The organism is Paenirhizobium selenitireducens ATCC BAA-1503 (genome assembly GCF_000518785.1).
GTDB lineage: Bacteria > Pseudomonadota > Alphaproteobacteria > Rhizobiales > Rhizobiaceae > Allorhizobium > Allorhizobium selenitireducens.
Genome location: NZ_JAEG01000009.1, coordinates 1 through 54,789 on the forward strand (window position 1 = coordinate 1; position 54,789 = coordinate 54,789).

The window sequence follows — 54,789 nt, forward strand, 5'->3', positions numbered from 1 at the left end:
GGCAAGGCGAAGCGGGCAAGACCCCGCATGTTTCGCCTTGCCGTGCCGCGCATCCCGGACGGGACGCCACGCCTGGAGTAACGCGATGCTTTCTGATCTCTTCGACCACAATGTCCGCTGGGCGGCGGCAAGACGTACGGAAGACCCCAACTATTTCGACAGGCTGTCGGCCCTGCAGCGGCCGGAATATTTGTGGATCGGCTGCTCCGACAGCCGGGTTCCCGCCAATGTCATCACCGGGCTCGAGCCGGGCGAGGTCTTCGTTCATCGCAATGTCGCAAACCTCGTCCACCGGGCCGATCTCAATCTGCTCTCGGTGCTCGAATTTGCCGTGGAGTCCCTTGAGGTAAAGCACATCATCGTTTGCGGGCACTATGGCTGTGGAGGCATCCGCGCGGCCATGGACGGGCATCGCCACGGCATCATCGATCACTGGCTGCAGCCGATCCGAGATGTGGCGCAGGCGAACTGCGCGGAGCTATCGAGGATTGCCGAGACGGAAGATAAGCTGAACCGGCTCTGCGAACTGACGGTCGTGGGGCAGGTCGAAAGCCTGTCGCGCACACCGATCCTGCAATCGGCCTGGAAGTGTGGGCGCCCGCTCACCATCCACGGCTGGATCTACGGCTTGAAGGATGGCCTGCTGCGTGACCTCAAATGCGACTGCGACAGCAGCGCGGCGAAGTCTCGTTGCGACGAGAGCTTCGCGCCGCCGGTTAACACCTTCGGATCGTCTAGGAAAACATCATGAAAGATCTCGATTTCCCCCTCCAGGCCGCCATCCGCGTCGAGCGGGAACGCCCGGTGGACGATATCCTCGAAGCGGTCGCCCGGGTGCTGCAGGCCGAAGGGCTGACGGTTGCCGGCTTCCTCCAGCGGGAAAGCGCCGGCGACGGCGAATGCTGTAACCGGATCGATCTGGAGGACATCGCGAGCGGCGAGCACCAGATCATCTCGCAGGCCTTGGGCTCAGGCGCGCGCGGCTGCCGGCTCGATCCGCAGGCGCTGGCGGGTGTCGCCGGTCCTCTGCTGGCACGGCTCGACACGCGGCCGGACCTTCTGATCCTAAACCGTTTCGGCAAGGGGGAATCCGAGGGCCAAGGTTTTCGCGCCCTCATCGAGGAGGCCTGCGCGCGGGGCATTCCCCTGCTGACGGCAGTCCGGGAAAACTATGTCGAGGCGTGGCAAGGGTTTGCCGGGGAACTCGGCGCGGTGCTGGCGCCGGACCAGGCTGGCGTCGTCGAATGGGCGCGTGCAGCCGTCGCCGCGGCGGAGAGGTCTGGCGATGCGGCATGAACGTCAGGTCATCACCGATCCCGGGGCAGGACCTCCCCCACTGATCGATCAATTCGGGCGGCAGGTCACCTATCTTCGGCTTTCCGTGACGGATCGCTGCGATCTCCGCTGCACCTATTGCATGGCCGAGCACATGACATTCCTGCCGCGCCGGGACGTCCTGTCACTGGAGGAGCTCTATGATCTGGCGCAGGTCTTCATGCGCGGCGGGGTGCGCAAAATCCGGCTGACCGGCGGGGAGCCACTGGTGCGCAAGAATATCATGCAACTGTTCGAGCTCTTGTCACCACATCTGCAGAACGGCGATCTGGACGAGGTGACACTGACCACCAATGGTACGCTGCTGGCGCGTCATGCGGAGGCGTTGTTTGCCGCGGGCGTTCGTCGCGTCAATGTCTCGCTCGACAGTCTCGACCCCGCCCGCTATGCGAAGATCACCCGATGGGGCCGGCTCGATGCGGTGTTGAAGGGGATCGACGCGGCGCTTGCCGCCGGGCTCAAGGTCAAGCTCAATGCCGTTGCCCTGCGCGGCGCCTTCGAGCACGAAGTGGACGATCTCATCCGCTTTGCCCACGGCCGCGGCATGGACCTGACGCTGATCGAGGAAATGCCGCTCGGAGAATCCGGTCATGATCGCGGCGCGAGCTTCCTCTCGCTGCGCGATCTTCGCCTATCTCTGGCGGAGCGCTGGACGTTGGTCACAGTCGAGGACCGCACCGGCGGCCCGGCCCGCTACGTGCGCCTTGCCGAAACCGGCGGACGGCTCGGCTTTATCACACCGCTGTCCTGCGACTTCTGCGCACGCTGCAATCGCGTCCGCGTCAGTTGCACAGGCGATCTTTTCACCTGCATGGGGCAGGAAGGCTCAGTCGGCCTTCGCGAAGCGTTGCGCGGCCATCATGCCGAAACATCCGTCGATGGGCTTGTCCGTGATGCGCTTGCATGCAAGCCCAAGGCCCATGCATTCGAAATCACGGGCCCTGCCGTCAGCGGTATCGCCCGCCACATGTCGGTGCTAGGGGGATAGAATATGCAGATCGCATCGTCACCGCGGGATCGCACCAGCGGTGGCAAGCAGGAGGATCTCAGCGGTCCGGCGATCGAAGAATGGCTCCAGGACATGGAGACCTCGACCTGCGAGGCCGTCAAGCGGATCAGCCCGGGCACTGCCTAGGTTTGCGACAAACTGATTGGGCTTTGCTACGAGCGCAAGGTCGATCTGGTTCTCACCTCCGGCTGGACCGGACCCTTCGACGCGCGACGAGACGCCAAAGGTGATGCGCGAGGTTCTGATCAACGCATTGCGGAGCTTCGAGATGAGGCCGATGACGAGACAAGATATTTGGCTGGCGCAGCCAAACACGAGAAAGCCCGCCGAAGCTGTTCGGAACAGGCAGACAATTTTCAATTGATAGTTGCACTCATAGCCGGAGTTGCTAATCAACCGCTCCGGCTTTGCCGGCGGCTCCAACTTCCGAGAGAAGTAGCGCCGATATGAGCCAGACTACGAACAAGTTCTCACCCCAAGTCCGTGACCGTGCCATCCGAATGGTGCTGATCATGAAGCCGAGCATCCCTCGCGACGGGCTGCCGTTTCATCTATCGCGGCCAAGATCGGCTGCTCGCCGAATACGCTGCATGATTGGGCAAAGAAGACCAAGGTCGACAACGGTGCTGGGACAGACACCATCGTTCTATGCTGCCGGTAGATCGACAGTTCAATGGGTCCCATAATCCATCAGGGTGGGTAAGCCCCATCGAAAGCTCATACGGGCGGCGGATCGGGTGCCGTCATTTTCCCAGGCAATATCGCTCCCATTCCAGCATCATGGCGCGCCGCTGGTCGAGACGTTCGGTCCGATGATAAGCCGCCTCAACCGCATTCTTTAAGGTGTGGGCAAGCGCGCGCTCCGCAATGTCCCCAGGGTAGCTCTTCTCAGATGCCCAATCGCGGAAGCTTGAGCGGAATCCATGCGCAGTCGCAATGCGGCCGGGCGTATCGCTCATGACGTCGTTGTCCCGCACGAACCTGGTCGGCGTCATGTCTCGCCGATGGGTGTGTTCGAGCGCGAAGCGAAATTCAAACCTTCGCGGTTTTCGATTTCTTCAGCCGTGCCTTGAGGATTTCAAGTGCGCGGGATGTCGATGGCACTCGGTGGATGACCTTCGCCTTCATTCGCGATGCCGGGACCGTCCGGATGCGCGCGAGAAGTCGATCTCGTCCCATTGCATCTGGCGAAGTTCGCCGGAACGGCAAGCGGTCAGGATGAGAAGCTCAAGCATGTGTCTGGTGGTGTTTGGACCGCCGCTTTGCAGAATGTCGGAGAAAAATGTCCGCAGCAAACGCCAGGGAAGAGCCGGCTGGTGCTCGACGCGCTCGCGTTTGCCAGGCTGCTTGGGCAGCAACTTGTCCACCACCCCGACGGGGCTCGCCACGATAAAGCCGCTCGCGGCCGCCCAGTTCATCGCTGCGTCACAGCGCTGTCTGACACGGGAAGCCGTTTCCGGCTTCTCAAGCCAGATCGGTTTAAGGCAAACGGCGAAATCGGCGGGACCCAGCTCGTTCAGCAGCTTCTTGCCGGTCCTCGGAAAGAGGTATTGCTCAAGCGTATTGATCCACTGATCGGTATGCTTCTTGTTGCGGAAATCTCTCCGCCTTGTCCGCGTGATGACGCCGGACTGCGTCCGCGAAGGTGGGGACGGTCGCAAGTCGCTCGATCTCCTGCTCCTGTGCGCGAAGAAGCTCGAGAGGGTCTTTTCCTTCATCGATTACGCCCCCGCGCTTCGAAGGCCTTGGCGCGGGCATCACGAATCGATGTGGTGGGATAACGGCCCAAACCCATTTCCCGGAGCTTGCCATTCATGGGTGAAACGAAGCGCAGGATCCACTTTCCGCTGCCGGCTGTGCTGCTGGGTACCGGGTACAGACCAACGATCGTGCCACCGGACACAGGCTTGTCGTTGGGTTTCAGCTTCCGGGCTTTGGCGTCACTGAGCATGTTTCAGTCCATCATCTTGTTGATGGCACCTCCCAGCCTGCCACTCCGCCCGCCCCAAGAGGCGAGATTCAATGCTATGAAAGGTTATCGTCTGCCGTGGCTGAACGCTTGAATATCGGGAAAAACAGGTAATTTACATTACATATGGGATTTCACGAGATGGAATGGGATCCTTGCAATAGCGGATCTCTGCCCGCCATTTCGTCCCTGACCAGGTATCGAATCCGATGAACGTCCCAACTCACAGGGGCTGATCGTTGACTTCGATCCTTTCCGGATCGAGCCCTTGCCGTGCGCGCTCATAAATAAGCTGGAATGCTCTCTCCAGGTTGCGCGTATATCGCCTGCTGTCGAAGAGTGCCGCGGTGGTTCTGCTGGCTTCGATTCGCGCTCTGAGTGCGCGCAGCCTTTCGGCATTGGAGGCGAGTTCTACGCAGAGATCGACGTAGTGATCGGCATCCTCGGCGACGAGTTCGGGCAGTTGCATCGCCCTCAGCAGGCTTTCCGAAACTCGTGACGAAAAGTTTCCGCCCTTCTTGGTGACGACAGGCAGGCCGGCCCAGAGCTTGTCCGACGTCGTGGTATGGCCGTTGCACGGGAACGTATCGAGCCCGATGTCGGCCGCCCGCAGACGTGCGATGTGGTTCGGGTAGCTCGCCGAGTTCGCGAAGATGATGCGCTCCGAGGCGATGCCGGCTTTTGCAACGGCCCGGCTGAAATTGCGCCGGGCCAGGGGATCGTCGCACACCATCCAAAGGACGGTGTGAGGCGCACGGGCAAGGATTGCCATCCAGAGGCGGAAGGTTTCCGGCGAGATCTTGCGCACATTGTTGGCGGAGACAAGCACGGTCGCCCCATCCGGCAGTCCGAGCTCGCTTCGGCCCGGCGGAGGGGGCAAAGCCCGGTAGGTGTCGTCGTTCGGCTGATAGCTGTCCGGCAGCCAGCAGAATTTCTCATGGAAGAAGGGCGCGCTCGTCTCCGGGCAAACGACACGGTCACCGATGATGTAGTCGCAGTCGATGCCGACGCCCGATCCGGGATAACCCAGATAGGCCACCTGCACGGGAGCAGGGCCGGCATTGACGAGATCGATCCAGGCCTTGTTGGTATGCCCCTTCAAATCGACAAGGATGTCGATACCGCGGGCTCGGATCTGCTGCGCGGCGTCTTCCGTCGACAGATGGCCGATCGGAACGAGCTTGTCGCCAAATCGCTTCCTGAAAACCCGGTCGGCGGCAACGAAATTCGCTTCGGTGTAGCAGAACAGGGTGATCTCGAACGCGTCTTCGTCATGCAGTTCGAGCACGCGCTGCAGGAGTATCATGGTTGCATGGGCGTCCGACCAATCGTTCGACAGATAGCCCAGGCGGATCTTGTCGGCGAATTGATGCGGGCGGGCGCGGCGGCGGGCCCGCGCTTCCGGACTGAAGGTCTTGCCGTTCTGGGTCTGGATCAGCGCATTCAATGCTTCGTCACCGCACCAGGCGATGTGATCGAGCAGCAATTCGGTCCGGATCTGAAACGCGTCGCCGGCCCTGATCTTCTCCACGGCTTCTGCATCGGAGTGCTCAAGCTCATCCATGTCGAGGCGATAGTGGACGTGATGGCGGAAGTAGGTCGCGGCGCCCTCATGGAGGGGATTGCACTCGAGGACGTCGCGTGCCGCGTCAAAGGCCAGTTCCCGATCCTCCCCCGGCTGGAGGAGCGCAAAGGCAAGTTCCAGCAGGTGTTGGCGCGGCATACCGGGAAGAGCGGCGGCCTGGCGATAGCGCAGGGCGGCCTCCTGTCGACGACCGACCCTGTAGAGGCTCTGGGCAAGCCGTACCAATGCGGCGGCATCAAGGGTGTCGCTCCGGTCGGCGAGCGGTTTCAGGATTTCGATCACCCCGACGAAGTCACCTGATTTATGCTTTTCCAATGCCAGGGCGGAAACGCCAATCATAAGTAGCTCCTAATTTATCATCGTGCCAATCAGAGCGTGCAATATATTGGTTGTATGGCGCGGCAAGGATGCGCGTAGCTTGTGTGTCTCGCGCATTCAAAAAATCGTGGGAATGCGTGCGGACGCCCCAACGCCGGCGCGATCAGTTCAGCAGCCTTAAGCCTATCGTGCCGCGCGGGCGCCCCAGCTTTCGCGGATGTAGGTTTCGAAGAAGTCGGAGAAGGTCGCGACGCGCAGCGGCAGATGCTCGTAGGGCGGATAATAGAGCGTCAGCCAGATTTCCGGCGGCGACCACTGGTCGAGCACCTGCACCAGCCGTCCGTCCTTCAAGGCATCCTCGACGATGAACAGCGGCAGGAGGGCGATGCCCTCTCCGGCCATGGCAAGGGCGGCGAGGAAGTCGCCATTGTTGACGCTGAAGCGGCCCCTGGCCTCGATGCTGCGGGTGGCGCCCGCCTTGCTGAGCTCCCAGACTTCCGTTCGCGTCTGGTCCTGGTAGCTCAGGCATTCGATCTTGGTGAGGTCCTCCGGCAGTTCGGGCGTGCCATAGGCGGCGAGGAATTGCGGCGAGGCGACGAGCGCGCGCGGCACGGGGCAGATCTTGCGCCAGATGGTGGACTTGTCGCTCGGCGGTCCGGAAATGCGGATCGCCAGGTCATAATCCTCCTCGACGATGTCGACGAAGCGGTCGGAGAGATCAATGGCGACGCGGGTCTTCGGGTGGATGAGCGCGAACTGGCTGAGCACCGCGGGCAGGACCTTGACGCCGAGCGACATGGGCGCCGAGACCTTGAGCGAACCGGTCGTCACCTTCTGCATGTCGCGGGTTTCCTCGGTCGCCCGGGCAAGGCCTTCCGCCAGGGGCGCAACCCGCGCCGCATAGACGGCGCCCGCGGAGGTCAGCGAGACCTGGCGCGTGGTGCGCAGCAGAAGCTGGACGCCGAGACGATCTTCGAGCGCCGCGATCGTCCGCGTGACCGAGGCCGGTGTGGTGCCGAGCAGCCGCGCCGCGCCGCTGAAGCTGTGCTGCTCCGCGACCGCCAGGAAGGTGCGGATGGATTCCAGTTCGCCCATGGCATCACCTTTACGAAAATCGCAATAGTCTTTGCCGAATTATGCTTATTCCGCGCCCATTATCCATCCCCCATATTCGTCCCAACAGATGAACCCCGGTTACGGGATGGAAAGGAGCAAAGCCATGCTTACCCAGATCAAGGGACTGCACCACGTCACGTCGATGGCTGCCAATGCCCAGGAGAACAATGATTTTTTCACCAAGACGCTCGGTCTTCGCCGCGTCAAGAAGACGGTGAACTTCGACGCCCCCGACGTCTATCACCTCTACTATGGCGACGAAGTCGGCAATGCCGGCTCGGTGATGACCTATTTCCCCTTCCCCGACATGAACCGCGGTGCACGCGGCGCCGGCGAAGTGGCCGAGACGGTCTTTTCTGTGCCGCGGGGCACGTTGCCCTACTGGCAGGAACGCCTGACCAGGGAAGGCGTGCAGGGGCTCGGCACCTATGAGCTGTTCGGCGAAAAGCGGCTGCGCTTTGCCGGTCCGGACGGCGACGGTTTCTCGCTGGCCGAGGTGGACGGCGACAACCGCACGCCGTTCGATGGCGGCACGGTGTCGAAGGATGAAGGCATTCACGGCTTTCGCGGCGTGACCATGCGGCTACGCGACGAAGGCGCGACCGGCGAATTGCTGACCTTCATGGGCTACCAGCCAGTCGATCGCCATGGCGAGATGATCCGCTACGCCATTCCCGGCGGCAACGGCGCCGATACCATCGACCTCGAAGTCATTCCGGGCGCCGCCCGGGCCTTCCAGGGGGCAGGTTCCGTGCACCATGTGGCCTTCTCGGTCGAGGACCGTGCGGCCCAGCTTGAAGTCCGCAAGGCACTGCTCGACACCGGCTACAATGTGACCCCGGTCATCGACCGCGACTATTTCTGGGCGATCTATTTCCGCACGCCGGGCGGCGTGCTGTTCGAGATCGCCACCAACGAGCCGGGCTTCAACCGCGACGAGGATACCGCTCATCTCGGCGAGGCGCTGAAGCTGCCGACCCGCTACCAGCAGTACCGGTCGCAGATCGAGGCGCACCTGCCGGCGATCAAGGATTGACGCTTCAGGGGCCGGCTCTTCCGGCCGGTCCCCCAGCACCTCCACCCGTTCAAGGAAGATCCATCATGTCTCTTCAGAGCTATCACCATCTCTATCGCGCGCCCGAGGGCGATGCGCCGGTCGTCTTCACCTTCCACGGCACGGGCGGCGACGAGCAGCAGTTTGCCGGGCTGGTTTCGCAGATCCTGCCGAAAGCCGGCATCGTCTCGCCGCGCGGCGACGTGTCGGAATTCGGGGCGAACCGCTTCTTCCGCCGCAAGGCCGAGGGCGTCTACGACATGGACGATCTTGCCCTTCGCACCGAGGCGATGATCGGCTTTATCCGAGCCCAGAAGGAACGTCATCCCGGCGCGCCGGCCTATGCGCTCGGCTATTCGAACGGCGCGAATATCCTGGCCTCCGTGTTGTTCGAGGCGCCGGAGCTCTTCGACCGCGTCGTGCTGATGCATCCGCTGATCCCCTGGGCGCCGGCCGCGCAGCCCGGCCTTGCGGGCAAGGACATCCTGGTGACCGCCGGCGAGCGCGATCCGATCTGCCCGATGCCGGGCACGCGGGCGCTGATCGGCTACTTCGAAACCCAGGGCGCCAAGGTCCAGACCTTCGTCCATCCGGGCGGGCACGATGTGCCGGCGGCGGAAGTCGAAGCGGTCGCCCGCTTCCTGCAGGCCTGATACAGTCCGGCCGGGTGGAACGCATCCGGCCGTCCGCTCGTTGCCCCTGACCATTGACGGCCGGGCCACGAACCTCTTTCCTGAAGTCACACGGCAAGGCATCCGCGCCACCGGCGCCAACGCACGAGGAGAACCACATGACAAAACTGATCGGTATTTCGGGCAGCCTCAGGACGGGTTCGCTCAACGCCTCGCTGCTGCGGGCGGCGGCCGGCCTGATGCCGGCCGGCTCGGAGCTTGCCATCGGGACGATCCGGGGTATCCCGCTCTATGACGGCGACCTGGAGGCCGAGCACGGCATTCCCGACGCGGTCACCGCCCTGAAAGACGCGATCGCGGCCGCCGACGGCCTGGTCCTCGTCACGCCGGAGTACAACAATTCCATACCCGGCGTGTTCAAGAACGCCATCGACTGGCTGTCGCGGCCGTCGTCCGACATAGGTCGCGTGTTCGGCGGCAAGCCGGTGGCGCTGATGGGCGCCTCGCCGGGCGGCTTCGGCACCATTCTCTCGCAGAACGCCTGGCTGCCGGTGCTGCGCACGCTGGGGACCGAGCTGTGGTCCGGCCGGCTGCTGGTGTCGCGCGCTACCGGCGTCTTCGATGCCGACGGCAACCTGACCGATCCGAAGATCCAGGAACAGTTGCAGGTGTTCCTGAAGGGCTTTGCCGAGTTCGCCGGTTCTACCGGTTCCCGATGAGCATGCGGTAGCGGAACTGGTCGATGACGACGGCGAGGATGAGCAGCGAACCCAGCAGCACCATCTGCATGTAGGAGCCGATCTGCATGAGGTTCATGCCGTTCTGCACCAGCACGATGAAGAAGGCGCCCAGCACGACGCTTTCGACCCGGCCGATGCCGCCGCGCAGTGACACACCGGCAATCACGCAGGCCGCGATCGATTCCAGCGCGATCGTGCCGCCGAGATTGGTCTCGCCGCTCTCGACGCGGGCGGTGAGCAACACGCCGGCGACCGAGGCGAGGAGCGCGCAGAGGATATAGGCGAGGAACAGCGTGCGCTTGGTGTTGATGCCGGAGAGGTTGGCCGCCTTGATATTGCCGCCGATGGCATAGATGCGGGCGCCGCTTCGCGTGCGGTTCATCAGGATCCACATGCCGACAATCGCGACGATGGCGACCAGGACCGGCACGGGCACGCCGAAGACCCGGCCGAAGCCGAAGAAATCGCCGAATTCGTAAGGCAGATTGCCGATCGGCACGCCGCCGGTCAGGTAGAGCGCGATGCCGGCGCCGACCGATTGCGCGCCCAGCGTCATGATGAAGGGCGAGACACCAAACTGGGCGATGCCGAGGCCGTTCAGCGAACCGATCGCCAGCGCGGCGAGGAAGCCCGAGAGCACGCCAAGCAGGATGACGAGCCAGACCATGTCGGGAAACTGCGCGGCGAAGTAAACCATGACCGAGGCCGAGACGACGGAGGTGAGCGCAATCGACGTTCCGACCGCGAGATCGAAGCCGCCTGTCACCAGCACCAGCATCTGGCCGAGCGAGACGAGCACGAGATAGACCGACTGGCGCGCCACGTTGGTCAGGTTGTCCAGCGTCAGGAACTGTTTCGAGGCCAGCGTGAAGAGAATGAGAGCCGCCACGAGGAAGAAGGGCAGCACGCCGAGCTTGATGAAGACGGCCTTGAGCGCCGAAAGAGCGGAGAAGGTTGGCTTGGCGTCGGCAGTCGACGCGGTTTCCAGCTGGATGTTCATGCTGATTTTCTTTCCTGATCGAAGAAGGCGCCGAGAACCGCCTGTTCCTGAATGGCTTCGCCCTCGAACTCCGCCGAGATCCGGCCATTGCGGAACACGATCAAGCGATGGGCGAGGTGCATGGCCTCGGGGAGGTCGGAGGAGATCACCACGACGGCCTTGCCGGCCTCGGCGATCGCCTTGATGATGCGATAGAGCGCGGCACGCGTGCCGACGTCGACGCCGACAGTGGGTTCGTCGAAGATGTAGATGTCGTAGTCCTCGCCAAAGCTCTTGCCGAACAGGATCTTCTGCTGGTTGCCGCCGGACAGTTTCGAGGCGGTCCGTTCGAGAAAGGCTTCGCTCAGATCGACCTTGCGGCCGATCTCGCTGGTCAGGGACTTGACGCCGCCGGGCGAGATCAGGCCGAGGCCGGCATTGGTTTCGCGGCGGTTGAGCACGGAAAGGGCGATGTTGGTGCGGGCGGATGCGCCGAGCAGCAGGCCCTCTTCCTTGCGGTCGGAAGGCAGGAAGAAGACGCCGTCCTGCAGCAGCTTGCGCGTCGGTGCGCCGGTGCGTTCATGGCCATGGACACTCACCGTGCCGCCTTCGACGGGCAGCAAGCCCATGACGGCGCGGAAGGTGCGCGACTTGCCGGAGCCGACGAGACCGGCCACGCCGAGAACTTCGCCGCGCCGGACATCGATGTCGACGCCGTCGACGCCCCAGGCCTTGAGGCCACGGATCGACAGCACCGGTTCGGGCTGCGTCTTGCGTTCGATATGCGGATAGATCTCGTCCATCTTTCGCCCGGTCATCATCTCGACCAGCACGGTTTCCGAGAGGTTCTCTGCGCTGATCGTGCCGATGAGCCGGCCGTCGCGCAGCACGGTGATGCGGTTGGCGATCGCCTTGAATTCCTGGATGCGGTGGGAGATGTAGACGATGCCGACGCCCTTGGCCTTGGCCTGGCCGATGAATTCGAACAGCTTCTCCGTCTCGCGCTCGGTCAGCGAGGCGGTCGGCTCGTCGAGGATCAGGATGCGGGCTTCCTGGTGCAGCGCCTTGGCGATTTCCACCATCTGCTGTTCGGCGCGCGACAGCGAGATCACCGAACGGCGAACATCGATGGAGAAGCCGAGACCGGCAAAGAGCGCACGGGCCTCCTCGACCATGCCGCGGCGGTCGACCAGGCCCATCTTGCGCGGTTCCTGGCCGAGGAAGATGTTTTCCGCCACGGTCATGGTCGGGACCAGGGAAAACTCCTGGAACACGGCGCCGATGCCGGCTGCCCGTGCGTCCTTGACCGAGGAAAAGTGCTTTTCTTCACCGTCGATGCGGATCACCCCCTCGGTCGGCGTGGTCACGCCGGCGAGAATGGAGATCAATGTCGATTTTCCGGCACCGTTTTCGCCGAACAGGACGTGCACTTCGCCGCGTTCGAGCGAGAAGCCGACACCGTCCAGCGCGCGCACGCCCGGATAGGACTTGGCGATACCGGTCATTTCGACAAGAGTTGATCTCAAGGCCATCCGCATCGATCCGTGAAGTAATATTGCCTGAAAAATGGGGTGGGTCCGGCGCATTCGCGCGCCGGATCCCTGGGGTATCAGTTGACCGAGAAGACCGGCTTGAAGCCGTCCGGCGGCAGGATGTTGGTCTGCGGCACGCTTTCGACGTTCGACGGATCGACGACGAAGATCTTCGGGCCGACATGCTTCACCAGTTCCTTGCCTTCGAGGGCGCGGACGGCCTGGTCGATGGCGATACGGCCCTGGACGACCATGGAGTCGGCGGGTGCCGCCAGAATGAAGCCGCGCTTGATGCCTTCGTAGACGCCGGGCGTCATGTAGAAGGCGAGCAGGTCGACCTTACCCTTGAGGCCGCGTTCGCGGATCAGGCCCTGGGCTGCTTCGGCGGTAACGGCGGTGCCGGCGACATAGCGGACGTCAGGCTCGGCCTGGAGCACGTCTTCGACGAGCTTCAGCTGGGCTTCCTTGCCGGTGTCGCCGTACTTCGGTTCCAGAGCCTTGACGGCCGAACCCTTGATGGCTTCGAGGAAGCCCTTGTTGGCGGCCTCGACCCAGCCGGCGCCGGCCGGGCCCGGGAACCAGCCGACCTTCACTTCTTCCGAACCCGCCGGATGCTTCTTGGCGAGATAGGCGCCGGTCTCGTAGCCCATGGTGTAGAAGGAGACGAGCGACTTGGCGGTCAGGTCGGGCGAGGACATGCCGTTGATGACGTCGATGACCGGGATGTTCTTCTTCTTGATTTCGCTGACGAGGTTGTTCAACCCGTCAAAGGAGATGGCACCGATGACCACGGCCTCAGCACCGCCGGCGACGCAGTCCTCGATCTGGCTGATCTGCTTGTTGAGCTCGGTGTAGCCGCCGGCCTCGACGAGGTTCATCTTGACGCCGAGGTCCTTGGCCTGTTCGGCGACGCCGTAGTCGACGCCGAGCCAGTAGGCGTCCTTCATGTGCGGGAAGGAGACGCAGATGTTCCACGGCTTCTCCGCCTTTTCGAGCGGCGAGTAGGATACGTCGACCGACTTGCCGTCGGCGGCGAAGGCCGGCTCGATCGCCTGGGCCGGATAGGGATACCAGGCGTCGGCAAGCACCGGGCTGGCAACGGCAAGCGCCAGGACGGAGCTTGCAAGCGTCATTTGGATTTTGTGTTTCATGGTCGTTCCCCTGTTTGAAGTCTTTGGCTGCGTGGTCAGAAAAGCGCGCGGATCTGGTCAACCAGCGCGGCCCGGTCCTTCCGGGCGGTCAGGGCGGTTTCCATGTCCACCTTGACGAAACGGGTTGGCGTATGCGGCTGCAGCTGGCCGATCAGGTCCATGTCGGCGGAGATGACCGTGCCGAGCATGAAATAGCCGCCGCCGGAGACGGCATCGCGGTGCAGGATGATCGGCTCGGTGCCGCCCGGCACCTGGATGGAGCCGTAAGGGTAGCAGGCGTCGACGATGTTCGAAGGGTCCGAGCCCGCGCCGAAGGGCGGGACACGGTCGAAGAAGTCGAGCTTGCGGCCACCGCGGAAGCGATAGCCCATGCGGTCGGCCTCGGGCGCCACCTTCCAGGTGTCCTCGAAGAAGTTGCGGCCCGCTTCATCGGTGAGGCGGTGCCAGTAGAGGCCCGGCAGCACGCGCAGTTCGGCCGGCATGCCGGGCTTGCGGCGCAGGTTTTCGGGAATGGACTTGCCCTCGACAGCCTTGCCGGCAATGCCAACCGGCAGCTCGTCGCCGGCGGCGATCGGCCGGCCCTTGAAGCCGCCGAGCGCACCGATGGCATAGGTCGAGCGCGAACCGAGCGCCAGCGGCACATCGATGCCGCCGGAGACGGCGATATAGATGCGTGCGCCGGTCTTCAGGAAGTCGAAGGTGAGCACCTGGCCGGCCTTGACCTTGAAGGCGGTCCAGCCCGGCTTTTCCTCGCCGTCGACCTTGATCGGCATGTCGGCGCCGGTGACGGCCACCATGGCGTCCTCGGTGAACTCCAGCTTCGGGCCGATGAACACGGCTTCGAGGCCGGCTGCTCCTTCGTCATTGCCGACGAGCAGGTTGGCGGCCTTCAGCGCCAGGCGGTCCATGGCGCCGCCGAGCGGGATGCCGAGATGGAAGTAGCCGGGACGGCCGAGATCCTGGACGGAAGTGGCAAGACCCTGATGAAGAACCTTAATGGCCATGGAGAACGCCCTCCAGCTTCGCGTTGTAGCCGTCGATGTCTTTCTGGAATTCACGCAAGTCGAACTTCACCTCGCGGATCGGCGGGGCGAACCGGCCCTTGTCGACATCCTCGACGGCCTGGTCATAGGCTTCGCGGTCGATCGGCTTGAACTTGACGATGTCGCCCGGACGGAAGAACACCATGAACTCCTTGAGGTAGGAGGTGGTCTGCGTCGGGTCGTAGATCGGCATGGGGGTGATGCCGAACATCTGGTAGCCGCCGGCGCCGCGCACCGAATAGATGCAGCCGAAGCAGCCGCCATGGCCAACCGTCAGGCGCGGGGTGTCGGTGCGCGGGCGCAGGTATTTCGGCACCTGGATCTGCCGCTGACGCTCGACCATCTGGTACATGAAGGGCAGGCCGGAGACGAAGCCAACCATGGAGACGAACCAGGGCGAGCCGGAATGAGCGGCGACGAAGTCGTCGACCGAGCCGTAGTCGTTGATGCGGGCGGCGTATTCGAGGTCGGTGCCGGTCGGCTCCTGGTGACGCTCGCGGAAGCGCATCAGCGTCTCGTGGGTCCACGGGTCGTTGTAGAAGACCGGGATCTCGACGATGCGGGTGGTAATGACCGGCTCGGACTTGGCGGCGGCCACCTCGATCGCCTGGACTTCCTTCAGGATATCGTTCGGATGGATGACATCCGGATCGAACTTGATCTGGAAGGAGGCGTTCGCCGGGCAGATCTCGGTCACGCCCTTGATCTTCGCTTCCTTGATGCCGGTGGTCATCGACAGCGAGTTGAAGAAGGCCTCGAGCGACATTTCCTCCGAGCATTCGACGAAGAGGTGTTCGTCACCCCCGAATGTATAGCGCATGGGCATCAGGCAACCTCCTTGGATGCGACAAAGGCCGGGAAATCCGTCTCCAGCCAGGGTTCGAGGAACCGCGTATGGACATCGCCCGAGGCGACCGACGGGTCGGCGGCAAGGGCCTGGTGGAGCGGAATGGTGGTGGCGAGGCCGCGGATCTCGAGATTGTCGAGCGCGTCGGCGAGCCTGGCGATGCAGGCGTCGCGGGTTTCGCCCCAGACGATCAGCTTGCCGAGCAGCGAGTCATAGAAGGGCGGAACCGTGTAGCCCTCGTAGAGCATGGTGTCGAAGCGAACGCCCTCGCCGGTAGGCACGCCGAGCGTCTCGATCGTGCCGGGGCCTGGCAGGAAGCCGCGCGCGGGGTCCTCGGCATTGATCCGGCACTCGATCGCATGACCGGTGACGCGGATGTCCTCCTGGCGGACCGACAGCTTCGCACCGCCGGCGACCTTGATCATCTCCTGCACGAGATCGATGCCGGTGATCATTTCTGTGACCGGATGTTCGACCTGGATACGGGTATTGACCTCGATGAAGTAGAACTCGCCGCTCACCTCGTCGTAGAGATATTCGACCGTGCCGGCGCCGCGATAGTTGACCTCGCGGGCGAGCGCCACGGCACTGGCGCACAGTTCCTGGCGCACGTCTTCCGGCAGGCGGAAGGAGGGCGCTTCTTCCCAGACCTTCTGGCGGCGGCGCTGCAGCGAGCACTCGCGTTCGAAGCAGTGGACGGCATCGGTGCCATCGCCGAGGATCTGAACCTCGACATGCCGGGCCTTGGTGATGACCTTTTCGACATAGAGGCCGCCGTCGCCGAAGGCGGCGAGCGCCTCGGCCGAGGCCTGGGGGAAATGGCGTTCGAAATCGGCCATGGTCTCGGCGATGCGGATGCCGCGGCCACCGCCGCCGGCGGCGGCCTTGATCATCACCGGGAAACCGATCTCCTCGACGATGGCGCAGGCCGCGACGAGATCGTCGATGCGTCCGTCAGAACCCGGAACGGTCGGCACGCCGGCGCGCTTGGCGACCTTGCGGGCCTCGACCTTGTCGCCGAGCAGGCTGATCGCCTCGGGCTTCGGGCCGATGAAGATCAGGCCGGCATCCTCGACGGCCTTTGCGAAGGCGGCGTTTTCAGAGAGAAAGCCGTAGCCCGGGTGGACGGCGTCGACGCCCGTTTCCCTGGCTGCCTTCAGCACCGCCTCGATGTTGAGATAGGACTTGGCGGCCGACGGCGGGCCGATCTCGACCGACTGGTCGGCGAGCCTGACGGCCAGCATGTCGCGGTCGGCGGCCGAGTGGACCTGCACGGTCCGGATGCCGAGCGCCTGGGCGGCGCGGATGATCCTCACCGCGATCTCGCCCCGATTGGCAATGAGGATCGAGCGGATGGTCATGCCTCGACCTCGGCAACCGGCTGGCCGGCCATGATCGGCTCCTGGTCGTCGGCGACGAAGGTGATCTTGCCGGCGGCGTCGGCATGGACCTCGTGGAAGGTCTTCATCACCTCGATCAGGCCGATCACGTCACCGACGGCCACGCTGTCGCCATCGGCCTTGTAGGCAGCGGCATCCGGCGAAGGCTTGCGGTAGAAGGTGCCGGGCAGAGGCGATCTGATCTCGAGCTTGCTCATGGTGGTCTCCGGTTATCTGACGATTTCTGAAATGGGGGCGATGCGGATGCCCTCGGCGATCAGCGCTTCGCGCATGTTGCGCACGATGTCGAGGGCGCCGAGCGTGTCGGAATGGAAGCAGATCGACTCGAAGGGCACTTCGATGTCCTTGCCGCTGACCGTGGTGACGAGGCCTTCCCTGCAGGCACGCACCACCTTGCGGGCGATCGCCATCGGGTCCGGGCGGCCGACATCGCGGGTAAAGACGATGGAGCCGCTCTCGTCGTAGTCGCGGTCGGCGTAGAATTCACGCACCAGCGGCTGGCCGACCTCGAGCGCCGCGGTCTCGGTGGCGGAGCCCGCCATGCAGAACACATAGGCATTGGGTGCGACGGTGCGCATGTAATGGACGAAGAGTTGGGCGAGTTCCGGATTGACCGCCATCTCCATGTAGAGCGCGCCGTGCGGCTTGACGTGCTGGAGGGTGGCGCCGTGGCGGCGGGCGAATTCGCGGATCGCGCCGACCTGGTAGACGATGTCGTTGACCAGTTCGCGGGCCGTGCCGTTGATCTTTCGGCGACCAAAGCCCTGCAGGTCGTTGTAGCCCGGATGGGCACCGATGCCGACGCCATGCTCGACGGCGACACGCACGGTGTGATCCATCAGGTTCGGATCGCCGGCATGGAAGCCGGCCGCGATGTTTGCGGAACTGATCAGTCCCATCAGGGCGCTGTCTTCGGTGTCGCCGACACGCCAGCGGCCGAAGGCCTCGCCCAGATCACAATTGATGTCTACGACCTCGAGTGCCACTTTTCTTCCCTGTTCTGCCTGCATTTTGTGCACCGCAACGCGATGCCTGCCTATTTGTCAGAAAACCGTAGGAAGATTTTTTTCATTTGAAAAATTCTATTTTCAGAAGAGCATTATCTGATATTTGTATGACGGCGCATATTCGCTGAACTGGTATTTTCGCCTGTCAATCAGGATGTTGAGACGCATCCGAAAAGGCGAGTTTTCAGATTCTGCAATTCTGACGCTTTTCGTTCGTATTTTCAGATAATGGCTATTCGCGATTCAGAATGATGAATGCATGTCCCTGAGCCTCAGACAGATCCGCTATTTCGTCGCAACGGCGGAGGCCGGACAGGTCTCGCAGGCCGCCGTGAACCTCTCGATTTCGCAGTCGGCGGTCACCACTGCCATCAAGGATCTGGAGGAAACCGTCGGCGCGGGGCTGTTTGAGCGCACACCGCACGGCATGGAGCTGACGTCGGCAGGACGGCGCTTTCTGTCCCAGGCTTACGAAATCCTGCAAAAGGTCGACGAGGCGACCCAGCTCAACCTCGTCACCGACGAGGTCAAGGGCACGCTGAGCATTGCCACGACCTATACCGTCATCGGCTACTTCCTGCCGTTCCACATCGAGCGGATGAAACGGCAGTTTCCCGGTATCGACATCCAGCTGTTCGAACTCAATCGGGAATCCGTCGAGGAAGGATTGCTGACCAACCGCTACGACATCGCGGTGATGCTGACATCCAACATCCTCAACCCGGAACTGACGACCGAGAAGCTGCTGAGTTCGCAGCGCCGCCTGTGGGTGCCAGCTCGGCATCCGCTTCTGGCCCAGCACGGCGTCGGCCTCAAGGAAGTGGCCGAGGAAGACTACATCATGCTGACGGTCGACGAGGCGTCGCACAGCTCGCTCAAATACTGGAGCCAGACACCCTATCTGCCACGCATTTCGCTGCGAACCTCCTCCGTCGAGGCGGTTCGCTCGCTGGTGGCAAACCGGCAGGGCGTGGCGATCCTGTCGGACATGGTTCATCGCCCCTGGTCGCTCGAAGGCCGGCGGATCGAGACGATCGCGCTCACCGAGCCGATCCCGTCCATGGATGTAGGCCTGGCCTGGCGGCGCAATGCGGAGTTCACCCCGGCCATGGAGGCCGTGCGGTCCTATTTCCGCCGGTCGTTCAGCATTCCCGAATAGGGATGGGAGGAACGATCCGTGGGGGGCCGCGCGTCGAAACCTAGAAACGCAAAAGACCCGGCGCGTTGGCGCCGGGCCTTAATTTTCAGATGCTCGCGATCAGCCGCCGAAGCCGAAACCGACCGGCATGTCGGCCAGCGTGATGCCGAAGGGCTCGAGGCTCTTCAGGATCCAGGTCTGGTTGTTGCCGATGCGGCGGTTGTATTCGGCCCAGGCGGAGACGAAGCTCTTGAAGGTTTCGTCGGCACCATAGTTGAGCGCGATAACGGAGGGCGTGGACAGGATCGGGGTCGGAACCTTGACGGCGCCGATGGTCGGTGCCTTCTTGGAGATGACCAGGCCATTCAGCATGGTGTTGACCAGCGCGTCGGCCTTGCCGGTGGTGACGGCGACGATCGCCTCGTCACGCGTCTTGAAGCGCAGGATATTGGCCTTCGGAAGATATTGCTGGGTGATCAGGTCCTGGGCGGAACCGAGGTCGACGGCGAAAGTGAATTTCGGGTCGTTGAGCTCGGTCCAGGTCTTGCCGGTCAGCTCTTCCTTGGCGGAGACCAGCACGAAGCTGTTGTAGTAGGTCGGGTCGGAGAAGGAGACCGACATGGCGCGAACCGGGGTCGCGGTCACCGCAAAGGCCATGTCGACCTTGCCGCTCTGCACGTCGAGAATGGCGTTGGACCAGCTGGATTCGACCACTTCGAGCTTGACGTCGAGGGTCTTGGCAATGTCGTTCGCCATGTCGATGACGAAGCCCTGCCATTCGCCGGTGCGGGGATCCTTGTTGAAATAGGGCGTCTCGTTGAGGATGGCGGGAATGCGCAGCACGCCGCGGCCGCGGATGTCCTCGATGGTACCGGCCGAGGCCGCCGTGCCGGCCAGCAGCGACAGCGCCATCACGGCTGCGCCACAGATCTTCGAAAGCAATTTCATGGTCTGGTTCTCCTTTGTTCCCCGGAATCTCTTTGATGTCCGTCTCCCCGCGCCCGAGCTTGAGCTTGGCGGGCTGACCGGCCGAAAATCAGCCTATCCGCGAATTGACCGGGAACAATGCTAGAGAGTCCGAGCCACTTATCGGCTTTTTTATATGTCGAGGTCAGAGCGGCGGCAGGGCGAGTTCGCTGCTGCGCGGCGGATCGAGCACCGGACCGACCAGCTCGCGGCGGCAGTCCTCGAACAGCTGTTGCACCATAGGATGCTTCTGCAGGAAGCCGGCATTGCCGAAATAGACGCGCACTTCCGGCAGGTTGGTGAGCTTGGTGCTGCGGATCGACACGTCCTCCGGGCCGACGCACCAGGAAGGGATGATCGAGAAGCCGAGCCCTTCCTCGACGCAACGCTTGACGCTCGAACTGCCGGAGGTGGAGATCGCCGGCTGGACGACCGCCCCGTCGCGGCCGAGGAAGTCGACCGCCAGGTTTCGCAGCGTCTGGCCCGGCTCGTAGGTGATGAAGGGGCGGCCCTCGGCCCAGAGCGGAATGTCCTGCTGTTCCGGAGGTTCGCCCCAGGCTTCGGGATAGACGAGGCTCAGCCGGTAGCTGCCGAGCAGGCGCTGCGGCACGACCGGATCGCCGAAATAGCGTTCCGAAATGCACACGTCGAGACTGCCGTTCTTGACGAGTTCTGCGAGCACCGTGTCACGCTCGTAGACGGCAAACTCCATTTCGGGAAAGGCCTCGCGGAACCGCGAGAGCACCCTCGGGAACAGGTAGAAGAAGATCGCCTGGGGCATGCCGACGCGCAGCGACGACCGCTGGTTCTCGATCAGCTTGGTCAGCCGCTCCAGCATGATGTCGAGTTCCGGGTGGAGCAGGCTGTATAGCGCCCGGCCGCGCGGGGTGAGCGAGATCCGCTTTGCGCCCTGCTCGGAATCGATCAGCTTGCCCTGCAGGATCTGCTCCAGCCGGCGCACATGATTGGCGGCCGACTGGTAGCTCAGGTTGAGATCGCGCGCCGCGCCGGAAAACGAGCCGTGCCGCGCCACCTGGTAGAAGGTCTGGATGAGTGTGAGGCTGATCTTGGCCATGAAGCTGGTCCCCCTCCTTCTCTGTTAAGGGGTCGGGACTTTCTAGCGGATACAAATTTCGTGAACAAGCAAGGCCGTCATCTTGTATCGACGGTCAAGCCCTGCCGCCGCCAATATTGGTCGACAACCAACAAGGCCGGCTCGAAATCATGCAATCCCGCCCCCCGTCCAGCGCCATCGTCATCGGTTCCGGCATCGTCGGAGCCGCCACGGCCTATTTCCTGGCCAGGCGTGGCATCGCCGTCCGGCTGATCGATGCGTCAGCTCCGGCCGCCGAAGCGACCGGCGCTGCCGACGGCGCCGTCTCGGTGGCCAGCAAGCGCCCGGGACCGATGATGGCGGCGGCTCTCAAGGGGGTCCGGCTCTACGGCGAACTGGCGGACGAGGGCCTGTTTGCCGGCGCCTTCAAGCGCCGCTCGACCTTCATCGTTGCGGCATCGGACGAGGAATGCGCCGTGCTCGACGCCCATTCGGCCGCTCTCGCCGGCGCAGGCGTCAGGGTCGAGACGCTGTCCGAAACCGACCTGCGCCGGGACTTCCCGGTCCTCTCCCCGCAGGCGAAGATGGCGGTCGAGGTGCACGGCGAGGGCCATGCGATCGGCTACCAGATCGTCCACCGGCTGCTGACCGCATCCGGCATCACCGTCGATCGCGACACACGGGTCGAAGGTCTTCGGCTCGAAGACGGCGGCAGGCGGATTGCCGGGATCGGGACGAGCCGCGGCTCGCTGACCGCAGACGTGGTGGTGATCGCCGCTGGCAACGGCTCGGCGGGACTTCTCGGCCTTTCCGGCGTGCTCACGCCACGAAAGGGTCAATTGCTGGTGACCGAACGGGCGCCGGCGCTCAACGCGGCCATGCGCGGCGCGATCATGTCGGGCCGCTACCTGCTCAGCAAGGGAAGCCAGAAGGCCGGCCATGCGCCGCCGCCGCGGGGGCTCGGACTGGTGATCGACCCGCTGGTCACCGGCCAGTTCCTGATTGGCGGCACGCGCGAAGATTTCGGCAAACGGGAGACCAACGACATCGACGCCGTTTCGCGCATCCTCAAGGATGCCGTGGCACTCGTGCCCGGCCTTGCCGGCGTCCGGCTGCTTAGGAGTTTTGCCGGGGTTCGCACGGCCGTCATCGATGGTCTGCCTCTGGTCGGGCGGATCCCCGGACTGGAGAACGGCTATGTGGCGACCGGATTCGAGGGCGACGGCATCTGCCTTGGGCCGGTCACCGGCAAGTCGATCGTCCAGCTGATCTGTGGCGAGGAGCCGGATCTCGATTTTTCATCCTTCGAACCGGCCCGGTTCGCCGGCCATGGAGTGGCCGCATGACCGGGCAGAGCTTCGACTGGATGGGGCGGAAAATTCCCTTCCGCACCGGAGAAAGCCTTGCGGCGGCGCTCGACGCCGCCGGCATCCGCACCTTCGGCCCCGACGCGCTCGGCCAGGAGACACGCTATTTCTGCGGCATCGGCGCCTGTCAATGCTGTCTGGTGCGGGTCGACGGGGTCACCCGGGAAGCCTGCATCACGCCGGCCAAGCCGGGACTGCTCGTCGAAGCGCTGGAGAGCCGCCATGACTGAACCCGATGTCATCATCATCGGCGGTGGACCGGCCGGGCTATCGGCAGCGATCGAAATTTCTCGTTCCGGCTATTCCGTCGAAGTCGTCGAGCAACGCGAGAGCCTCGGCGGCGCGGTGCACCGCCAGCCGATCGCCGGCGTAACACCGATCAATCAGGCGGCCAGCCCCAAGGCGCGCTGGAACGCCCTTGCGGGTGCATTCTCGGCAGCGCGCATTTCGGTGCGCCACGCATGCGTCTTCCTCGGCGTCGACGGCGACGGACTGGTGCTGGTCGAGAACCGCCGCACAGACCGGATCGAGCAGGCGCGGCCCAAGGCCGTCATCCTCGCAACCGGCGCGGTGGAGAAGGTCTATCCGCGACCCGGCTGGCAGATGGCCGGGGTCTCCACCGCCGGCGGACTGCAGGTGATGATGAAGGAAACCGGACGGGCGCCGCAAGGTCGCGTCCTGCTCGCCGGCAGCGGGCCGCTGCTGATCGCGGTCGCGGCCCAGATGGCCCGGCTCGGCAATCCGCCGGTGGCGATCGTCGAGGCGGGCGATCCGCTGCGACGGGTCGGCCCGGGGATCGCCATGCTCGGGCATGCCGCCCTCCTGCGCGAAGCAGCCGGTTATCTCTCGCAGATCTATCTCCGCCGCGTCCCGTGGATGCGTGGCACGCAGCTCTTGGCGATCAAGCGGCACGGAGAGAGCCTTCAGGCCGTATTGCGGCGGCGCGACGGCAGCGAGCGGCAGATCACGGTCGACCGCATCGGCCTGCATGACGGCATTCGCCCCAACGATTTTGGCCTGCCGAACGAGGCGACGGAACCGACATCCGGACCTTTGATCCTCAGGGCCGGGGATTGCCGAGAGGCGCTCGGCGCCTTTGCCGCCGAGGCAGACGGACGGCGGGCAGGCCGCGCGGTCGTGGACATCCTGTCGGGGAACCGCGACCGCGCCGAACTTGACCGAGCGGTCGAGCGCGCCCGCATGGCGCAAGCGACGCTGGCGGAACTCTTTGCGCCCCTCCACGGAACACATACGCTTCAGTCCCTGCCGGACGACACCGTCCTCTGCCGCTGCGAAGGCAAGACGGTTGGCGACCTGCGCCAGCTTTGCGGCCGGGCGGATCGGCTGACCGGCCGGGAGGTCAAACACAATGGCCGCTTTGCCATGGGCGCCTGCCAGGGCCGGTTCTGCGCGGCCAATACCGCGGCGCTGATGGCCGAGATCAATCCCGACGGCCCCGCGCCGTCGACCGAGGACCTGACCGGCCGCCGCTGGCCGGTGCGTCCGATATCCATCGCGGCGCTGACCGGCGCCATCCCCCCGAACACCGAAAACGAATGACGAGGTTTACCGACATGACGCAAGCCCAGCGCCTGGCGCTCGAGACCACCAATGCGATCCTGGTCCGCAATCCCTTCGACGGCCAGCCGGTCGGCGAAGTGGCAACCAGTTCTTCGGCCGAGATCAACGCCGCCGTGCTGCGCGCCAAGGCCGCCCAGTGGGAATTCCGCCGCTCGACGCCGGCGGTGCGCCGCGCCATGCTGAATGCGCTCGCCGCGGAGATTGCCGCCGATGCCGAGAACCTGGCGCGCATCATCTCCAATGAAATGGGCAAGACGATCCGCGAGGCGCGCAACGAGGTGCGCCGCGCCCAGAACACGCTGAAGCTCTCCGGCGATGCCGGGACCTTCCTCGATGGTGAGGCGCTGCACTGCGCGATCGTCGAGGGCGGCGCGGACCGGCTGGCGACGATCACCTACGAACCCGTCGGCGTGGTGGGAGCGATCACCCCCTTCAACTACCCGCTCAACCTGCTCTGCCACAAGCTGGGCCCGGCGATCGCCGCCGGCAATGCCGTGGTCGCCAAGCCGTCTCCCAAGGCGCCGCTGGCCGCCGCGCGGTTGCGCGAACTGGCGCTGAAAGCAGGCTGGCCGGCAGACCTGTTCCAGATCGTGCACGGCGCGGCGGAGGCTGCCCTGTCGCTCGCCCGCTCGCCGATCGACCTTCTGTCCTTCACCGGCGGGCCTGGTGCCGGCCTCGCGCTCAAGAATGCCAGCGGGCTCATCCGTTGCCTGATGGAGCTGGGCGGCAATGATCCGCTGTTCGTGCTTCCCGATGCCGATCTCGACAAGGCGGTCGCCACGACCATCGGCCACCGCTTCGAGATCGCCGGACAGAGCTGTGCGGCGGTCAAGAAGCTCTACCTGCACCAGGACATCGAGAAGGCCTTCACCGAAAAGCTGCTCGCGGCCGTCGATGCCGTCGAGTTCGGCGATCCCTCCAGGGACGACACCGACATGGGCACGGTCATCGACCTGGCTGCGGCCAAGGCCGTGGCCGAACGCGTCAATGCCAGCATTTCCAGCCATGGCGGAAAGCTGCTGACCGGCGGCACCCATGACGGCACGGTCTTTGCGCCGACCGTCATCTCGGAGGTCGCGGTCGACGCGCCTGTTATCGCCGACGAGACCTTCGGCCCGATCATCGCGATCCGCAGCTTCACCGACCCGCGCCAGGCGATCGCCGAGGTCAATGCCGGTGCCTATGGCCTGCAGGCGGGCGTCTTCACCAATGATCACGCACTGATCAAGACCTTCTCGCGCGACCTGATCGTCGGCGGCGTGATGATCAACGAAGGCCCGGATTTCCGCGCCGAACACGTGCCCTTCGGTGGCGTGAAGCGCTCCGGCCTCGGCCGCGAGGGCGTTCGCATCGCGCTGCGCGAAATGTCGGAGCCCAAGGTCGTGATCGACTGAGGAGAAGGCCATGCGTATCGCCATCATGGGGGCATCGGGCCGGGTCGGGACCCGGCTCGTCGAACTGGTACTCGCCAATCCGGGGCTGGAACTGGCCGCAGCGCTCGTTTCGCCCGGATCGCGCCTTGTCGGCACGCCGGTGGCCGGGGGCAGCATCGAATATCGTCCGGCCGAGGCGGCGATGAAGAGCCATTGCGACGTGATGATCGACTTCTCGACGCCGGCGGCGAGCCTCGCCTTGCAGGCGGATATCGGCACGAAGCCGATACCGATGGTGATCGGTACCACCGGCTTCATGATCGAAGAGGACGAGTGCCTGACCCGATTTTGCCTCCATCGCCCGATGCTCTTCAGCGCCAATTTTGCCCACGGGTTCGAGGCCTTCCGGCGGGCGGGCGTCGATTTCGCCAGGCGCATGCCGGATGCCGAGGCGGCGGTCGGGGAAACCTACCATGCCCGCAAGAAGGCCGAACCGTCCGGCACGTCGCGCCTTCTGGCCCGCCAGCTGTTCGAGGCACGAAGCCGGGCCATGGGCTTTGCCGCGCCCGAACCGGCGATCACCGTCAACCGCGAGGGCGACACCGTCGGCGTCAACGAGATCCGCTTCGACATGGGCTCGGCCGAGGCCGTGTTCACCTACCGCGTCCACACACTCGCAGCCTATGCCGAAGGGGCGCTCGCCGCTGCGCAATGGCTGGTTTCCACACCGCGCCCCGCCGGCCGATACAGCCTGGCGGACAGCCTGAACGACTGATGATACGAGAGAGGAACATGACCATGCAGGACCTTCACAAACGCTTCAACGGCGTCTTCACCGCCCTTATCACGCCCTTCAAGGACGGAGCCGTGGACACGGCCGCCTATGACGCGCTGGTCGAACGCCAGATCGAAGCCGGCGTCGCCGGCCTCGTCCCGGTCGGCACGACCGGCGAGGCGGCCACCCTTTCCGACGAGGAGGCGGACGCCCTGATCGCCCGTACCGTGAAGCTCGCGGCCGGGCGCGCCCTGGTCATGGCGGGCGCCGGCGCCAACGACACGAAAAGGACGATCGACAAGGTGAAGCGGGCCGAACAGGCCGGCGCCGACGCCGTGCTGATTGTCACGCCCTATTACAACAAGCCGACCCAGGCGGGCCTCGTGGCGCATTACGGCGCGGCGGCAGAGGCGACCTCGCTGCCGGTCATGCTCTATTCGGTCCCCGGGCGCTGCGGCGTGGAGATCGCGCCGGAAACCTGCGCGGTGCTGCTCGAGCGCCACGACAACATCGTCGCGATCAAGGAGGCCGGCGGATCGGCTGCCCGCGTCACCCAGCTGCGCACCGCCTGCGGAGACCAGCTGATCATCCATTCGGGCGACGACGGGCTCACCCTGCCCTTCCTGTCGCTCGGCGCCGTCGGCGTCACCAGCGTGGTGGCCAATGTCGCGCCGCGCCAGATGGTGCAGCTGGTGGAAGCCTGGAAGACGGGCGACACGGCCCGCGCGCTGGCACTGCACGAACTGATCGCCGAACTCACCGACGGCATGTTCATCGAATCCAATCCGGGGCCGGTCAAGGCGGCGCTGGCGCTCTCCAACCTCGCCGGGCCGGAAATGCGCCTGCCGATGGTTCCGGTCTCGCCGGCCAACCGTGAACGGCTCGCCGGCATTCTCGGCCGCTTCGCTTCCGCCTCGGCCGCCTTCCAAGAAATGCGGTAAGCGGCGGCATCAGCTTTGCATTGTCCGTGGCGAACGGACGTAGGACTATCAACCGTCGGCTCCCGGCTTTGCCGGAGGCCGACACAAGACCAGGGGAACAAGAATGACAAACAGGACTGACGACGACCGGTGTCCCCGGTGCTGGCATCACCCGTCTTGCCGGGCGATCCGGATCACAGGAGACAGCCGATGAGTTACAGCTGGGACTTCCATTCCGTGTGGCAATACTGGGACCTCTTTCTCTGGGGTCTTTGGATCACCGTGCTCTACACGTTCGGCTCGATCTTCTTCGGCGTCCTGATCGGCTTCCTCACCTGCGCGGCCAGGCTTTCCGGCTGGCGGATCCTGTCCGGCATCGCCCGGGTCTACCAGGAAATCTTCCGCTGCACGCCGCTGCTCGTCCAGCTTCTGTGGTTCTACTATGCCTTCCCGCTTTTGGTCGGCGGATCGATCGACAATCGCCTTGCGGCCATGCTGACCCTGTCGCTCTATGTCGGCGCCTTCTATGCGGAAATCTTCCGCGGCGGGATCGTGTCGATCGACAAGGGACAGCGCGAGGCGGCCTCGGCGATCGGCATGAGCCCCTGGCAGTCGATGCACCGGATCATCCTGCCGCAGGCAATGAAGCGGGTGCTGCCCTCCTTCATCAACCAGTCGGTCATCCAGTTCAAGAACACCTCGCTGGTCTCGGTCATCTCGGTCGCCGATCTTGCCTACATGGCGGCGGTGGTGAACGGCCAGACCTACCGGCCGCTGGAATCCTACACGCTCATGGCCGGCCTCTACATCGCCATGCTTCTGCCGCTCACCCAGGCCGCGGACTGGATCGAACGACGCCTCAGGGTCAGCGACTAACGGAACGGATGCACGGACATGACACAGAATTCCAATGCCAAGGCACCCGTGATCGAAGCGGTCGGGCTGCACAAGAGCTACGGCACGCATGAAGTGCTCAAGGGGCTTGATCTCAGCCTCGAGCGCGGCGAAGTGGTGGCGCTGATCGGCCCGTCGGGGTCGGGCAAGTCGACCTTCATCCGCTGCCTCAACATGATGGAAATCCCGACGGGCGGCACCATTCGCTTTCGCCAGAAGGCCGTCGGCGAGCGGTTTCGCGACAAGGGCGACGAGATCGGCATCGGCACGCTGCGCCGCCATGTCGGCATGGTGTTCCAGCACTTCAACCTCTTCCCGCACAAGACCGTGCTGCAGAACGTGACGGAAGGCCCGATCGTCGTGTGCAAGCGGCCGAAGCGCGAGGCGGAGGCGCTCGCCATGGACCTGCTCGCCCAGGTCGGCCTTGCCGAGAAGCACTCTGCCTATCCGAACCACCTGTCGGGCGGCCAGAAACAGCGCGTGGCGATCGCCCGAGCGCTGGCGATGGAACCCGAGGTGCTGCTGCTCGACGAGGTGACCAGTGCGCTCGACCCGGAACTGGTGGGCGAGGTTCTCGCCGTCATCCGCGGCCTGGCGGACAAGGGCATGACCATGGCGATCGTCACCCATGAAATGGCCTTTGCCGCAGACGTCGCGAGCCGCGTGCTCTTCCTCGACCAGGGCGTGATCGCCGAGACCGGCAGCGCCGAGGACGTGATCCTCAATCCGCAAAACCCGCGGCTTCAGGGTTTTGTCGCCCGGTTCAAGGGCTGAGCGTCACCATGGCAAAACTGAAGGTCACAATATTCGGCGCCGGCGAAATCGGTTCGGCGCTGGCGATGGCGCTTTCGGCGAGCGAGGATTTCACCGTGCAGGTCGTCGACCGGTCGGAGGATGCGCTCGACCGGTTGCGATCGATGAATATCCAGGCAACACTTCAGACCCTTGGCCACGGCGATGAACTACAGGCCCTGCTCTCCGGCCAGGACGTCGCGGTGGCGGCCGTGCCGGAAGCCGGCGTCAACGCGATCGCCGAGGCAGCGGCGCGGGCGAAGGTGCATTACCTCGACTTTTCCTGCGCCCGGCCGGAAACCCGGGCCATCCTCGCACCGCTTGCCGAGCAGCGCGCCGTGTTCAACGGATGCGGCGTTTCGCCGGGCATGATCGGCAATGTCGCCTGCGGACTGCTCGACGCCTTCTCGCCCGTCACCGACCTGACCATCCGGGTCGGCGCCATACCGCGCTTTCCGACCAACCGGCTCGGCTACGGCCAGATCTGGAATGTCGACGGCCTGATCGACGAATATACCCGGCCCAGTGCCGCGATCCGTGACGGCAGGACGGTGAGCGTCTCGCCGCTCGAGGAATACGGCCAACTGAGCATCGACGGCGTGGCTTACGAGGAATTCGTCACCTCGGGCGGCGTCGAGGATCTGTCGATCTTTTCCGAATCGGCGCCGAAGAACGTGACCTTCAAGACCATCCGCTATCCGGGCCATCTCGACTACATGCGCTTCCTGCTCGACGATCTGGGCTTGCGCCACCGGCGCGACATGCTGCGGTCGCTGCTCTACAACGGCCTGCCGGTGATCGAGGACGACGTGCTATTGCTGGTCGTGACCGCGCGCGGCTATCGCGGCCGCCAGCCGACCGAGCGCACGATCTGCCATCGCTTCTCGCCGAACCGGAATCTGGGGCCTTTCAACGCGCTGACCTCGGTCGCCACCGGCTATGCGGCGACGCTGCTGTCGATGCTGCACCGGGGGGAGATCCCGGCCAAGGGTGTCATCGCGCATCACCGCATCGACACCGGCACCCTGCTTTCGCGTGACTTCCTGAAACCGCTGCTTTCGGCGTGAACCAAGCGCCCGGCCGCGGGCGGCGCGGCGCGGTTTGGCGGACCGCCTAAGCTCTGGCGGCGAGGCCGGCGAATCGCTATGAGGGACGCTCAGGAGCATCCCATGTATACGCTTGAGCGCACCGAGACATTCGCCCAGGACATCAAGAAGAGCCGGTTCATCGCCCATGCCGCCCCGGTCGCGAGCGAGGATGAGGCCAGGGCCTTCATCGCCGCCGTCAGCGATCCTTCCGCCAATCACAACTGCTGGGCCTGGCGCGTGGGGCAGGCCTATCGCTTCAGCGACGACGGAGAGCCGAGCGGAACGGCCGGCAAACCGATGCTTCAGGCCATCGACGGTCAGGCACTGGATTGCGTTGCGGTCGTGGTCACGCGCTGGTTCGGCGGGATCCTGCTGGGCAGTGGTGGGCTGATGCGTGCCTATGGCGGCACGGCGGCAGCCTGCCTGAAAGCGGCCGTGAAGATCGAGATCATTCAACGGATTGAAGGGGAAATCGTCGCCGGTTTTTCCGATCTCGCCGTGCTGAAGGCGCGGCTCGCCGCACTGCCCGATCTCATCGTCTTGAGCGAGGAATTTACCGCTTCCGGCGCGGTGCTGACCGTGGCCTTGCCCGAGGCGACGGCCGCTCAGGCCAACCGGCTGGTGACGGACATCACCAGCGGACGGGCCTTCGTCCGCTTCGGCGACGGGCAGAGCCCGTCCTAGCCATGGCAAATGTCAGTGAAGGGTATCCGGCGATTCGTCCCGGAGGAGATGCAGCGCATCGGTAAGGGCCGCGACCAGGATATCGGTCAGTTCGTCGCCCTTGCTCTCGACCAGCATGGCCTGGATGGCGGCGTCCTGCTGTTCGAAGAAGTGATCCGGTTCATTCGTCATTCTATCAGTCCCTTCATGGTGCCGATTCGTCTGCATCGTTCAGGACTGTTAAACGCCGGCTGGCTTGCGCCGGGCTTTCACGCCCGGCGGTGTCCATAGGGCAGCAACGATGTCACGCGCTTGCGGGTTCCCCGCCTCCGGCGACGATCGCTCCGAACTTGGAGAAGAACTCGCCGGCCAGTTTCTTCGAGGTCGAATCGATCAGCCGACTGCCCAGCTGGGCGATCTTGCCGCCAACCTCGGCCTTCACCGTGTAGGACAGGATCGTTGCATCGGGTCCGTCGGCCGCAAGCGACACGTCGGCGCCGCCCTTGGCAAAGCCGGCAAGCCCGCCCTTGCCTTCGCCGGCAATCGTATAGGAAAACGGCGGATTGAGGTTCTGCAGCTCGACGGCACCCTCGAACTTCGCCTTGATCGGCCCGACCTTCAAAACCACCTTCGCCGTCATTCCGGTGTCGGAGGTCTTGTCCAGGCTCTCGCAGCCGGGGATTGCCTGACGCAGGATCTCCGGGTCGTTCAAGGCCTGCCAGACCGCCTCGACCGGCGCTTCGATGCGTTCGCTGCCACTCATGTCCATGTCCGTGCTCCTCCCGTTCTGCGTCTGTCCGACACGGGCGCACCCCTCCCCGGGCGCGACCTCGGACAAAGGAGCTTACAGGGCAAGGGACGGATGGCAAGCGCTACGGCGGGATGTTTCGACGGTCAGACGACAACGGCCTGTTCGACGCGGTCCTCCGTGCCGAAAAATTTCATGTAGCGTTCGACCTCGGCCGGGTCGCCGGTCGCCTTCTTCGGATTGTCGGAGAGCTTCACCGCCGGCCGGCCATTGGCCTCGCTGACCTTGCAGACCAGCGAAATCGGCTTCAGGCCCTCGATCTCGCGCGGCGCGCAGCCGGCGAAGTCGTTGGTGAGATTGGTGCCCCAACCGAAGCTCATGCGCACCCTGCCCTCGAAATGGCGATAGGTGTCGATGATCGCGTCGACGTCGAGGCCGTCGGAGAAGATCAGCAGTTTCTGGCGGGGATCGCGTCCCATCTTCTTCCACCAGTCGATGATCTTCTCGCCGCCTTCGATCGGCGGGGCGCTGTCGGGACGGAAGCCGGTCCAGTCGGCCACCCATTCCGGCGCATTGCGCAGGAAGGCGGCCGTGCCGTAGGTGTCGGGCAGCACGATCAGCAGATTGCCGCCGTAGAGGCGGTTCCAGTCGCGCATGACGTTGTAGTTCGCGGCGAGCAATTCCTCGTCGGTCCGAGCAAGCGCGGCCGTGACCATCGGCAGTTCATGGGCGTTCGTGCCGACCGCCTCGAGATCCGAATCCATGGCGAGCAGCACGTTGCTGGTGCCGGTGAAGGCCGGGCCGATGCCTTCCTTGAGCGCTTCGACGCACCAGCGCTGCCACAGGAAACTGTGGCGCCGACGGGTGCCGAAATCGGAGATGCGCAGGCCCGGCAGTTCACGCAGCCGCTCGACCTTGGCCCACATCTTGGCCTTGGCGCGGGCATAGAGCACGTCGAGGGTGAAGAGCCCCATGGTCTTGGCGACCGCCCGCGAACGCAACTCGTTGATGATGGCAAGGGCCGGGATTTCCCACATCGTGGTTTCCATCCACTTGCCGTAGAAATGCAGGCTGAACTGGCCGTCCTTCTTCGACAGCTCGTATTCGGGCAGCTGGAATTTGGCCAGCCAGCTTAAGAATTCGGGCTCGAAGATCTGCTTGGTGCCGTAGAAGGTGTTACCGGCCAGCCAGATCGCTTCCTTCTTGGTGAGGCGAAGCGAGCGGGCAAAATCGAGCTGCTCGCGCAATTCGCCCTCGTCGATCTCCTCAGCCAAATGCACTGTCTTGGTGCGATTGATGAGCGTGAAAGTCGCGTCGACATCCGGATAAAGCTTCCAGATCATCTGCAGCATGAGGAGCTTGTAGAAGTCCGTGTCGATCAGACTGCGGACGATCGGATCGAGCTTCCAGCTGTGATTGAAGACTCTCGTCGCGATGTCGGTCTTGGTCATCGAGTGACTGCCCTGCAAGCCGCGGCCGGGTCAGACCGCCCTGTCGGCCGGGACTCGCCCCGACCGTTTTCGCCGTCACTTATCGGGAATCCGACCGGCAAAGTCCATAGGGGGATCAGCGCTGGACCGGTGTGTTTTCCGCAGGCGAGGGAGCCGTCTCCTGGACCGGCTGGTTGGACGGGTTCTCCGGCGCAATGGAATTGCCCCACCATTCGGCCGGGATCCAGACCACCATGGCAAGGACGAGACCGGCGAGAAGGACGATCAGCACGGGGCGACCGCGAAAGCCCTGGCGGGCCTCGGTCGGTGTCACGGTCTCGGGCCGCATGCCGCGCGTATGACGGTCGGTGCTGTCGGGCAGATCAATTCGGCTGTTCATCGGATTTCTCCCTGTTGTTCCGAAGAGCGGCCGCTTTTGCGCGCCGCAGTCCTGGGACAAACGGAGGGAGAGGCTGAATGTTCCGCCGGCCGGCAGCCGCAATTCAATAGCCGGCGGCGCGGTCCACGACGTGCTCGAGCGATTCGCCCGACTCGAACCGGGCGATCTGCCGCTCGACATGGCGGAAGAGCGCACTGACATCGGAGGCCGCGGCGGCATGCGGCGTGATCACGACATTTTCGAGGCCCCAGAGCGGACTTTCCGGCGACAGCGGCTCCTGCTCGAAGACGTCGAGCGAAGCCGCGACCAGTGTGCCCGCTTCGAGCGCCGTGACGATATCGGCTTCAACCTGGCTGCCCCCGCGGCCGGCATTGATGAACACCGGCCCACCGAGAGCCCCTCCCTGGCGAAGCCTGGCAAACAGCGAGGCGTTGTAGAGGCCGCGGGTGTCCGGCGTCAGTGGCAAGAGGCCGACGAGGATGTCGGTCCGGCCGAGGAAAGCGTCGATACCACCGGCGTCGAAGGTCTCGACGCCCTCGATCTCACGCTTGCGCCGCGACCAGCCGATCACGTCGAAGCCCATCACCTTCAGCTTGCGCACGGCATCCTCGCCGAGCACGCCGAGGCCCATCACGCCGACGGTTACGTCGCGGGCTTCCGGCTGCGGCGAGAGTTCGTTCCAGACGCGCTCGCGCTGCTGGCGGGCATAGGCACGAACGCCGCGCAGGTGGGTGAGACATTGCAGTACGACCCATTCGCTCATGCGGTCGGTCAGGCTACGGTCGACGAAGCGCACGACCGGAAGATCCGGCAAGGTGTAGGCCGAAAGGATATGGTCGACGCCGGCGCCGCCGGAGAAGATCACCTTGAGGTCGCGCGCGCGATCGAACAGCGACGGCTCGGGCTTCCAGACAACAGCGTAGGGGACGCCGGAGAGATCGCGACCGGCATTCTCCGGATCGCCCATGTCGATCACCTCGCGACCGGGAAAGGCTCCCTTCAGCGCCTCGACGACGCCGCTGCGCGCGAATTTGAGGTCGATGACGACGGCATTCTGCTCGGGCATGGAAGAGGGTCCATTACTGGCTCACGCCGCCGATCTCGACGGCTTCGAGGTTGAAGGCTGCGGCCATCAGCGCGCGCGTATAGTCGGCTTTGGGCTCGTGGAATATCTCGGTGGCAGGCCCCTGCTCCACCACCTTGCCGGAGCGCATGACGATCACCTCGTTGGCGAGCGCCTTGACGACGCGCAGGTCGTGGCTGATGAACAGATAGGCGAGATCATGCTTCTTCTGCAAGTCGCGCAGCAGGTCGACCACCTGGGCCTGCACCGTCATGTCGAGCGCCGAGGTCGGCTCGTCCAGCATGACGAAGCGGGGCTTCAGCACCATGGCGCGGGCAATCGCGATGCGCTGGCGCTGGCCGCCGGAAAACTCGTGCGGATAGCGCCAGCGGGTGGCCGTATCGAGGCCGACCTCGTCGAGCGCCCAGCAGACGCGGGCGTCGCGCTCGGCGGCCGACAGCGCCCGCTCGTGCACCTTCAGTCCCTCGGCAATGATCTCGCCGACCGACATGCGGGGGCTGAGCGAGCCAAACGGGTCCTGGAAGACGATCTGCAGGCGGTCGCGCAGCGGACGCATCTCGGCAAAGGAATAGCCGTCGATATCCTGGCCGATGAAGCTGATGCGGCCTTTGGACGAAATGAGGCGGGCGAGCGCCAGGCCGAGCGTCGTCTTGCCCGAGCCGGATTCGCCGACGACGCCGAGCGTCTGGCCGGCGCGCAGCACCATGTCGACCCCGTCGACGGCCTTCACGTGGTCGACCACCTTGCGCAGGAAGCCGGACTTGATGGGGAACCAGACGCGGATGTCGTCGCCCTGCATGACCACCGGTTTGGTCTCGTCGAGCGGAGGCGGTTCGCCGCGCGGCTCGGAGGCCAGCAGCTTCTTCGTATAGTCGTGCTGCGGGTTGGTGAAGATGTCCTCGACCGGGCCACTTTCGACGATTCTGCCCTTGGTCATGACGCAGACCTTGTCGGCAAACTTGCGCACGATGCCGAGGTCATGGGTGATGAACAGCATGGACATGCCGTGATCGGCCTTGAGCTGGCGCAGAAGATCGAGGATCTGGGCCTGGACGGTGACGTCGAGCGCGGTGGTGGGCTCGTCGGCGATCAGGAGCTTCGGCCGGTTGGCAAGCGCCATGGCGATCATCACGCGCTGGCGCTGACCGCCCGACAGTTCGTGCGGATAGGCGGAAAGGCGCTTTTCCGGATCGCGGATGCCGACCTGGCGCAGAAGCTCCAGCGTGCGCTCGTGCGCCGTCTGGCCGGCGATCGCCTGATGCAGCGCCAGGATTTCGCCGATCTGTTTTTCGATATTGTGGAGCGGATTGAGCGAGGTCATCGGCTCCTGGAAGATCATGGTGATGTCGTTGCCGCGCACCGAGCGCAGCTCGCGCTCCGGCGCCGTCATCAGGTCGCGCCCCTCGAACAGGATCTCGCCCGAGGGGTGGCTGGCCGCCGGATAGGGCAGGAGCTTCAGGATGGAGGAGGCGGTGACCGACTTGCCCGAACCGGACTCGCCGACCAGCGCCACGACCTCGCCCGGCGCGATGTCGAAGGACACGCGGTCGACGGCGAGCGTCTCCGTATCCCCCTGGTGGAAGGCGACCGAGAGATCGCGGACGGAAAGAAGCGGAGCGGTCATCGGAACGTCTTCCTCGGGTCGAAGGCGTCGCGCACCGCCTCGCCGACGAAGATCAGCAGTGAGAGCATGATCGACATGGTGAAGAAGGCGGTGAGGCCGAGCCAGGGGGCCTGCAGGTTGCGCTTGCCTTGCGCGATCAGTTCGCCGAGCGACGGCGAGCCGGGCGGCATGCCGAGGCCGAGGAAGTCGAGCGAGGTCAGGGTGGTGATCGATCCCGACAGGATGAACGGCAGGAAGGTCAGCGTCGCCACCATGGCATTGGGCAGGAGGTGGCGATACATGATCGTCCAGTTGCCGACGCCGAGCGCGCGGGCCGCATTCACATATTCGAAATTGCGGGCCCGCAGGAATTCGGCCCGGACGATGCCGACGAAACTCACCCAGGAAAACAGCAGCATGATACCGAGCAGGATGAAGAAGCCGGGCGGCAGGATCGAGGAAATGATCAGCAACACATAAAGCACCGGCATGGACGACCAGATCTCGATGAGCCTTTGCATCAGGAGATCGGTCCAGCCGCCGAAATAACCCTGGAAGGCGCCGGCCGTCACGCCGATCAGCGCCGAGACGATCGTCAGGGCCAGGCCGAACAGCACGGAGATGCGGAAACCATAGATCATCCGCGCCATGACATCGCGCGCCTGGTCGTCCGTGCCGAGCCAGTTGAGATTGCCAAGGACGCAGCCGGGATCATCCGCTCCGAGCGGATAGGCCGAGCAGCGCTCCTCTTTGTCCATCAGCCAGAACGGCGCGGTTGGGGCCGAATGGGGAATGTTGGAATTCACCGTGCTGTAGGAATAGCGGATCGGCGGCCAGATCGCCCAGCCATTGGCTTTGATCTCCTCGTCGATGAAGGAAGACCGATAGTCCGTCACCGCCAGGAAGCCGCCGAACTTTTCCTCGGGATAATCGACCAGGACAGGAAACAGGATCTCGCCCTTGTAGGAGGCGACCAGCGGCCGGTCATTGGCGATCAGCTCGGCGCAGAGGCTGAGGACGAAGAGCAGCATGAAGATCCAGAAAGACCAGTAGCCGCGCTTGTTGGCCTTGAAGTTCTCGAGGCGCCGGCGGTTGGTGGGCGTCAGCCAGGGTCTTTTGACCGGGACTTCGGCAGCGTGTGTATCGACCATATCGGGAGAGGCCATGTCAGACATCCCTCCGGTCGAAGTCGATGCGCGGATCGATCCAGGTGTAGATGAGGTCGGACAGCAATCCGACAACCAGGCCCATCAGCGAGAAGATATAGAGCGTGGCGAAGACGATCGGATAATCGCGGTTGACGATCGAGAGATAACCAAGCCGGCCGAGACCATCGAGCGAGAAGATGTTCTCGATCAACAGCGATCCGGTAAAGAAGGCGGAAATGAAAGCGGCGGGAATGCCGGCAATGACGATCAACATGGCGTTGCGGAAAACGTGGCCATAGAGAACCTGACGCTCGCCCAGACCCTTGGCGCGGGCCGTCACCACATATTGTTTCTTGATCTCGTCGATGAAGGAATTCTTGGTCAGCAGCGTGGTGGTCGCGAAGGCCGACAGGAGAAGCGCCGTCAGCGGCAGGGTCAGGTGCCAGAAGTAATCCAGGATCTTCTGCCACCAGGACAGTTCGGAAAAATTATCGGAGGTTAGCCCGCGCAAGGGGAACCAGTCGAAAAAGGAACCGCCGGCAAACAGCACGATCAACAGAATGCCGAACAGAAAGCTCGGAACCGCATAGCCGACGACGATGACGCCGGAGGTCCACACATCGAAGGTCGAGCCATCCTGCACGGCCTTACGGATGCCGAGCGGAATGGAGATCGCATAGGACAGCAAAAGCACCCACACGCCGAGCGAAATGGACACCGGCATCTTCTCGACGATCAGATCGATGACCGAGGTGTTGCGGAAGAAGCTCTCGCCGAAATCAAAACGAATATAGTCCCACATCATTTCACCGAAGCGGGTCAGTGGCGGCTTGTCGAAACCGAACTGTTTCTCGAGCTTGGCAATCAGCTCCGGATCGAGCCCCTGCGCGCCGCGATAACGCGAATTCATCTCGTCGGTGCCGGCCTGGCTCATCATATCGCCGCCGCCCGACAGACGCTGTTCGGCGCTGTCGCCCTGGCCGGACAGCTGCGCGATGACCTGCTCGACCGGGCCGCCGGGTGCGAACTGAATGACGAGGAAGGAAATCGCCATGATGCCGACGATGGTCGGGATCATCAGCAGCAGGCGCCTCAGGATATAGGCGCCCATCAGGTTGCCGCTCCCGCGGCAGGTGCGCCCTGCTCGACCATGGTCGTCCTAGCTTCGATCAATCCGCGGATCCCTTCCGGTGACACCGATTCGTTCCTGCCATTCCTAGCCGTTCAGGGCCCGGGCGCAAAGCCCACGGCTCATTTCGCTCCGGCTTTCGCCCACCAGATGGTCGGGAAGCCGATCGCATAGGTCGGCAATTCTGCCGGATGCTCGAACTTGTCCCAATAGGCGATGCGCGCCGTGCCGCCATAGTAGAGCGGGACGACGTAGTCGTGGGCAAGCAACACGCGATCGAGCGCCTTGGTCGCCGCCACGAGATCCTCGCGGCCCTTGGAGAAGATCACCTTGTCGATCAGCGCATCGACGCCGGGATCGGCGATGCCGGCATAGTTGCGCGAACCCTCGCGGTCCTTCGACGTTGAGCCCCAGTAATCGCGCTGCTCGTTGCCGGGATTGAGCGTCTGGGCCCAGACCACCCAGGTCATGTCGTAGTCGAAGCTGCGGGTGCGGTTGGCATATTGCGAGTCGTCGACGGTGCGGACCCGGGCGTCGATACCGATCTTGCGCAGCGCTTCGCTGTAAGGCACGGCAACGACCTCGAGCATCGGGTTCGACAGAAGGATCTCGAAGCTGAGTGGCGAGCCGGTTGCAGCATTGACCATCCGCCCGCCCTTGATCTCGTAGCCGGCATCCTTGAGCAGGGCGACGGCCTTGCGCAGGTTGTCGCGCTGCGCCTGGGGATTGCCGCCGACGGGATTGGCGTAAGGTGTGCTAAAGACCTCGCCCGGAACCTTGTCCTTGATCTCTTCGAGGATCGCCAGCTCACGGCCTTGCGGAAGCTCCTTCGAAGCGAGTTCCGTGCCGAAGAAGAAGCTGTCGATCCGCTTGTAGGCGCCATAGAATGCGATGCGGTTCAGCTCCTCGAAATCGAGCGCGTGGTTCAGCGCCTCGCGCACCCGCTGGTCCTTGAACATTTCGCGCCGCATGTTGGGCACCAGGGCCTGCATGACGCCGGTGGCGCGAAACGGATTGGGCAGTTCCTCCCGCTTGACGCGGCCATCCTTGACGGCGGGAAAATCATAGGCCGTCGCCCAGCGCGCCGCCTTGGTCTCCATCCAGTAGTCGAAATTGCCGGAGCGGAAGGCCTCAAACTGCACGTCGAGGTCGCCGAACATGGTATAGCTGAGCGCGGAAAAATTGTTCTGCCCGACATTCACGTTGAGGTCCTTGCCCCAATAGTCGTCGCGCAGCTCGTAGCGGACGGTCGCGCCAGCCTTGAAGTCGGCGATCCTGTAGGGTCCCGATCCCATGACAGGTTCGAGCGTCGTGCGATTGATGTCGCGCGGCTTGCCGTCGGGACCGGCGCCCTCCCACCAATGCCTGGGCAGGATGAGAAACTGACCGAGGATCATCGGCAGTTCGTGATTGTTCTTCTCGTCGAAACGGAAGGTGACGTCGCGCTCCCCGGTCTTCTCCACCGCCACCACATGGCGGTAATAGCTCATGTAGAGAGGATTGAGCTCCTTCGATTTCTCGAAACTGAAAATGACGTCTTCCGGAGTGACCGGCTTTCCGTCCGCCCATCTGGCTTCGGCACGCAGCCTGAAGGTCGCAGAAGACACGTCCTCCGGATAGGAGACGCCTTCGGCCAGGAGGCCGTAGGAGGTCGAGATCTCGTCATCCGCATCCTTCATCAGCGTGTCGAACACCAGGCCGAGCCCGGGCGCTGCCTCTCCCTTTTCGAGGATCGGATTGAAGGTGTCGTAGGTGCCGGTGGCGGCAAGCTTGAGGTCGCCACCCTTCGGCGCGGCAGGATTGACATAGTCGAAATGGGCAAAGCCGGCGGGATACTTGACCTCGCCGGAAAGGGCGACCCCGTGGCGCAGGGGCTCGGCGGATTGCGCCGGCTGGCCGTTGATGAAAGCCAGACATGACAGAAGAACCCCAACCCGCACTCGCGCCAACCCCATGCAAATCACCCCTCGTTTTTTTGTGGATACGAAGAACAATAAGCCAAACCGCGGCAAAAAACAGACCGGCCTCATGCAAGGGGCAAACAGGCTGCCGGAAAACACGGATTCACCAAAATCCCGTTCCAGAGTATCTTCACGGCAAATCACCCGGACGAGACGGGCGATCCCCGAGGCGGCGGAAGACGGCATGACGATGATGATGGCTAAAGGTTTCAGGGCTCTGGCAAAGGGATTGGCGCTCACGGCGGGGCTCATCGCGGCGACCACCGGCGGAGCCTCGGCAGAGGGCGCGGCGGCCAAGCAGCTGTTCGGCGGGATCAAGTTGCCTTCCCGCGCGGCACCCACCCCTTACGGCTTTTATTCCAAGGGCTGCATCGCCGGTGCGGTCGCCATTCCCGTGGACGGGCCCACCTGGCAGGCGATGCGCCTTTCGCGCAACCGCCGCTGGGGCCATCCGCAGATGATCTCGCTGCTCGAACGGCTGTCCAGGGATGCGCCGGGCGTCGGCTGGCCGGGCATCCTGATCGGTGACGTGTCACAACCGCGCGGCGGACCGATGCTGACCGGCCACGCCTCGCACCAGATCGGCCTCGATGCCGACATCTGGCTGACGCCGATGCCCGACCGCAGGCTCTCGGCCAAGGAGCGGGAGGACATGCCCTTCACCTCGATGCTGAAGGAGAACAAGTTTCTCACCGTCGATACCAAGCGCTGGACGCCGGCCCATGCCAAGCTGATCATGCTGGCGGCGAGCTATCCGGAGGTCGAGCGCATTTTCGTCAATCCGGCGATCAAGAAAAAGCTCTGCGACACCTGGACCGGCGACCGCTCGGCGCTCGGCAAGGTGAGGCCGATCTATGGTCACGACGCGCATTTCCATATCCGCATGGGATGCCCGGACGGCGCTGCGGGCTGCAAGTCGCAGGCGGCTGTCGGGGCCGGCGATGGCTGCGACAAGTCGCTCGCCTGGTGGTTCACCGACGAGCCCTGGGCCAAGCCGAAGAAGGATCCGAACGCCAAGCCGCCGAAGCCGCCCCGGCCGATGCAGCTCTCCGACATGCCGAAGGCCTGCGCCGTGGTGTTGCAGGCGCCCTCGCCCGACAGCGAAATGGCGGCGACCTTCGGCGGCGCAACCGCCGTCTCCGCCCTGGCCGCTACGCCGGCGAACCCGAACGATGCCGTTCCCGCGATCACCGCGCAGATGCCCGAACTACCGGACGTGGTGCCGATCCCGCTTCCGCGCCCCGCCGGCTATTGATACCGACAAACGCACAGCCGACAGGCTTTTCAAGCGATCCATCCTGGGTTAGAAGGCAATCAAATCGATTTAAATCAGGCCGGTACCGACCATGACCCGATGCATCGCTTTGATTGCGCATGACCAGAAAAAGGACGACATGGCGGATTTCGCCGATCGTCACCAGTCGGTTCTGGCCCGGTGGCGGATCGTCGCCACGGGCACGACCGGCGGCCGCATCCAGGCGGCCTGTCCCCATCTCGATGTCACCCGGCTGAAAAGCGGCCCGCTCGGCGGCGACCAGCAGATCGGTGCGATGATCGCCACCGGCGAGGTCGACATGCTGATTTTCTTTGTCGATCCTTTGACATCCATGCCGCATGATGTCGATGTAAAGGCGCTGATGCGACTGGCGACAGTCTACGACATACCGATGGCGCTCAACCGTGCCACGGCCGAAATCCTGATGAACACCCACGCCAACTGAGCCAACCGCCCCGACCGCCGCGGCCTCAACGGAACCGGACATGCCCAAGCCCAACGACAACGACCAGCTGACCTTTCCGATCCTGATCGGCGACATCGGCGGCACGAATGCCCGTTTCTCGATCCTGATCGACGCCTATGCCGAGCCGAAGGCCTTTCCGATCGTGCATACCGCCGATTTCGCCACGATCGACGAGGCGATCCAGGTGACCGTGCTCGACAAGACCTCGGTGCAGCCACGCTCGGCGATCCTGGCCATTGCCGGACCGATCAAGGGCGACGAGATCCCGCTCACCAATTGCGACTGGGTGGTCAGGCCGAAGGCGATGATCTCCGATCTCGGCTTCGGCGACGTCATGGTGGTCAACGACTTCGAGGCGCAGGCGCTGGCCGTCGCATCGCTCTCCGAGGAGGACCGCGAGCCGATCGGCGCCGGCAGGACCAGCCCGATCGCCTCGCGTGTCGTGCTCGGACCCGGCACGGGGCTCGGCGTCGCCGGCCTGGTACACGCCCAGCACACCTGGTTTCCGGTTCCCGGCGAAGGTGGCCATGTCGATATCGGCCCGCGCAGCGAACGCGACTTCGCCATCTTCCCGCACCTGACGCCGATCGAGGGACGGATCTCGGCCGAGCAACTGCTGTGCGGCCGCGGCATCGTCAACATCTATCACGCGGTCTGCCTCGCCGACGGCATCGAGCCGAAATTCACCATCCCCGCCGACATCACCGCCACCGGCCTTTCGGGGGCCGATACCCAGGCCGAGCAGACGATGAGCCTGTTCGTCACCTATCTCGGGAGGCTTGCCGGCGACCTCGCGCTGATCTTCATGGCACGCGGCGGCGTGTTCCTTTCCGGTGGCATCTCGCAGAAGATCATCCCGGCCCTCAAGCGGCCGGAATTCCGTCAGGCCTTCGAGGACAAGGCGCCTCATAACGGGCTGATGAAGGCGATCCCGACCTTTGTCGTCACCCATCCGCTCGCCGCCCTTTCAGGGCTTGCCGCCTTTGCGCGGACTCCCGGCAATTTCGGCCTCGCGACCGAGGGACGGCGCTGGCGCCGATGAGCGGCGGCCACTGCCTGCGCTCGCATTGACACTGGCCAAACGGCGTCCGACTGGCTATAGAGCGGCCAGCGCGGGCCAATGGCGCCCGCCATGGCCCATTTCCACGGGGAATGTCCTTTCTTGAACGCCAGCAGGACACACAAGACACCGGTCAGCTCGACAAGCGTAACATCGGTGCTCAAACGCATCATCGCGGAAAACGGCCGCGATCACGTGCGCGGCTATGCCTTTGCCATTCTCTGTCTGGCGACGGTTGCGCTGACGACCGCGTTTACCGCCTGGATCATGGAAGCGGTGGTCAACGAAGCCTTTGCCAAGCAGCGGGCCGATGTCGTCCTGCTGATCTGCGGCTCCATCCTCGCCGCCTTCATCCTGCGCGGCTTTGCCGGCTACGGCCAGGCGGTGACGCTGTCGAAGATCGGCAACAATATCGTGGCGCGCTACCAGCGCCGGCTGTTCTCGCACCTGATGACGCTGTCGCTCGGCTACTTCACGGAATCCCGCTCGGCCCATCTCGCCGCCCAGATCAGCCAGAACATCAACGGCATCCGCGACGTCCTGAACCTCACGGTCACCTCGACGGCGCGCGACCTGCTGACGCTCATCGCGCTGGTCGGGGTCATGGTGTTCAAGGATCCGGTGCTGACACTGATCGTCTTCGTCGTGGCCCCGCCCCTCCTCTACGCCCTGCGCTACCTGTCGAAGCGGCTGCGCAGCGCGACCCGGGAATCGGTCATCTTCAACAGCCATGTGCTGGGCGCGATGCAGGAGACGGTCCAGGGGATCGCCATCGTCAAGGCCTTCACCATGGAAGAGGAGCTGGAGCGCAAGGTCCAGGCGACGATCGCGGCTGCCGAAAAGCGCTCCAACCGGATCGCGCGGCTGAGCGAACGCACCTCGCCGCTGACGGAAACCTTTGCCGGCGTGGCGATTTCCAGCGTGCTCGCCTATGCCGCCTTCCGCTCGATCTATGGCGGCGTGCTGCCAGGCGCCTTCTTCTCGTTCGTCGCAGCACTTCTGATGGCCTACGAGCCGGCCAAGCGGCTCGCCAAGCTGCAGGTGCAGATGGAACGCGCCGTGGTCAATGCGCGGATGATCTACGAAATCCTGGACATGCAGACCCACCAGCGCGACAAGACCGGCGCCGCCGATCTCAAGGTGACCGAGGCGCGCATCGAATTCCGCGGCGTCAAGTTCGCCTATGGCAATGGCGAAGCGGTGCTCAAGGGCATCGATTTCGTCGCCGAGGGCGGCAAGACCACTGCGCTGGTCGGGCCGTCGGGCGCCGGCAAGTCGACGGTGATCACCCTCATCCCGCGCTTCTACGACCCCCTCGAGGGCGAGATCCTGATCGACGGGCAGAACATTGCCGACGTCACCAAGGCGTCGCTGCGCAAGCACCTCGCCTATGTCTCGCAGCAGCCCTATCTGTTCGAAGGCTCGATCCGCGACAACATCCGCTACGGCCGGCCGGAAGCGACCGACGCCGAGATCGAGGAAGCCGCACGGCTTGCCTATGCGCACGACTTCATTCTCGCCCAGCCACTCGGCTACGATACGCCGGTCGGCGAGAACGGCGTGACGCTGTCCGGCGGCCAACGCCAGCGGCTGTCGATCGCCCGCGCGCTGGTGCGCAACGCGCCGATCCTGCTGCTCGACGAGGCGACATCGGCGCTCGACACCGAATCCGAGGCCGCGGTGCAGAAGGCCCTCGACGAGGCCATGACCGGCCGCACCGTGGTCGTCATCGCGCATCGGCTGTCGACCATCCGGCGCGCCGACAAGATCATCGTCATGCAGGCCGGCACGATCGCCGAAGAAGGCTCGCATGACGAGCTTGCACAGCGTCCGGACGGGCTTTACGCTCGCCTGAACCAGCTGCAACCCACCGCCGCCACGGACGACTTCATCTAAGGACAGCCGATTGCCATGCAGGATGCTATGAAACTTGTCGTGGTGGGGGCCGGGGGCCGAATGGGCCAGACGCTCGCCCGCGTCATCCACGCGAGCGAAGGCGTCGTCCTGCATGCTGCCGTCGCGCGGCAGGGCTCGAACCTGATCGGCCGCGACGCCGGCGAGATCGCCGGCCTCGGCACGATCGGGGTTGCGATCACCGACGACCCGCTTGCAGCCTTCCTCGATGCCGATGGCGTGATCGACTTCACCTCGCCGCAGACGTCGACTGAATATGCCGGGCTCGCGGCGCAGGCGCGCATCGTCCACGTGATCGGCACCACCGGCTGCCTGCCGGTGCACGACGCCAGGATCGAGGCGGCTTCCCGCCATGCGCGGATCGTCAAATCCGGCAATATGAGCCTCGGCGTCAACCTGCTCTCGGTGCTCGTGCAACAGGCCGCCCGCGCCCTCGATGCGGCGGGCTGGGACATCGAGGTGCTGGAAATGCACCACAAGCACAAGGTCGACGCACCCTCCGGCACGGCGCTTCTTCTCGGCGAAGCGGCGGCGCGCGGGCGCGGCGTCGATCTCGCCTCCCATTCGGTTCGGGTGCGCGACGGCCATACCGGCGCACGTGAGACCGGCTCGATCGGCTTTGCCACGCTGCGCGGCGGCTCGGTGGTCGGCGAACACTCGATCATTCTCGCCGGCGAGGGCGAGCTGGTGACGCTCAGCCACAGCGCCGGCGACCGCTCGATCTTTGCGCGCGGCGCGGTCAAGGCGGCGCTCTGGGCGCGCGACCAGAAACCCGGTCTCTATTCGATGCTCGACGTGCTCGGGCTGTCTTCTTCCATCTGACATCAATGCGGAGGATTTTCCGATGAGTGGTACCCTTGTGCTCGTGCGCCACGGCCAGAGCGAATGGAATTTGAAGAACCTGTTCACCGGCTGGAAGGACCCCGGTCTGACCGAGCTCGGTGTGCAGGAAGCCAATGCCGGCGGCAAGGCGCTTGCCGACTACGGCATCAAGTTCGACATCGCCTTCACCTCGGCGCTGTCGCGTGCCCAGAGGACCTGCCAGATCGTGCTCGACAATGTCGGCCAGCCGACCCTCGAGACGATCCGCGACGAAGCGCTCAACGAGCGCGACTACGGCGATCTCTCCGGCCTCAACAAGGATGACGCCCGCGCCAAGTGGGGCGAGGAGCAGGTGCATGTGTGGCGCCGCTCCTACGACGTTCCGCCGCCGGGCGGCGAGAGCCTGCGCGACACCGGCGCCCGCGTCTGGCCCTATTACATGACGGAAATCCTGCCGCGCGTCCTGCGGGGCGAGACGGTGCTGGTCGCGGCGCACGGCAATTCGCTGCGCGCGCTCGTCATGGTGCTCGACCGCCTGTCGAAGGAGGAGATCCTCAAGCTCAACCTCGCGACCGGCGTGCCGATGGTCTACAAGCTCAAGGCCGACTCGACCGTGGCGTCGAAGGAAGTCCTGGGCGACATGTCGGGCGCGCACTGAGGCGCCCTCAATCCATCAATTCGTGATGGTGAACTCGACGCGGTCAGCGGGAAACCGGGTGACCGCGTATTGTATCGGCAGATCCTGCATGTCGGTGTTGAGCGCGCGGGTGACCAGCACGATCGCGCCCGGCGTCAGCGCCAGTTGCGCGACGTCGTCGGGCTCGGCATGGGTGGCGGAAACTTCCGTGACCGCCCGCAGATAGTCATCCACGCCGTATTCGCGCAGTGCGCGGGTGACCGATCCCGTCCGGCGAAACGCCTCGTCTATGCCTTTGAAACGCCCGGCCGGAAACCAGACGGTCGAGCGCGACAAAGCCCGGCCGTCGGCCTTACGCAGCACGTCGAGCCGAATGACCTGGGTCTGTGGCTCCAGCGCCAGCCATTTCGCCAAGTCGGTTCCGGCAGCCTCGAGGACCGACGATAGCAGCAGCCCCTCAAGGCCCCTCGCCTGATCGCCGATGCCCTCGGTGAAGCGGGTGCGCCTGGCGATCGGGAAGGTGAACTTGTCCTTCCGGTCGATCATCGTGCCACGCCCCTGCACGGCGCGCACGATCCCTTCCTGACCCAGCGCCGCCAGCGCGCTTCGCACCGTGTGACGATTGACCCCGAACTGTTCGGCAAGCTGCGTTTCGGGTGGCACCATGCCCGTCGCGTCAAAGTCCCCTTGCGCAATGGAGGCGCGGATGCGGTCAGCGATCTGGCGCCATAGCGCCACGCCCTTTTGTCGTTCCATCGATTTCTGCTGTGTCATGTCACACGCTTGTCACGCCCGATTGCTAGCCATAGAGTAACTTGTATGGTTGTCTATATTACTAGACATTTTGAGGCCTGACAATGGAAGCTAGACGGGAAAACGCAGAAATCCAGAAGCCCGAGCGCAAGCGCGTCGTGGACCTGCTGGCGCGCGCCGAAATCCAGGACCTGACCCGCGTGTGGGACGCCCTGCCGCAACAGCCCGAGATGCAGATGCTGCGCGGGCCGGAGATCGGGCTCGTCATGGTGCGCGGACGGATCGGCGGCGGCGGCGCGCCCTTCAACCTTGGCGAAGCCACGGTGAGCCGGGCGACCGTGCGGCTGGACAATGGCCTGGTGGGGCATGGCCACGTGCTCGGCGCCAATCTCAAGCGCGCCAAACTCGCGGCTGTCTTCGACGCGCTCTGGCAGGACCCGGCGCATCGCCCCCTGATCGAGGCACAGTTGCTGCAGCCGGTCGCGACACGGATTGCAGACGAGAAGCAGAAGAAAACGGAGGAAGTGGCTGCAACGCGCGTCGACTTCTTCACCATGGTGCGGGGAGAGGACTGATGAACCCGAAGATCGAAGCCCTGACCGGCGGTTTCGCCGAACCTGTGCATCAGGCCCAGAGCGTGTTCCGCATGATGATGGACTGCCTGTCCCGGCCAGGAACAATCCAGTCCATCCTGCCGGAGGTCGAACCGCCGAAGCCGATGGGCGTCGCCGCCGGTGCAATCGCGCTGACGCTTCTTGACCACGACACGCCGGTCTGGCTGACGCCCGGCCTTGCCAAGTCGCCAGTGGCTGAGTGGATCGGATTCCACACCGGCGCGCCCCTCACCCGGGAAAAATCGGAAGCACGCTTCGCCTTTGCCGAGGCCGGCGCGGCGTTCTCCTCCTTCGGTCTTTTCGCCACCGGCACCCAGGAATATCCCGATCGCTCGACGACCATCGTGCTGGAGGTGACGAGCCTCGACAAGGGCCCGGCGCTGACGCTCTCCGGCCCCGGCATCCGAAACAGCGCGGCCATCGCACCATTCGGCCTGCCCGAGATGTTCCTGCGGCAATGGGCCGACAATCGCGCCCATTTTCCGCGCGGCGTCGACGTCGTGCTGACAGCCGGTCACCAGATGCTCGGCCTGCCGCGCACCTGCAAGATCACGCCCAAGGAGGTTTGAGACCATGTATGTTGCCGTCAAGGGCGGGGAAGCCGCCATCGACAATGCACATCGACTGCTGGCCGACCGTCGGCGCGGCGACCGTTCACTGCCGGCGCTGACCATCGACCAGATCGTCGAACAGCTCGGCCTCGCCGTCGATCGCGTCATGGCGGAAGCCTCGCTGTTCGACCGGGCGCTGGCGGCTCTCGCCGTCAAGCAGGCGCGCGGCGACATGATCGAGGCGATCTTCCTGCTGCGCGCCTATCGCACCACCCTGCCGCGTTTCGGCTATAGCGTGCCGCTCGACACCGGCCGCATGCAGATCGAGCGGCGGATTTCGGCGACCTACAAGGACCTGCCCGGCGGCCAGCTGCTGGGACCGACCTTCGACTATACCCATCGCCTGCTCGACACGTCGCTGCTCGAAGACGGCGCGGTTGCCCAGCCGGCGCATAAGGAACCACTTTGCGAGGCGGTGATGCGCGTCTCCGAAATTCTGGCCGAGGAAGGCTTGATCGAGGCGGACGGCGACATGCCCGAGGATCACCTCGCCGGCGACATCACCCGCGAGCCGATCGAATTTCCGATGGAACGCGACACGCGGCTCCAGGCGCTTGCCCGCGGCGACGAGGGTTTTCTGCTGGCGCTCGCCTATTCGACCCAGCGCGGCTACGGACGCACCCATCCGTTCGTCGGCGAAATCCGCATCGGCGAAGTCGAAGTGGAGCTGGACGTTGCAGAACTCGGCTTTGCCGTCTCTCTCGGCGACATCCGCGTCACCGAATGCCAGATGGTCAACCAGTTCATGGGATCGGCCAAGGCGCCGCCGCAGTTTACGCGGGGCTATGGCCTGGTGTTTGGCCAGAGCGAGCGCAAGGCGATGGCCATGTCGCTCGTCGATCGGGCTCTGCGCGCCACCGAGTTCGGCGAGGACATCGTCGCCCCGGCGCAGGACGAGGAATTCGTCATTTCACATTCCGACAATGTGCAGGCGACCGGTTTCGTCGAGCACCTGAAACTGCCGCACTATGTCGACTTCCAGGCCGAGCTCGATCTGGTGCGCCGCATGCGGGGCGAGTTCGAGGCGTCCCGGCGCAATGGCCAGGCCAGCCACGCCGAGGCGGCGGAATGACCGGGTTTCACTCAATCGCGGTTCTGTTCGTTGAACCAGTAAGCGCTGCCGACGGTCGAGGCGATCATGACCGTAACAATGATCGTGAGCATGACACTGATTTCCATATCCACTACCTCCTTCTGATCCAGGACAACGCCCGATGACGCAGGAAGTTTCGCAGTATTCAGGTCTGGCGAGTTATAATTTTGCCTATCTGGACGAACAGACCAAGCGGATGATCCGCCGCGCGATCCTGAAGGCGATCGCCATCCCCGGCTACCAGGTGCCCTTCGCATCGCGTGAAATGCCCATGCCCTATGGCTGGGGCACGGGCGGCGTGCAGGTGACCGCCTCGATCATCGGCCAGCAAGACGTGCTGAAGGTGATCGACCAGGGCGCCGACGACACGACCAATGCCGTCTCGATCCGCGCCTTCTTCCAGAAGGTCGCCAATGTCGCCGTTACCACCCATACGAGGGAAGCGACGATCATCCAGACGCGCCACCGCATTCCGGAAGAAAAGCTCCAGGAAAACCAGGTGCTGGTCTACCAGGTGCCAATTCCGGAACCCCTGCGCTTCCTCGAGCCGCGCGAGACCGAGACGCGCAAGATGCATGCGCTCGAGGAATACGGCCTGATGCACGTCAAGCTCTACGAGGACATCGCCAAGAACGGCCGCATCGCCACGACCTATGCCTATCCGGTCAAGGTTGCCGGCCGCTATGTCATGGACCCCTCGCCGACGCCGAAGTTCGACAATCCGAAGATGCACATGTCGGAGGCGCTGCAGCTGTTCGGCGCGGGCCGCGAGAAGCGCATCTACGCGGTTCCGCCGTTCACCGAAGTGGTGAGCCTCGATTTCGAGGATCATCCCTTCGAGATCCAGACCTTCGACAAGCCCTGCGCGCTTTGCGGCGCCGAGCAGGTCTATCTCGACGAAGTCATTCTCGACGACAAGGGCGGGCGCATGTTCGTCTGCTCCGACACCGATCACTGCGAGGAACGCCGCGAGCATGGCCACGTGGGCCATCTGGGCGTGGCAAAGGAGGCCGCCGAATGAGCGACACGCCGCTTCTCAAGGTCCGCGACCTTTCAAAATTCTACGGCAAGCGCATCGGCTGCAGCAATGTCGCCTTCGACCTTTGGCCCGGCGAAGTGCTGGCGATCGTCGGCGAGTCGGGTTCCGGCAAGACCACCTTGCTCAACTGCCTGTCCACCCGGCTGATGCCGACCACCGGCAGCGTCGAATACCACATGCGCGACGGCGGCTACCGCGACCTCTATCACATGAGCGAGGCCGAGCGACGCTTCCTGATGCGCACCGACTGGGGCTTCGTCCACCAGAACCCGGCCGACGGGCTGCGCATGACGGTTTCGGCCGGCGCCAATGTCGGCGAGCGGCTGATGGCCATAGGCAACCGGCACTACGGCAATATCCGCGGCACGGCCAGCGACTGGCTGGAACGCGTCGAGATCAGCACCGACCGCATCGACGATCAGCCGCGCGCCTTTTCCGGCGGCATGCGCCAGCGCCTGCAGATCGCCCGCAATCTGGTGACCGGCCCGCGCCTCGTCTTCATGGACGAGCCGACCGGCGGCCTCGACGTCTCGGTGCAGGCGCGCCTGCTCGACCTGGTGCGCGGCCTCGTCAACGACCTCGGCCTGTCAGCCATCGTGGTTACCCACGACCTCGCGGTGGCGCGCCTGCTGTCGCACCGGATGATGGTGATGAAGGACGGGCATGTGATCGAGCAGGGCCTGACCGACCGCGTCCTCGACGACCCGCGCGAGCCCTATACCCAGCTGCTCGTCTCTTCGATCCTGCAAGTCTGAAGCCTCAAGAGGAAATCCCCATGGCCACGCCCCTCGTCGTCTCGGAAGTCTCCAAGAGCTTCACCATGCACCTGCGCGACGGCCTCCGCCTGCCGGTGGTCGCCAATGTCTCCTTCTCGGTCGCCTCCGGCGAATGCGTCGTGCTCGGCGGTCCGTCGGGTATCGGCAAGAGCTCGATCCTGAAAATGCTCTACGGCAATTATGCCGTGGATGCAGGCCAGATCCTGATCAAGCACAAGGACCGCATCATCGACATCGCCAGCGCCGATCCGCGCTCCGTGCTGGAAGTCCGCCGCGCCACGCTCGGTTATGTCAGCCAGTTCCTGCGCACCGTGCCGCGCGTCGCCACCATCGACGTGGTCGCAGAACCGCTGGTCGCCCGCGGCGTTGCTGCGGAACAGGCGCGCGAGCGCGCCGCGGAACTGTTGGAAAAGCTCAATCTGCCGCGCGATCTCTGGCAGTTGCCGCCCGCCACCTTCTCCGGCGGCGAGCAGCAGCGCGTCAACATCGCCCGCGGCTTCATCACTGATCACCGCATCCTGCTGCTCGACGAGCCGACAGCCTCGCTCGATGCCGCCAACCGCGCCGTCGTGGTCGAGATGATCCGCGCCAAGAAGGCCGCCGGCGTGGCGTTGCTCGGCATCTTCCACGACGAGGAAGTGCGCGAGGCCGTCGCCGACCGCGTTCTCGACGTTTCGCAGTTCTCGCCGCGGAAGGTCGCCGCATGAGCAGGAAACTCGGGCTTGAGCCGTACATCCACGAAAGCGCCCGTGTGTCGAATTCGACGCTCGGCCGCTACACCGAGGTCTCCGAGCGTTGCCGCCTGGATGAGGTCGTCATGGGCGACTATTCCTACATCATGCAGGACGGCTCGGTGTGGTGCGCGCAGATCGGCAAGTTCGCCAATATCGCGGCGGCCGTGCGCATCAACGCCACCAATCACCCGACCTGGCGCGCGACGCTGCACCATTTCACCTATCGCGCCGCGGACTATTTCGATGGCGCGGAGAACGATCACGACTTCTTCGAATGGCGCAGGGAAAACCGCGTCACGATCGGCCATGACGTGTGGATCGGCCATGGCGCAACCGTGCTGCCCGGCGTCACCGTCGGCAATGGTGCGGTGATCGGCGCCGGCGCCGTCGTCTCGAAGGACGTCCCCGCCTACACGATCGTCGGCGGGGTTCCGGCCAGACTGATCCGCGAACGCTTTGCGCCGGACACGGTCGCCCGCATGGAAAGGCTTTCGTGGTGGGACTGGGACCACGACCGGCTGTTTGCCGCGCTCGGCGATTTCCGGGCCCTGGAGGCTGAGGAATTCGTCGAGAAATATTCCTGATCGTCGTTTTTCTTCAGTATCTTACACGATTTTACATTTCCTACACAAATCTGACATTCGTGCTTCATGGGTGCTCGCTAAAGCCTGTTCCGACCCCACGGACATGACGTCGAAAGAACAGACATGAAATTCCAGCTGAAGAATGTCACCCGCAAGTTCGGCCAGCATGTCGCCGTCGATGGCGTGAATGTCGACATCGAACCGGGCGAGATGGTGGGCGTCATCGGTCGCTCCGGCGCCGGCAAGTCCACCCTGCTCAGGATGATCAACCGGCTGGTCGATCCCACGTCCGGTTCGATCCATTTCGGCGACGTCGAGGTCTCGGCCCTCAAGGGTGCGGGCCTGCGCAACTGGCAGCGCGACTGCGCGATGATCTTCCAGCAGTTCAACCTGGTACCGCGCCTCGACGTGTTGACCAATGTGCTGCTCGGCCGTCTCAACCATCGCCCGACCGCACTCAGCATCCTCAACATCTTCTCGCGCGAGGAGCGGATCATGGCGATCGCCGCGCTCGAGCGCCTCGGCATCGAGCAGACCGCGCTCCAGCCGGCGGGCACATTGTCCGGCGGCCAGCAGCAGCGCGTCGCGATCGCCCGCGCCCTGATGCAGGGGCCGAAGGTCGTGCTGGCCGACGAGCCGATCGCCTCGCTCGATCCGCTTAATGCCAAGATCGTCATGGATGCCCTGCGCGACATCAACGAGCGCGAAGGCATCACCGTCGTCACCAACCTGCACACGCTCGACACGGCGCGCAACTACTGCTCCCGCATCATCGGCATGGCGCAGGGCTGCGTCGTGTTCGACGGCACGCCGGACCAGCTGACCGCCGATACGGTCCGGGAGATCTACGGCTCGGACAGCCATGGCGCCGGCATCGACGAGAGCATGACCTCGACAAGCATCCGAATCCCCAGCGCCGCGGCCTTGTCCGGCGCTCCCGCATCCCCCGGTTTCAGGACCCTGGCCGTCGCCGAGGCCTGAGATCACGACGATCGACCGCCCGCGTGAAGGGCACTTCATTGATCAGAAAAGGTTCCGGCCCGCCCGGACAACAGGAGAGAAACTCATGCTGAAGAAGACCCTTCTTGCCGCCGTGGCGCTCGTGTCGCTCGCCGGCGTCGCCGCTGCCGAAGATCTCAAGGAATTCCGCATCGGCATTCTCGGCGGCGAAAACGAAGCCGACCGCCTGCGCAACTTCCAGTGCATGACCGAAAAGCTGCCGTCCGTTCTCGGCGTCGAAAAGGTCTCGCTGTTCCCCGCCGCCGACTATGACGGCGTCGTCCAGGGCCTGCTCGGCGGCACGCTCGACTACGCCGAACTCGGCGCCTCGGCCTTCGCCAAGGTGCATCTCGCCAAGGCCGACGCCGTCGAGCCGATCCTGACCACCGTCCAGACCGACGGCTCGACCGGCTATTACTCGATCATGGTTGCCCGCAAGGACTCGGGCATCACCAAGCTCGAAGACATGAAGGGCAAGAAGCTCGGCTTCGCTGACCCGGATTCCACCTCCGGCTACCTCGTACCGCTGGTCACCCTTCCGGAAGCCGTCGGCGGCCCGGTCAAGGAATTCTTCGGCGAGACCGGCTTCGGCGGCGGCCATGAGAACCTCGTCCTCGAAGTCCTCAAGGGCACCTTCGTTGCCGGCACCACCTGGGGTTCGGGCGTTGGCGAGTTCAAGGACGGCTACACTTCGGGCAACCTGAAGAAGATGGTCGACAAGGGCATCCTGAACATGGACGACCTCGTCGAACTCTGGAAGTCCCCGCTGATCCCGAACGGCCCGGTCGTCGTTCGCGCTTCGATGAACGAAGACATGAAGACCAAGTTCAAGACCTTCATGATGGAACTGCCGAAGTCTGACCCGGCCTGCTTCTCGGCCATCCAGGGCGGTGACTTCGCCGGCTTCACCGAAGTCAACGTCGACTTCTACAAGCCGATCATCGACGCCCGCAAGGCCACCATCGGCGGCTGATCCGCAGCCATGAACAGGAAACGCCGGACGACTGCTCGTCCGGCGTTTTTCTTGGGGCGAGCCGGCTCGCCTGTCCTGCCGCAAGGGGAAAGACATGACGTTTTCGACAACGCCTTTGCTGGGCGAGAACGGTTCGCTCGTCGAGCGGCACTGGCAACAGCTCGCGGCGAAGCGGCGCCTCTATTCCCTCTTCGGCCTGGGACTGTTTCTTGTCGTGGTCAGCGGCTCGCTCTGGTTCGCCAACGAAACCAATTCCGGCAAGTTCTTCGACCGTATCCCGTACTTCTTCGATTTCATCGAAGACCTCCTGCCGCGCGACGGCATGGAGGTTTTCCGCGCTCTTTTCGACCTGCCCTCGCCCTATGACGACGGCAGCATGAAATACAACTATCCGGAGGGCCGTCTCTATATCACCGAGACGCTCTACATACCCGAATACATTCACAAGATGGTCGAGACCGTCAACATCGCCATCCTGTCAACCCTGATCGGCCTGCTGATCGGTTTCTGCCTGTCGTTTCTCGCCGCCCGCAACATGATGACGAACCCGTGGATCCGCGGCACCGCGCGCCGGATCATGGAACTGCTGCGCGCCTTTCCCGAGGTC

General features: G+C 64.2%; 59 protein-coding genes and 1 pseudogene (1 of these 60 only partly in view). 35 read left to right on the top strand and 25 right to left on the bottom strand.

The annotated features are described in order from the left end of the window. The first annotated feature begins 85 nt into the window (after positions 1-85). The 5 genes and pseudogenes from can to L867_RS26895 all read left to right on the top strand — a co-directional run. Positions 86-751 carry a carbonate dehydratase gene (can, locus tag L867_RS25235; protein ID WP_084638559.1) on the top strand — a complete coding sequence of 222 codons (666 nt, stop codon included), beginning with the start codon at positions 86-88 and terminating at the stop codon, positions 749-751. Beyond that, positions 748-1,296, top strand: a complete 549-nt coding sequence (locus L867_RS0113315; protein WP_028737350.1) for a DUF2478 domain-containing protein — start codon at positions 748-750, stop codon at positions 1,294-1,296. The genes can and L867_RS0113315 overlap by 4 nt, the downstream gene beginning before the upstream one ends. Beyond that, positions 1,286-2,323 (top strand): GTP 3',8-cyclase MoaA, encoded by a 1,038-nt coding sequence (gene moaA / locus L867_RS0113320; protein WP_051438974.1) that lies wholly within the window; start codon positions 1,286-1,288, stop codon positions 2,321-2,323. Before L867_RS0113315 ends, moaA begins: the two co-directional genes overlap by 11 nt. 3 nt (positions 2,324-2,326) lie before the next feature. Then, a complete protein-coding gene (locus tag L867_RS27395; protein WP_156951566.1) occupies positions 2,327-2,470 on the top strand; it encodes a hypothetical protein in 144 nt (47 codons plus the stop codon). Positions 2,471-2,790: 320 nt separating this feature from the next. After that, a pseudogene (locus L867_RS26895) lies at positions 2,791-2,969 on the top strand (transposase); the annotation flags it as partial. Between the two features lie 118 nt (positions 2,970-3,087). On the opposite strand, the gene L867_RS27805 reads toward L867_RS26895, so the two are convergent. From L867_RS27805 to L867_RS0113340, 5 genes are all read right to left on the bottom strand, one after another. Then, positions 3,088-3,303: a hypothetical protein gene (locus L867_RS27805; protein WP_210163639.1), complete on the bottom strand. Its 216-nt coding sequence runs from the start codon at positions 3,301-3,303 to the stop codon at positions 3,088-3,090. A gap of 165 nt (positions 3,304-3,468) precedes the next feature. Then, positions 3,469-4,062, bottom strand: a complete 594-nt coding sequence (locus tag L867_RS27810; protein WP_051438975.1) for a tyrosine-type recombinase/integrase — start codon at positions 4,060-4,062, stop codon at positions 3,469-3,471. Further along, positions 4,059-4,295, bottom strand: a complete 237-nt coding sequence (locus tag L867_RS27815; protein ID WP_210163640.1) for an Arm DNA-binding domain-containing protein — start codon at positions 4,293-4,295, stop codon at positions 4,059-4,061. Before L867_RS27815 ends, L867_RS27810 begins: the two co-directional genes overlap by 4 nt. Before the next feature lie 241 nt (positions 4,296-4,536). Beyond that, a complete protein-coding gene (locus L867_RS25260) occupies positions 4,537-6,237 on the bottom strand; it encodes an O-linked N-acetylglucosamine transferase, SPINDLY family protein (protein WP_051438976.1) in 1,701 nt (566 codons plus the stop codon). 162 nt (positions 6,238-6,399) lie between these two features. Beyond that, a complete protein-coding gene (locus L867_RS0113340; protein WP_028737352.1) occupies positions 6,400-7,311 on the bottom strand; it encodes a LysR family transcriptional regulator in 912 nt (303 codons plus the stop codon). 124 nt (positions 7,312-7,435) lie between these two features. Between L867_RS0113340 and L867_RS0113345 the strand changes: the two genes are divergently transcribed. The 3 genes from L867_RS0113345 to L867_RS0113355 all read left to right on the top strand — a co-directional run bounded on the left by L867_RS0113345 (position 7,436) and on the right by L867_RS0113355 (position 9,737). Further along, complete coding sequence (locus tag L867_RS0113345) at positions 7,436-8,368, top strand: VOC family protein (RefSeq protein WP_028737353.1); 933 nt, start codon at positions 7,436-7,438, stop codon at positions 8,366-8,368. A gap of 65 nt (positions 8,369-8,433) precedes the next feature. Beyond that, positions 8,434-9,039, top strand: coding sequence for an alpha/beta hydrolase (locus tag L867_RS0113350; protein ID WP_028737354.1), 606 nt, complete (start codon positions 8,434-8,436; stop codon positions 9,037-9,039). Positions 9,040-9,176: 137 nt separating this feature from the next. Then, positions 9,177-9,737, top strand: a complete 561-nt coding sequence (locus tag L867_RS0113355; protein ID WP_028737355.1) for an NADPH-dependent FMN reductase — start codon at positions 9,177-9,179, stop codon at positions 9,735-9,737. Here the strand turns inward: L867_RS0113355 and L867_RS0113360 are convergent. From L867_RS0113360 to L867_RS0113395, 8 genes are all read right to left on the bottom strand, one after another. Further along, entirely contained in the window at positions 9,721-10,758 is a 1,038-nt protein-coding gene (locus tag L867_RS0113360; protein ID WP_028737356.1) for an ABC transporter permease, read from the bottom strand. The two genes, L867_RS0113355 and L867_RS0113360, sit on opposite strands and share 17 nt — an antisense overlap. Beyond that, positions 10,755-12,269: a sugar ABC transporter ATP-binding protein gene (locus tag L867_RS0113365; protein WP_028737357.1), complete on the bottom strand. Its 1,515-nt coding sequence runs from the start codon at positions 12,267-12,269 to the stop codon at positions 10,755-10,757. Before L867_RS0113365 ends, L867_RS0113360 begins: the two co-directional genes overlap by 4 nt. A gap of 77 nt (positions 12,270-12,346) precedes the next feature. Then, positions 12,347-13,420, bottom strand: coding sequence for a TMAO reductase system periplasmic protein TorT (gene torT, locus L867_RS0113370; RefSeq protein WP_028737358.1), 1,074 nt, complete (start codon positions 13,418-13,420; stop codon positions 12,347-12,349). Positions 13,421-13,455: 35 nt separating this feature from the next. Beyond that, positions 13,456-14,424 carry a 5-oxoprolinase subunit C family protein gene (locus L867_RS0113375; RefSeq protein WP_028737359.1) on the bottom strand — a complete coding sequence of 323 codons (969 nt, stop codon included), beginning with the start codon at positions 14,422-14,424 and terminating at the stop codon, positions 13,456-13,458. After that, on the bottom strand, positions 14,414-15,289 hold the full coding sequence (locus L867_RS0113380) for a 5-oxoprolinase subunit B family protein (protein WP_028737360.1): 876 nt from the start codon (positions 15,287-15,289) through the stop codon (positions 14,414-14,416). Before L867_RS0113380 ends, L867_RS0113375 begins: the two co-directional genes overlap by 11 nt. Further along, positions 15,289-16,671: an acetyl-CoA carboxylase biotin carboxylase subunit gene (locus tag L867_RS0113385; protein WP_028737361.1), complete on the bottom strand. Its 1,383-nt coding sequence runs from the start codon at positions 16,669-16,671 to the stop codon at positions 15,289-15,291. The genes L867_RS0113380 and L867_RS0113385 overlap by 1 nt, the downstream gene beginning before the upstream one ends. After that, positions 16,668-16,907, bottom strand: coding sequence for an acetyl-CoA carboxylase (locus tag L867_RS0113390; protein ID WP_028737362.1), 240 nt, complete (start codon positions 16,905-16,907; stop codon positions 16,668-16,670). The genes L867_RS0113385 and L867_RS0113390 overlap by 4 nt, the downstream gene beginning before the upstream one ends. A 12-nt stretch (positions 16,908-16,919) precedes the next feature. Next, the gene (locus tag L867_RS0113395; RefSeq protein ID WP_037173384.1) at positions 16,920-17,720 is read right to left on the bottom strand and encodes a 5-oxoprolinase subunit PxpA; all 801 of its coding nucleotides are present in this window, start codon (positions 17,718-17,720) and stop codon (positions 16,920-16,922) included. 256 nt (positions 17,721-17,976) lie between these two features. Here L867_RS0113395 and L867_RS0113400 point away from each other — a divergent pair, with 256 nt between their 5' ends. After that, the gene (locus L867_RS0113400) at positions 17,977-18,876 is read left to right on the top strand and encodes a LysR family transcriptional regulator (protein WP_028737364.1); all 900 of its coding nucleotides are present in this window, start codon (positions 17,977-17,979) and stop codon (positions 18,874-18,876) included. A gap of 99 nt (positions 18,877-18,975) precedes the next feature. Here the strand turns inward: L867_RS0113400 and L867_RS0113405 are convergent, their stop codons facing one another. Then, a complete protein-coding gene (locus tag L867_RS0113405; protein WP_028737365.1) occupies positions 18,976-19,803 on the bottom strand; it encodes a transporter substrate-binding domain-containing protein in 828 nt (275 codons plus the stop codon). 163 nt (positions 19,804-19,966) lie between these two features. Further along, positions 19,967-20,896 (bottom strand): LysR family transcriptional regulator, encoded by a 930-nt coding sequence (locus L867_RS0113410; protein ID WP_028737366.1) that lies wholly within the window; start codon positions 20,894-20,896, stop codon positions 19,967-19,969. A 149-nt stretch (positions 20,897-21,045) separates the two neighbouring features. On the opposite strand from L867_RS0113410, the gene L867_RS0113415 reads away from it, so the two are divergent. From L867_RS0113415 to L867_RS0113460, 10 genes are all read left to right on the top strand, one after another. Continuing rightward, entirely contained in the window at positions 21,046-22,221 is a 1,176-nt protein-coding gene (locus L867_RS0113415; RefSeq protein WP_028737367.1) for an NAD(P)/FAD-dependent oxidoreductase, read from the top strand. Further along, entirely contained in the window at positions 22,218-22,472 is a 255-nt protein-coding gene (locus L867_RS0113420) for a 2Fe-2S iron-sulfur cluster-binding protein (RefSeq protein ID WP_028737368.1), read from the top strand. Before L867_RS0113415 ends, L867_RS0113420 begins: the two co-directional genes overlap by 4 nt. After that, complete coding sequence (locus L867_RS0113425; RefSeq protein ID WP_028737369.1) at positions 22,465-23,802, top strand: FAD-dependent oxidoreductase; 1,338 nt, start codon at positions 22,465-22,467, stop codon at positions 23,800-23,802. The genes L867_RS0113420 and L867_RS0113425 overlap by 8 nt, the downstream gene beginning before the upstream one ends. After that, positions 23,799-25,217: an aldehyde dehydrogenase family protein gene (locus L867_RS0113430; RefSeq protein WP_232363927.1), complete on the top strand. Its 1,419-nt coding sequence runs from the start codon at positions 23,799-23,801 to the stop codon at positions 25,215-25,217. The genes L867_RS0113425 and L867_RS0113430 overlap by 4 nt, the downstream gene beginning before the upstream one ends. Positions 25,218-25,227: 10 nt before the next feature. After that, the gene (locus tag L867_RS0113435; protein WP_028737371.1) at positions 25,228-25,971 is read left to right on the top strand and encodes a dihydrodipicolinate reductase C-terminal domain-containing protein; all 744 of its coding nucleotides are present in this window, start codon (positions 25,228-25,230) and stop codon (positions 25,969-25,971) included. A 23-nt stretch (positions 25,972-25,994) separates the two neighbouring features. Continuing rightward, a complete protein-coding gene (dapA, locus tag L867_RS0113440; RefSeq protein WP_037173387.1) occupies positions 25,995-26,912 on the top strand; it encodes a 4-hydroxy-tetrahydrodipicolinate synthase in 918 nt (305 codons plus the stop codon). A 189-nt stretch (positions 26,913-27,101) separates the two neighbouring features. Next, on the top strand, positions 27,102-27,767 hold the full coding sequence (locus L867_RS0113445) for an amino acid ABC transporter permease (RefSeq protein WP_028737373.1): 666 nt from the start codon (positions 27,102-27,104) through the stop codon (positions 27,765-27,767). A gap of 18 nt (positions 27,768-27,785) precedes the next feature. Continuing rightward, the gene (locus tag L867_RS0113450; protein WP_028737374.1) at positions 27,786-28,559 is read left to right on the top strand and encodes an amino acid ABC transporter ATP-binding protein; all 774 of its coding nucleotides are present in this window, start codon (positions 27,786-27,788) and stop codon (positions 28,557-28,559) included. Positions 28,560-28,567: 8 nt separating this feature from the next. After that, the gene (locus L867_RS0113455; protein WP_028737375.1) at positions 28,568-29,644 is read left to right on the top strand and encodes a saccharopine dehydrogenase family protein; all 1,077 of its coding nucleotides are present in this window, start codon (positions 28,568-28,570) and stop codon (positions 29,642-29,644) included. A gap of 102 nt (positions 29,645-29,746) precedes the next feature. Further along, positions 29,747-30,349: an IMPACT family protein gene (locus L867_RS0113460; RefSeq protein ID WP_028737376.1), complete on the top strand. Its 603-nt coding sequence runs from the start codon at positions 29,747-29,749 to the stop codon at positions 30,347-30,349. A 12-nt stretch (positions 30,350-30,361) separates the two neighbouring features. On the opposite strand, the gene L867_RS27710 is transcribed toward L867_RS0113460, so the two are convergent. The 9 genes from L867_RS27710 to L867_RS0113505 form a co-directional block, all read right to left on the bottom strand. Then, positions 30,362-30,520: a hypothetical protein gene (locus L867_RS27710; RefSeq protein WP_169734077.1), complete on the bottom strand. Its 159-nt coding sequence runs from the start codon at positions 30,518-30,520 to the stop codon at positions 30,362-30,364. Between the two features lie 112 nt (positions 30,521-30,632). Beyond that, complete coding sequence (locus tag L867_RS0113470; RefSeq protein WP_028737377.1) at positions 30,633-31,097, bottom strand: SRPBCC family protein; 465 nt, start codon at positions 31,095-31,097, stop codon at positions 30,633-30,635. A gap of 125 nt (positions 31,098-31,222) precedes the next feature. Further along, positions 31,223-32,527, bottom strand: coding sequence for a nicotinate phosphoribosyltransferase (gene pncB / locus L867_RS0113475; RefSeq protein ID WP_028737378.1), 1,305 nt, complete (start codon positions 32,525-32,527; stop codon positions 31,223-31,225). Positions 32,528-32,642: 115 nt separating this feature from the next. Next, positions 32,643-32,906 carry a hypothetical protein gene (locus L867_RS0113480; protein ID WP_028737379.1) on the bottom strand — a complete coding sequence of 88 codons (264 nt, stop codon included), beginning with the start codon at positions 32,904-32,906 and terminating at the stop codon, positions 32,643-32,645. Between the two features lie 103 nt (positions 32,907-33,009). Beyond that, positions 33,010-33,972 carry a 2-hydroxyacid dehydrogenase gene (locus tag L867_RS0113485; RefSeq protein WP_028737380.1) on the bottom strand — a complete coding sequence of 321 codons (963 nt, stop codon included), beginning with the start codon at positions 33,970-33,972 and terminating at the stop codon, positions 33,010-33,012. A 13-nt stretch (positions 33,973-33,985) separates the two neighbouring features. Then, on the bottom strand, positions 33,986-35,614 hold the full coding sequence (locus L867_RS0113490) for an ABC transporter ATP-binding protein (RefSeq protein ID WP_028737381.1): 1,629 nt from the start codon (positions 35,612-35,614) through the stop codon (positions 33,986-33,988). Next, complete coding sequence (locus L867_RS0113495) at positions 35,611-36,744, bottom strand: ABC transporter permease (RefSeq protein ID WP_037173465.1); 1,134 nt, start codon at positions 36,742-36,744, stop codon at positions 35,611-35,613. Before L867_RS0113495 ends, L867_RS0113490 begins: the two co-directional genes overlap by 4 nt. 16 nt (positions 36,745-36,760) lie before the next feature. Then, positions 36,761-37,852, bottom strand: coding sequence for a microcin C ABC transporter permease YejB (locus L867_RS0113500; protein WP_028737383.1), 1,092 nt, complete (start codon positions 37,850-37,852; stop codon positions 36,761-36,763). Positions 37,853-37,992: 140 nt separating this feature from the next. Then, positions 37,993-39,825 carry an extracellular solute-binding protein gene (locus L867_RS0113505; protein WP_028737384.1) on the bottom strand — a complete coding sequence of 611 codons (1,833 nt, stop codon included), beginning with the start codon at positions 39,823-39,825 and terminating at the stop codon, positions 37,993-37,995. 190 nt (positions 39,826-40,015) lie between these two features. Here L867_RS0113505 and mepA point away from each other — a divergent pair, with 190 nt between their 5' ends. The 6 genes from mepA (at position 40,016) to L867_RS0113535 (ending at position 46,027) form a co-directional block, all read left to right on the top strand. Next, the gene (gene mepA / locus L867_RS0113510; RefSeq protein ID WP_051438977.1) at positions 40,016-41,086 is read left to right on the top strand and encodes a penicillin-insensitive murein endopeptidase; all 1,071 of its coding nucleotides are present in this window, start codon (positions 40,016-40,018) and stop codon (positions 41,084-41,086) included. 91 nt (positions 41,087-41,177) lie between these two features. After that, a complete protein-coding gene (locus L867_RS0113515; RefSeq protein ID WP_037173390.1) occupies positions 41,178-41,552 on the top strand; it encodes a methylglyoxal synthase in 375 nt (124 codons plus the stop codon). Between the two features lie 40 nt (positions 41,553-41,592). Next, the gene (locus L867_RS0113520) at positions 41,593-42,615 is read left to right on the top strand and encodes a glucokinase (protein ID WP_028737387.1); all 1,023 of its coding nucleotides are present in this window, start codon (positions 41,593-41,595) and stop codon (positions 42,613-42,615) included. 90 nt (positions 42,616-42,705) lie between these two features. Next, entirely contained in the window at positions 42,706-44,529 is a 1,824-nt protein-coding gene (locus L867_RS0113525; RefSeq protein ID WP_104368119.1) for an ABC transporter ATP-binding protein, read from the top strand. Between the two features lie 15 nt (positions 44,530-44,544). Further along, positions 44,545-45,369 carry a 4-hydroxy-tetrahydrodipicolinate reductase gene (gene dapB / locus L867_RS0113530; RefSeq protein WP_028737389.1) on the top strand — a complete coding sequence of 275 codons (825 nt, stop codon included), beginning with the start codon at positions 44,545-44,547 and terminating at the stop codon, positions 45,367-45,369. Between the two features lie 22 nt (positions 45,370-45,391). After that, positions 45,392-46,027 carry a 2,3-bisphosphoglycerate-dependent phosphoglycerate mutase gene (locus tag L867_RS0113535; RefSeq protein ID WP_028737390.1) on the top strand — a complete coding sequence of 212 codons (636 nt, stop codon included), beginning with the start codon at positions 45,392-45,394 and terminating at the stop codon, positions 46,025-46,027. Between the two features lie 15 nt (positions 46,028-46,042). Here the strand turns inward: L867_RS0113535 and phnF are convergent, their stop codons facing one another. After that, positions 46,043-46,780, bottom strand: a complete 738-nt coding sequence (gene phnF / locus L867_RS0113540) for a phosphonate metabolism transcriptional regulator PhnF (protein WP_028737391.1) — start codon at positions 46,778-46,780, stop codon at positions 46,043-46,045. Between the two features lie 83 nt (positions 46,781-46,863). Here phnF and phnG point away from each other — a divergent pair, with 83 nt between their 5' ends. The 10 genes from phnG to phnE all read left to right on the top strand — a co-directional run. Further along, positions 46,864-47,334, top strand: coding sequence for a phosphonate C-P lyase system protein PhnG (gene phnG, locus L867_RS0113545; RefSeq protein WP_037173393.1), 471 nt, complete (start codon positions 46,864-46,866; stop codon positions 47,332-47,334). Continuing rightward, a complete protein-coding gene (phnH, locus tag L867_RS0113550; protein ID WP_028737393.1) occupies positions 47,334-47,942 on the top strand; it encodes a phosphonate C-P lyase system protein PhnH in 609 nt (202 codons plus the stop codon). The genes phnG and phnH overlap by 1 nt, the downstream gene beginning before the upstream one ends. A 4-nt stretch (positions 47,943-47,946) precedes the next feature. Then, positions 47,947-49,056 (top strand): carbon-phosphorus lyase complex subunit PhnI, encoded by a 1,110-nt coding sequence (locus L867_RS0113555; protein WP_028737394.1) that lies wholly within the window; start codon positions 47,947-47,949, stop codon positions 49,054-49,056. 142 nt (positions 49,057-49,198) lie between these two features. After that, positions 49,199-50,098 (top strand): alpha-D-ribose 1-methylphosphonate 5-phosphate C-P-lyase PhnJ, encoded by a 900-nt coding sequence (locus tag L867_RS0113565; RefSeq protein WP_028737395.1) that lies wholly within the window; start codon positions 49,199-49,201, stop codon positions 50,096-50,098. Next, positions 50,095-50,871: a phosphonate C-P lyase system protein PhnK gene (gene phnK, locus L867_RS0113570; RefSeq protein WP_028737396.1), complete on the top strand. Its 777-nt coding sequence runs from the start codon at positions 50,095-50,097 to the stop codon at positions 50,869-50,871. Before L867_RS0113565 ends, phnK begins: the two co-directional genes overlap by 4 nt. Before the next feature lie 20 nt (positions 50,872-50,891). After that, positions 50,892-51,599, top strand: coding sequence for a phosphonate C-P lyase system protein PhnL (gene phnL, locus L867_RS0113575; RefSeq protein ID WP_028737397.1), 708 nt, complete (start codon positions 50,892-50,894; stop codon positions 51,597-51,599). Continuing rightward, positions 51,596-52,210, top strand: a complete 615-nt coding sequence (locus L867_RS0113580; RefSeq protein WP_028737398.1) for a DapH/DapD/GlmU-related protein — start codon at positions 51,596-51,598, stop codon at positions 52,208-52,210. Before phnL ends, L867_RS0113580 begins: the two co-directional genes overlap by 4 nt. Before the next feature lie 123 nt (positions 52,211-52,333). Then, on the top strand, positions 52,334-53,191 hold the full coding sequence (phnC, locus tag L867_RS0113585) for a phosphonate ABC transporter ATP-binding protein (RefSeq protein ID WP_028737399.1): 858 nt from the start codon (positions 52,334-52,336) through the stop codon (positions 53,189-53,191). Positions 53,192-53,276: 85 nt separating this feature from the next. Then, positions 53,277-54,182, top strand: a complete 906-nt coding sequence (gene phnD / locus L867_RS0113590) for a phosphonate ABC transporter substrate-binding protein (protein WP_028737400.1) — start codon at positions 53,277-53,279, stop codon at positions 54,180-54,182. Between the two features lie 94 nt (positions 54,183-54,276). After that, a protein-coding gene (phnE, locus tag L867_RS0113595) for a phosphonate ABC transporter, permease protein PhnE (protein WP_028737401.1) crosses the window boundary here: on the top strand, positions 54,277-54,789 show its 5' portion. The gene runs 447 nt beyond the window's last position; the window shows 513 of its 960 coding nt (coding positions 1-513); its start codon is at positions 54,277-54,279; its stop codon lies off the right edge, out of view.

What these genes read in the sequence shown, in the direction of transcription:
- L867_RS0113365 (WP_028737357.1), bottom strand. Translation starts at nt 12,269, where the DNA reads ATGGCCTTGAGATCAACTCTTGTCGAAATGACCGGTATCGCCAAGTCC.
- L867_RS0113450 (WP_028737374.1), top strand. Translation starts at nt 27,786, where the DNA reads ATGACACAGAATTCCAATGCCAAGGCACCCGTGATCGAAGCGGTCGGG.
- L867_RS0113415 (WP_028737367.1), top strand. Translation starts at nt 21,046, where the DNA reads ATGCAATCCCGCCCCCCGTCCAGCGCCATCGTCATCGGTTCCGGCATC.
- L867_RS0113455 (WP_028737375.1), top strand. Translation starts at nt 28,568, where the DNA reads ATGGCAAAACTGAAGGTCACAATATTCGGCGCCGGCGAAATCGGTTCG.
- L867_RS0113520 (WP_028737387.1), top strand. Translation starts at nt 41,593, where the DNA reads ATGCCCAAGCCCAACGACAACGACCAGCTGACCTTTCCGATCCTGATC.
- L867_RS0113535 (WP_028737390.1), top strand. Translation starts at nt 45,392, where the DNA reads ATGAGTGGTACCCTTGTGCTCGTGCGCCACGGCCAGAGCGAATGGAAT.
- phnK (WP_028737396.1), top strand. Translation starts at nt 50,095, where the DNA reads ATGAGCGACACGCCGCTTCTCAAGGTCCGCGACCTTTCAAAATTCTAC.
- phnH (WP_028737393.1), top strand. Translation starts at nt 47,334, where the DNA reads ATGAACCCGAAGATCGAAGCCCTGACCGGCGGTTTCGCCGAACCTGTG.
- L867_RS0113490 (WP_028737381.1), bottom strand. Translation starts at nt 35,614, where the DNA reads ATGACCGCTCCGCTTCTTTCCGTCCGCGATCTCTCGGTCGCCTTCCAC.
- dapB (WP_028737389.1), top strand. Translation starts at nt 44,545, where the DNA reads ATGCAGGATGCTATGAAACTTGTCGTGGTGGGGGCCGGGGGCCGAATG.
- L867_RS0113405 (WP_028737365.1), bottom strand. Translation starts at nt 19,803, where the DNA reads ATGAAATTGCTTTCGAAGATCTGTGGCGCAGCCGTGATGGCGCTGTCG.
- L867_RS0113340 (WP_028737352.1), bottom strand. Translation starts at nt 7,311, where the DNA reads ATGGGCGAACTGGAATCCATCCGCACCTTCCTGGCGGTCGCGGAGCAG.
- L867_RS0113515 (WP_037173390.1), top strand. Translation starts at nt 41,178, where the DNA reads ATGACCCGATGCATCGCTTTGATTGCGCATGACCAGAAAAAGGACGAC.
- L867_RS0113355 (WP_028737355.1), top strand. Translation starts at nt 9,177, where the DNA reads ATGACAAAACTGATCGGTATTTCGGGCAGCCTCAGGACGGGTTCGCTC.
- dapA (WP_037173387.1), top strand. Translation starts at nt 25,995, where the DNA reads ATGCAGGACCTTCACAAACGCTTCAACGGCGTCTTCACCGCCCTTATC.
- L867_RS0113565 (WP_028737395.1), top strand. Translation starts at nt 49,199, where the DNA reads ATGACGCAGGAAGTTTCGCAGTATTCAGGTCTGGCGAGTTATAATTTT.
- mepA (WP_051438977.1), top strand. Translation starts at nt 40,016, where the DNA reads ATGACGATGATGATGGCTAAAGGTTTCAGGGCTCTGGCAAAGGGATTG.
- L867_RS27805 (WP_210163639.1), bottom strand. Translation starts at nt 3,303, where the DNA reads ATGAGCGATACGCCCGGCCGCATTGCGACTGCGCATGGATTCCGCTCA.
- L867_RS27810 (WP_051438975.1), bottom strand. Translation starts at nt 4,062, where the DNA reads ATGAAGGAAAAGACCCTCTCGAGCTTCTTCGCGCACAGGAGCAGGAGA.
- L867_RS0113505 (WP_028737384.1), bottom strand. Translation starts at nt 39,825, where the DNA reads ATGGGGTTGGCGCGAGTGCGGGTTGGGGTTCTTCTGTCATGTCTGGCT.
- L867_RS0113500 (WP_028737383.1), bottom strand. Translation starts at nt 37,852, where the DNA reads ATGGGCGCCTATATCCTGAGGCGCCTGCTGCTGATGATCCCGACCATC.
- L867_RS0113470 (WP_028737377.1), bottom strand. Translation starts at nt 31,097, where the DNA reads ATGGACATGAGTGGCAGCGAACGCATCGAAGCGCCGGTCGAGGCGGTC.
- L867_RS27710 (WP_169734077.1), bottom strand. Translation starts at nt 30,520, where the DNA reads ATGACGAATGAACCGGATCACTTCTTCGAACAGCAGGACGCCGCCATC.
- L867_RS0113400 (WP_028737364.1), top strand. Translation starts at nt 17,977, where the DNA reads ATGTCCCTGAGCCTCAGACAGATCCGCTATTTCGTCGCAACGGCGGAG.
- moaA (WP_051438974.1), top strand. Translation starts at nt 1,286, where the DNA reads ATGCGGCATGAACGTCAGGTCATCACCGATCCCGGGGCAGGACCTCCC.
- L867_RS0113555 (WP_028737394.1), top strand. Translation starts at nt 47,947, where the DNA reads ATGTATGTTGCCGTCAAGGGCGGGGAAGCCGCCATCGACAATGCACAT.
- L867_RS0113485 (WP_028737380.1), bottom strand. Translation starts at nt 33,972, where the DNA reads ATGCCCGAGCAGAATGCCGTCGTCATCGACCTCAAATTCGCGCGCAGC.
- L867_RS0113495 (WP_037173465.1), bottom strand. Translation starts at nt 36,744, where the DNA reads ATGGTCGATACACACGCTGCCGAAGTCCCGGTCAAAAGACCCTGGCTG.
- phnF (WP_028737391.1), bottom strand. Translation starts at nt 46,780, where the DNA reads ATGACACAGCAGAAATCGATGGAACGACAAAAGGGCGTGGCGCTATGG.
- pncB (WP_028737378.1), bottom strand. Translation starts at nt 32,527, where the DNA reads ATGACCAAGACCGACATCGCGACGAGAGTCTTCAATCACAGCTGGAAG.
- L867_RS0113460 (WP_028737376.1), top strand. Translation starts at nt 29,747, where the DNA reads ATGTATACGCTTGAGCGCACCGAGACATTCGCCCAGGACATCAAGAAG.
- L867_RS0113435 (WP_028737371.1), top strand. Translation starts at nt 25,228, where the DNA reads ATGCGTATCGCCATCATGGGGGCATCGGGCCGGGTCGGGACCCGGCTC.
- L867_RS27815 (WP_210163640.1), bottom strand. Translation starts at nt 4,295, where the DNA reads ATGCTCAGTGACGCCAAAGCCCGGAAGCTGAAACCCAACGACAAGCCT.
- L867_RS0113385 (WP_028737361.1), bottom strand. Translation starts at nt 16,671, where the DNA reads ATGACCATCCGCTCGATCCTCATTGCCAATCGGGGCGAGATCGCGGTG.
- L867_RS0113345 (WP_028737353.1), top strand. Translation starts at nt 7,436, where the DNA reads ATGCTTACCCAGATCAAGGGACTGCACCACGTCACGTCGATGGCTGCC.
- L867_RS0113380 (WP_028737360.1), bottom strand. Translation starts at nt 15,289, where the DNA reads ATGCCCATGCGCTATACATTCGGGGGTGACGAACACCTCTTCGTCGAA.
- phnC (WP_028737399.1), top strand. Translation starts at nt 52,334, where the DNA reads ATGAAATTCCAGCTGAAGAATGTCACCCGCAAGTTCGGCCAGCATGTC.
- L867_RS27395 (WP_156951566.1), top strand. Translation starts at nt 2,327, where the DNA reads ATGCAGATCGCATCGTCACCGCGGGATCGCACCAGCGGTGGCAAGCAG.
- L867_RS0113350 (WP_028737354.1), top strand. Translation starts at nt 8,434, where the DNA reads ATGTCTCTTCAGAGCTATCACCATCTCTATCGCGCGCCCGAGGGCGAT.
- torT (WP_028737358.1), bottom strand. Translation starts at nt 13,420, where the DNA reads ATGAAACACAAAATCCAAATGACGCTTGCAAGCTCCGTCCTGGCGCTT.
- L867_RS0113390 (WP_028737362.1), bottom strand. Translation starts at nt 16,907, where the DNA reads ATGAGCAAGCTCGAGATCAGATCGCCTCTGCCCGGCACCTTCTACCGC.
- L867_RS0113420 (WP_028737368.1), top strand. Translation starts at nt 22,218, where the DNA reads ATGACCGGGCAGAGCTTCGACTGGATGGGGCGGAAAATTCCCTTCCGC.
- L867_RS0113445 (WP_028737373.1), top strand. Translation starts at nt 27,102, where the DNA reads ATGAGTTACAGCTGGGACTTCCATTCCGTGTGGCAATACTGGGACCTC.
- L867_RS0113430 (WP_232363927.1), top strand. Translation starts at nt 23,799, where the DNA reads ATGACGAGGTTTACCGACATGACGCAAGCCCAGCGCCTGGCGCTCGAG.
- L867_RS25260 (WP_051438976.1), bottom strand. Translation starts at nt 6,237, where the DNA reads ATGATTGGCGTTTCCGCCCTGGCATTGGAAAAGCATAAATCAGGTGAC.
- L867_RS0113525 (WP_104368119.1), top strand. Translation starts at nt 42,706, where the DNA reads ATGGCCCATTTCCACGGGGAATGTCCTTTCTTGAACGCCAGCAGGACA.
- L867_RS0113410 (WP_028737366.1), bottom strand. Translation starts at nt 20,896, where the DNA reads ATGGCCAAGATCAGCCTCACACTCATCCAGACCTTCTACCAGGTGGCG.
- L867_RS0113395 (WP_037173384.1), bottom strand. Translation starts at nt 17,720, where the DNA reads ATGCAGGCAGAACAGGGAAGAAAAGTGGCACTCGAGGTCGTAGACATC.
- phnL (WP_028737397.1), top strand. Translation starts at nt 50,892, where the DNA reads ATGGCCACGCCCCTCGTCGTCTCGGAAGTCTCCAAGAGCTTCACCATG.
- L867_RS0113360 (WP_028737356.1), bottom strand. Translation starts at nt 10,758, where the DNA reads ATGAACATCCAGCTGGAAACCGCGTCGACTGCCGACGCCAAGCCAACC.
- L867_RS0113580 (WP_028737398.1), top strand. Translation starts at nt 51,596, where the DNA reads ATGAGCAGGAAACTCGGGCTTGAGCCGTACATCCACGAAAGCGCCCGT.
- L867_RS0113480 (WP_028737379.1), bottom strand. Translation starts at nt 32,906, where the DNA reads ATGAACAGCCGAATTGATCTGCCCGACAGCACCGACCGTCATACGCGC.
- L867_RS0113315 (WP_028737350.1), top strand. Translation starts at nt 748, where the DNA reads ATGAAAGATCTCGATTTCCCCCTCCAGGCCGCCATCCGCGTCGAGCGG.
- phnG (WP_037173393.1), top strand. Translation starts at nt 46,864, where the DNA reads ATGGAAGCTAGACGGGAAAACGCAGAAATCCAGAAGCCCGAGCGCAAG.
- can (WP_084638559.1), top strand. Translation starts at nt 86, where the DNA reads ATGCTTTCTGATCTCTTCGACCACAATGTCCGCTGGGCGGCGGCAAGA.
- L867_RS0113375 (WP_028737359.1), bottom strand. Translation starts at nt 14,424, where the DNA reads ATGGCCATTAAGGTTCTTCATCAGGGTCTTGCCACTTCCGTCCAGGAT.
- L867_RS0113425 (WP_028737369.1), top strand. Translation starts at nt 22,465, where the DNA reads ATGACTGAACCCGATGTCATCATCATCGGCGGTGGACCGGCCGGGCTA.
- phnD (WP_028737400.1), top strand. Translation starts at nt 53,277, where the DNA reads ATGCTGAAGAAGACCCTTCTTGCCGCCGTGGCGCTCGTGTCGCTCGCC.